The sequence below is a fragment of the Gimesia sp. genome, assembly GCF_048262075.1.
In the GTDB taxonomy this organism is placed as follows: Bacteria; Planctomycetota; Planctomycetia; order Planctomycetales; family Planctomycetaceae; genus Gimesia.
This window is the reverse complement of record NZ_JBLXFK010000006.1, coordinates 230687-288357: the sequence shown is the minus strand read 5'-3', so window position 1 is coordinate 288357 and position 57671 is coordinate 230687. Positions and strand designations below refer to the sequence as shown.

Sequence of the window (57671 nt, the reverse complement as noted above, 5' to 3'; positions counted from 1 at the left end):
CACCATGCGGTAGCCGGCTTCTTTTAACTGCTCCAGTGCCGGCCTCACATCGGGATGGGCCGGCAACGAGCGGATCGGTGCCAGCGCCTGCTTTGCCGCGTCGTCTGAAAGATCAATGTCATGATTGCGGGCCACCATCTGCAGTGTGGCAGCGCCGATCACGCCGAAATCGTCGTAATGATCGCCGACGGTTGCCACCAGCGAATGCTGCAGCATCGTCGTGAACCACAGCGGCAGCAGATCGGGACGACCTCCCAGTGCTGCCGCGACACTCTGTTTCATCGCATCCAGATCAAGCAGCGTTTCGTTGACATCAAAGAACAGGCATTTGGGGCGCGTGGAGACCGAGGGCATGGTGGGGTCCTCTGCAGATAAGGTAGCGGGCAACAGACCAGCGGCAATGCCGGCGGTAGCGGTGAGAAAATTCCGCCGACTGGATGCGGCATTGCTGGCACTGTCAGGTTCGGGAGCAGACGTCATTCTGAAATCCTTTGGAGAAATGACGAAATGGGTTCAATTGAGACAACAGCCTCAATCGTCAGCAGTCAGTATGACAGCATCCGCCGCCTGGTTCCAGAGTATTCCGCTGCTGCCACGATTCCGTTATTTTTTCTGCTGTCGTTTTTCGGGCTCTTTTGGGGGCTGCTTCAACTGTTGATCGAAGAATGCGACGATCATTTTATTGATTTTGGGGGCGTTGAATTCCGGGCCGCCGTGACCGGCGTTTTCGACGATGTGCAGTTGCGCGGGCACCTTGTTTTTCTTGAGAGCCTTTTCCAGAATGATGCTCTGATGTACGGGGACCGCGGGGTCTTTGGAGCCGTGAATGATCAGGAACGGAGGGTCCTGTTTGTCGATGTAGGTGATCGGGTTGGCCCGCGCGACGCGGTCCTTGTGTTCCAGAATCGGGCCGCCCAGCAGCAGTGATTCGGGAGAGCGGGGATCGTTGTGTTTGAGCCGCGAACCGGGTATCGCGTGCTTGTCCATCTGCAGAAAGTCGGTTGGCCCCCACATGTCACAGACCGCCTGCACGCTGCTGGACTGGTCGAGGTGTTTGCCAACATTGCCTTCCAGATCTTTGATTCCGCCGCTGGTTCCCAGTAACGCGACCAGGTGCCCGCCCGCGGAAGAGCCGCCGACGCCGATGCGGGTGGCATCGTATCCATATTTTTTCGCATGGGCACGCAACCAGCGGATGGCGGCTTTGCAGTCGTTGATCTGGGCCGGGAACTTTGCTTCGCCGCTGAGTCGATAATTGATGCTGGCACACGCGTAGCCGGCATCAGTCAGCAGCGGCACAAATTTGCCTCCCCGTCCTTTATTGCCGCCGCGCCAGCCGCCGCCATGAATCCAGACAACCAGCGGTGGATTTTTGACATTGCGCGGCATATACAAGTCGAGTAGCAGGGAGGAGCCGTCTACATTCGCGTATTCCACGTCGCGGTGTTCAACCAGGTTTCCTCTGAACCGCGGCGGGCCATTCGGACGGGACTTCTGTGCAAAGCCTGTTTCTCCCAGGCAGACTGTGAACGCCAGGCATGCGATAATGGTTCTGAATGAAAGTGGGGTCATGCGGGTCTCCTTCTGGGGCTGGCTGTGTTTATAACACGTACACGTACTATGTCGGATTGAACCCGACTCTCGATGGAAAGTATCGCGGTTTCTGCCACTTTATGTGATCGATTGCGAACGAGGTACAACTCATGATGCTATTGCAGGGCCTGGGTGATTTCTTTCAGCCCCTTCATCAGGGTCTGTTTCTTACGGGGCGTGAGAGCGGTTTCCAGGGTCTGGTGAATCTGACTGGAATGCCTGACCAGTTTCTTCTGCAACCGTTTCCCGCTGGCTGTTAAATAGACGCGTAACGCCCGCCGATCGTTTTTACTGGCTTCGCGGCGGATCACTTTTTTCTGCTCCAGCAGTCTCAGCATGGCGCCGATCGTATTGGCATCAGAAGACATGCGTTCGCTGAGTTCGGTCTGGATGATGCCTTCAGCTTCGCTCAGCACCGAGAGCAGCACGTATTGATCCACGGTCACGCCAAATTCAGCAAAGTGGGCCTGCGCCACACGATGCATCGTCAGGTAAGCCTGCCTTAATCGCATTGGAATCGTATCATCAACGGTCATCCGCACTGGTCCTTCTCTGAGGGAGCGTTCTTCATGTCAGGTAGGGAAGACTTAAGTCTGCTTCAGTTTGCAGATTCCTGTCGAAGAGTGCAACGGGAGAAGGTGACACAATTTTGCGGTGACAGAAAGAGTGGTGCTGCCAGTGTAAGGTTTCAGTTTTCGTTTGAAAGCGACGTCAGACCCATCCTGTGTGCTCATTCAGCCGCCCCGATCTGCTTCCGATTAAGATGTAAGACAAGGGTGAATAGGTAGATAGGGTTGATGTGTATTGCGGGTGTTCTGTCCGATTATGCAGGTTATGATTCAAATGCGTAATATGTCTGTAACTTCATATATATAAATGAAATGCGATATGTTTCATTGTCGTAAGTCCAGTAGACATTCTTCTTATTATGAATAAATTAATATTGTATTGTAAAAAATAGTTAATAATATATGTTCTAATAAGTTAATATATCTGTGTAAGTCGGTCTTTATTGTCGTTCTGATAGACCGGCTGTTTTCTATTTTAAGATTTTTCTGATTTCGATCTTCTTTATTTTTATTGGTTTTTACTTAGTTAAGAGAGTGACATGAACTTGAAGACACAACAGCGACGTGGATTTACACTGATCGAACTGCTGGTGGTAATCGCAATTATCGCCATTCTGATTGCCCTCCTGCTGCCCGCCGTACAGCAGGCCCGGGAAGCTGCCCGACGGTCACAGTGCCGCAACAATATGAAACAGCTGGGGCTGGCGTTCCATAACTATCATGATAACTTCCTGATGATGCCCACCGGTTACTTTCAAAAGGGGGGATATCAGACTGGCTGGGTTGCCCGGATTCTGCCTTACATTGATCAGGCTCCGCTTTATAACAGCATCTCTTCCATCACAGGCGAGATTAATGAAATCACTCCCTGGCGTTCCTCTTCGATTGGTTCGCGTCAGGAATTCACGACACCCATTCAGGTGATTCTCTGCCCTTCTTCCGAACTGGGTTCAACGGCTCCCACGCACTCCACTGTTCCCGCCCAACATGGCGGGCTGCATTATCGGGGAAATGGCGGTTCGGTAGATGTCGGGCTGCAGTCCGGTTTTTCCACGTCAACTCACAACTACACCACTTCGGGTGTGCTCTATCCCAAATCGAAAACTCGGATGCGGGATATTACCGATGGGACCTCCAATACTTTTCTGCTGGGTGAACTCTCTTCGGCTTTGAATGGCTGGGGCAGCAACACCGGCTTTGATGACATGGTGACCTGGACCTGGGCTACCTATGCATACGGCGGTAATACCGGCACAGATGGCTTCCTGATGATCGATACCAAGGCCACACAGTACCCGATTGGTTCCAGCACGCATTCCCAGTACGGCGTATCCTGGAGAAGCGCCCATGTCGGCGGCGCGCATCTGCTGTTCTGTGACGGTCGTGTGCAGTTTCTGTCTGCCAGTATGAATCTGGACACGCTCAAAGGTCTGGCTACTCGTTCGTCCGGTGAAGTCCTCGGCGAATATTAAGTCGTACTCAACTAAATTTATCGGGGGGACTGTCCGGAACAGGCAGCACCCCCGTTTTAAATTCCGTATCAACGGGAACCACTTTGCGCGATTTCACTGCGTAGAGACTGGTCTTTTCATTCACAATTTATTCACTGGTAAAGCTCCAAAATGAAGTTAAACATGTCATCCCTGTGTTCCGTTCTGCTCGTGCTGTCAATAATGACAGGCTGTGGTGAGCAGATCGAAAAGAAACCGACGGCACCCGTAAAAGGTATCGTCACCTTTGAAGGTAAGCCACTGGAGACTGGCGAAGTCGTGTTCTTTCCCGACTCGGGAGAGCAGATTGCACACGGAAAGATTCAGCCCGATGGCAGTTTTCAGTTAACCACCTACGAAGAAGGTGATGGCGCATTTCCCGGCACGCATAAAGTGACCATCATTTCCGAACGGGATATGGAAGGCGTTTCTGCCGAAGATCCGGAAGCCTCCATGGAGCCTTCATATATTCCGACGAAGTATAATATGCAGAAGACGTCCGGCCTGACCGCCGTCGTCAAAGAAGGAGATAACGAGATCAAATTTGATCTCGAATAAGCTGACAGTTCCTGAACAATGAACTGGCTTTGAGAGTGATCTCTTTCTTCGGAGGGAGATCACTTTTTTTACCCACATCAGACAGAAGTGTGAACTATTCAGAAGAGAGAGTCGATCGTGATCATCACCAGGATGATTACTCCGATCGCGAGTTTCCCCACAACACCCAGCAGGCGCCCCACAAACGCCGCGGTGCTGATGTGTATGCGGTTGACTTCATGATTCCCTTTCCAGACTTCCCCCAGGTAGGCGCCTGCGAATGCCCCCAGGGCTCCGCCGAAAATCGCGCCTAAGATGGTTCCCAAAGGAGGCAGCAATGGAGTCGCCAGAGTCGCCCCGATCACACTGGCGATGAACGTTCCCAGCAGAGCCAGAATCATGGCGCGACGGCTGGCGCCTTTTTTCGCCGCGCCGGCTGAACTGCCCAGCGCTTCCACGACTTCGCCGAGACCTGCCAGCGCGATCGCTATTACCAGTACGGTCAGCGAAATGCCATGCTCATCGCGTCCCGGCATAAACAGATAAAACAGAGCCGACAGAAAGACCATGATCCAGTTACCGGGGACCAGAAACAGAATCGAGACCCACGAAGTCAGGTTCGCCAGAAACAGCAGGAGCACCATCAGGTAATAAAACGTGAAGGGGAGCCAGTCTGTGAGCCACTCAAATGACATGAATCGGGTACCTGCAGGAAAAAACACACCAGGGGATCTGCGACGCCAGTTTATTGATTTTGCCTGGTATTGGTATTCGTTCTTCGTAAATCGTTGTGAAATATTAGAGAATGCAAAAAAATGACGAATGTTGAGCCGTGATTCGAGGTTATTTTAGTGCAGCCCCGTCCCTCTTTAATTACAAGAAAGTGTACAAAAAAATACTTCTAATGTCAGTTTGAGTGATCAATGATTGTATTTGTGTGATTTCAGAGGTAAAATCGTAGTTTTGATGAACCATTGCTGGACGACAATTCTTATAATCATCAATGTTGTCTGATGTAATGTGCAGGTTTTGATAATCTGTCGTGTTCACTACGAATTCTGTTCGCTGTTTCTTTACGAAACGGAGAGCAGGCAAAAGTTTTCGTCTCATCCTAATAAGGAGCAGGCCGTGAGTGTTGTCAATTCCACCCGCGAAGTTCAGGTCGAAGAAATTGTAGACGTTGAACCTCACAACTGGTTGAACATGAAGGAAGTTCCCGCCTGGCTGATCAGCCTGGGGGTCCACTTGCTGTTTCTGTTTATGCTGGCAAGCTTCACCCGCATCACGCTGCTCGATTCGGAAAACGCCATCATCTCTTCGATTGAAGAGATTGATGATAACGTGTTCAAGCTTGACCCCACTATTCAGGATGTCGTCGGCACAGCCGGTGATACCGCGCTGATGACGCAGTCCATGGCCGCGGCGCCACAGACTTCGGTCGAACAGCAGCAGGCAATGCAGGAACAGCTCGAAACGGAAATTGAAGCCCCCGAGCCCATCATCGACGACCTGATGACTCAACCCGCCAAAGAAGAATTGATGGCTGCTGTTGAAGTCTCTGGTGAAACCGACCGACCCGATGGCGGCGTTGCCGGTGCCATCGACCGCCTGACACTCGAAATCGCCTCCGCTGCCAAGGAAAAGAAACTGCTGGTCGTCTGGCTGTTTGATGTGTCCCCTTCCGTCAGCAAGCGACGTAACGAGATCGCCGACCGATTTGAAAATGTCTACAAGCAGTTGGGTCTGCTGGATGCAGCGGAAGATGATAGCGCACTGAGAACCGCGGTCGCCGCCTTCGGTGCGACTACACAGTTCGTCACGAAAGATCCGGTCAGCGACGTCAAAGAAGTCGTTTCCCAGATTCGTTCTATTAAAGAAGACACAACCGGTGATGAAAATGTGTTTGCAGCCGTCACGCAGGTCGCCAAACGCTATCGCTCGTATAAAAAGCAGGGCCGTCGTAACATGATGGTCATCGTGGTGACAGACGAAGCGGGCACCGATGCCAAGGCAAATCTGGAAGACGCCATCATGCTGACGAAACGTGAAGGGATTAAATGTTATGTCGTTGGTAACGCAGCCCCCTTCGGTCAGCGGGAAGTAAGAATCAATTTTGAAATCGAGCCAGGCGTATTTGTCCCGGCTGTATCTGAAACCGGACCGGAAACGGTCGCGGCAGAACGCATTAAGTTGCCTTTCTGGGGACAGAACAACTATGACATCCGCGAAATTTCTTCCGGCTACGGTCCGTATGCGTTAACACGCCTGTGTGCAGAAACCAACGGGATCTATTTCATCACTGAAGAAACCAGCGGTCCCAAGTTTGAACCAGCCGACATGCGGGCTTATCACCCCGACTATATTTCCATTCGTGATTACGAGAGTAAAATCAACAAAAATATGGCAAAGCGGGCACTGGTGATGGCGGCGACTGCCACCCGCACATCAAAACGGACACTGCCAACGCCCACGCTGCTCTTCCCGGCCAATACCGATAATGTATTACGCCAGGCCATCACCGTGGCACAAAAGCCGGTTTCCGAACTCGATTACGGGCTCAATGAACTACAGGTGATTCTGGAGCAGGGTCTGAAAGACCGCCAGAAGATCTCCGAACCCCGCTGGCGGGCCAACTACGATCTGGCCCTGGGACGCGTGCTGGCTGCTCGGGTGCGGGCCTTTGGATACAATACCATACTGGCTGACATGAAGAGCAGCCCCAAAACATTTGAGAAAAAAGAGAACAACGCCTGGCAACTGGTTCCCGCAGAAGATGTGCGTTCCAGTCCCACCGTGCGAAAACTGGGCAAACAGGCTCAGGAGCTGTTGAACGGCATTATCGACGAACATCCAGGCACTCCCTGGGCCTACCTGGCTGCCAAAGAGCTGGATAAACCGCTGGGCTGGGCATGGAAAGAAATGAAGATGAACCTGGATCCCCAGGGGAATCGTGTTCGCAAACCAAACCCACGTTTTCAGGAAGAAGAACGTAAGAGAAAAGAGGCGCTGATGAAACGTGGCATCAATGGAAACCAGCCACTCAAAATCTGACCTTGTTAAATACCAATATCTCTAATAATACAATCAACTTAGCGACTGGTCTGACTGGAAGGTTCAGCGCGGACCACAGTTTTATATTCACTTCAATTTTCTAAAACCGGATCAGCATCTTTTTCAATATTTGTTGAGACAAAACAGGCACTCGTTTTCAATAGCAGTTTGCTATAAAAATGACCGGGGGGTTATTACAGATGGCTCAGGCGCGAGATTATTCCGCTTTTTTCACCTCTTTGATTGTACACGCGGTGATTCTGCTGGCGATGGGATTTATGCACCATCAACTGACAGACAATCAGCCCGAAGTGGCTATCGAAACGATCTTTGACGATGAACGAGATCACGCTGAGTTCGAACAGGTTCTGGAAACCAATCTGGAAGTTTCCGAAAACCTGAGCGTAACGTCGGGCGGCATGGTTTCCACCAACGTCGGGGCTTCCACAGCGCCCGCGGTTTCCTCGCAGAAGATCGAGACATCTGAAAGCCTCAAAGAACCCGAAATCAAAATCAACGCCGGCGAGATCACAGCGCCCGGCGATGACATCCTCGGCCAGGACCTGGGAGTGGGTGAAGTCACAGGTGAAGTGGGTGCCGTCGTGGAAGGCTACGGGTCAGCCATGAGCCGGATTTCCAAAGAACTGATCCGCATCATGCGGGAAGAAAAAATCCTGGTCGTCTGGCTGTTCGATGAGTCGGGCAGTATGAAAGACGACCAGAAGGAAATCCGAGATAACTTCAATAAAATCTACGGCGAACTGGGAATTGCGGCCAGGCAGGAAGCAAAAACCCGTGATCGGGATCAGACACTGCTGACCTCCATTCTCAGTTATGGTGCCACAGTCCATGTTCACACGCCCAAACCCACCACCGACCTGAAAGAAGTCCAGGACGCGATTAGCAAAATTCCGACCGATGAAACCGGTTTGGAAAACATGTGTCAGACCGTCTCTGCGACCATCGATAAATACACCCTCATGGCCAGGAAAACGGATCGTCGGCTCTGTCTCGTTGTGGTCACCGATGAATCAGGCGATGACGGTGCCGCGGTGGAAGAAGTCATTACCCGTGCCAAACGCGTTAAAACGCCGATCTACATCCTCGGGCGGGAATCGGTGTTCGGTTATCCTTATGCCCGCCAGATCTGGCGCGACCCCGTGTATGACCTGCCTCACTGGATTCGGATCAATCGCGGGCCGGAAACCGCGTTTCCTGAAGCATTGCAGTACGATGGTCTCCATGGTCGCTGGGATGCGTTCTCCGCAGGCTTCGGGCCTTACGAACAGGTGCGCATCGCCCGTGAAACCGGGGGAATCTTCTTCGTCCTGCCCGGAAAAGAAGGGGAACTGGGAGGAGCCGGCAGTACCGCTGATCGACAATTCCGGTTCCAGGATATGAAAGAGTATCAACCGCTCCTGCTCTCTCGTCGTGATTACGACGCAGAACGCAGTGCCAGCAAGTTCCGTACTTCCATCTGGAAGGTGATTGTCACACTGAATCCACACCTGGATAAACAGTTAAACGTCAGAGAGCTTTATTACCCGCTCAAGCAGAAAGAATTTTTTGAAGTCGGCAGTAAAGAAGTTCCCAAGGCAATCCGCGCCATGGGGCTACTACAGGTCGCCATCGGTATCCTCGAATCGATTGAGCCCTTACGTGCGCAGGAAAAATCTTCCCGCTGGCGTGCCGCCTACGATCTGGCGCTGGCACAATGTCTGGCCTACCGCGTGCGCCTGTTCCAGTATTGTCTGGCCATGGATCAGCACGCGAAAAAAATGCCCGAACTCAAAGAGAAAAAAAGCAATGTCTGGAATGTCCGTCGTCGGAAGGAAATGTTGCCTCCCGATCCGGAGCAGGTCAAGCTGACAAAAGTCAGTCCTGAAGAACTGGATAAACAGTTGAAGAAGGCAGAAGCACAGTACAAACTTGTGATCAAAGAGCACCCGGGAACTCCCTGGGCACAACGGGCGCAGTATGAGTTAAGGCAGGGATTCGGGATGTATTTTGCTGAAGGATTTCATGATCCCCGGTACAAGAAGGTGGGTAAAGAAATCAAAATTCCCAAGCTGTAAACTGCTGCGAATTACTTAATGTCCTTAATACACGACAGGGCACTTTTCGGAAAATATCCCGGGAAGTGCCCTGTTTGCTTTCAACCGGTCCAGCCGCCGCGTAGCATATATGGTATTCCGATTTGCTGCTGCTAACTCAGTAAAACGGCACACAGTTTTAGACGACACAACAACCGTATTATTATTTCCTGATGACATCAAGGAGTTCTCTACACGATGAACCAATACCGCGCTAGCAACTGTTTTAACATCTTTACCGGCCTGATGGCGGCACTGCTCGTCTCGTCCCTGCTGGGAAACAACGATGCTTTCTCAGGCGAGAAGACCGCCGAAACCGAAGAAGGCTGGATTGAACTGTTTAACGGTAAAGATCTGACCGGCTGGACGGTCGCCGAAGGGGGGCCCTTTGAAGTGAAGGACGGCGTGATCGAAGTCACGGGGAAACGCTCGCATCTTTTCACCAACAAAGAATACAAGAACTTTGAGTTTAAAGCCGACGTGAAAACGACTCCAGGCAGCAACTCGGGGATTTTCTTCCATACCAAATTCCAGGAAGAAGGCTGGCCAACACAGGGATATGAATCTCAGGTCAACGTGAGCCATAAAGACCCTGTCAAAACCGGCAGTCTCTATAATCGGGTCAAACTGTTCAAAACGCCCGCCAAAGATAACGAGTGGTGGACCCAGCATATCATCGTCAACGGTCGCCATGTGATTGTAAAAATCAATGATCAAACAGTTATCGATTACACCGAACCGGAAGGCGCAACGGGCTCTCCTTCGCTGGGTAAAAAAGGGAGCTTCGCCCTGCAGGCACACGATCCCAAGAGTGTCGTTCATTATAAGAATATCCGCGTCAAACCCCTGGCTGACTGAGCCTGGTGATACAGACGAAACTTTGAGCCCTCATCGTGTAGATCGAGGGCTTTTTTCTTCTCTTTGATTCAGCATAAAGAAGTCGACTTGTGAAACCGGGATACAATACCAATGGCCTGGCCTTTCATCGCTGGGATGACGCGATCTCTCTGCTGGCAGAGACCGGTTACCAGTCGGTGGCGCTGACCGTCGATCATTATTGCCTGAATCCCTATGCCTCCGAATTGGATCAACGGCTGCAGGAAATGCAGTCGCTGCTGCAAAAGTATCAGCTCTCCTCGGTGATCGAAACCGGTGCCCGCTTCCTGCTGGACCCGCGAGAGAAACATGAGCCAACCTTGCTCACCGCCGATCCCAATGCCCGCGCACGACGTGTCGATTTCCTGAAACGCTGTGTTGATCTGGCTGCTTTTCTCAAATCCGATGCAGTTTCTTTCTGGGCAGGTCAGCTCAAACAGGATCTGCACCGGGAAGCCGCTTTGGAACGACTGGCAGCGGGATGCCGTGAAGTCATCACATATGCTGCTGAGAAAGAAGTCCGGCTGGCGTTTGAACCGGAACCGGGGATGCTGATTGAAACGCTGCAGGACTTCGCGGAATTGAACGAACGCGTCAGTCATCCCTGTTTTGGTCTGACCGTGGATATCGGACACCTGCAGTGTATGGGAGAGACGCCGATCAGCCAGTATCTTGCGCCCTGGAAAGATCGCATCTTTAACATCCATATTGAAGACATGGTTCAGGGAGAACACGATCATCTGAGGTTCGGCGCAGGCGACATTGATTTTCCGGATGTCATTCAGGGGCTGCGACAGATTGGCTATCCCGGAGGCCTGCACGTCGAATTGAGCCGCCACAGCCACATGGCACCACAGGTCGTCCGTGAGTCGTACGCGTTTCTGACTCACCTCATCCAGGCTGACTGAATGTCATCGCTGCCAACCGACAGTCACGGTGCCGAGAATCCTCTCACAGGATTGTAGCGATTATTTCGGATAATCGCGTTAGGGCAGGTAAACTGGAGTTCTACTGTACCCGCATACGATACTCAGATAGCGGGCAATAGCAGAGGAATCTCAGTTTTGCCGGAGAGATGATGTCACCGTCATCACCCGGAGAGTTGGATTGTCTCTGCTGTTATAGATCCAGGCACTTTTTATACGATCTCATGTCGGCATGGCTTCATCAATTTCCAAAACTTTTGACCTTCTTGCGCAGAGCCGAAATTCTCATGCTGTCAATGCATTGATTCTGGCCCTGGACGTAGAAAATCCGGAAATTCGTGAACAGGCTGTCTTCGCTTTACTGCAGCAGCAGAGTTCACGCGGACTGGTCGAAGTGATCCGCCGTTACCCCACCCATACTGCCGGTATCCGCAAACTTCTGGAGACACATTCCAATGCTCTCGATGCTGCGATTCGGCAATGCCTGCAGCACGGCAATCGAGAACTGCAGTACTGCGGCCTGGAATTTATCCGTCTCACCAGTGATTTTAAACAGATTCCTTCAATCATCGCCTTGTTTGAGAATAAGCGGCTGGTCAATCATCAGCCGGATCTGACATCACAAACACTCCGCTACCTGGTGGGAAGGCTCTACGAATATTTTCTGAATCCCTCAGTTGATTCCGTTTATTCCCGTGCGTTCCTGAAAAATGCCAAAGAGATCAGGCGTGACAATCTCAACGCACTTGTCGCAGCAACCGAACACCTGCAGGAATTTGATCGCCCCGAAGAAATCATGGAAAGTCTGCTGATTCTGGGCAACGTGGAAGATCCCGCCATCAGAAAAGTGCTCTGGAGTTCGAACGAAGACATCAGGCGTCTGGCCGAACAGGTTCTGAAACGGAGCAAACATATCGGCGTCATGCAGCTCATTTGTGACTTTACGGAAGTGAATTATCCAAATGCGAAAGCGCTGGAAGCGATCTCGACGCGCGACGACCCCGAATTCATCGCGCATCTGTTGCGTTGGTTACCCGAAAAATCAACTGAACTGCAACACACGAATTTCCGGCAAATTGACCAGGTGATCTGGCTCCGTGTGGATCGCCAGGATTTCAGCCGCATTCCCCAGGTGCTGCAGGTCGCTTTGATTCGATTGATCAGCCTGCTCAACCTCGATGTCGCCAGCAAAAAACAGGCACAAAAATGGATGCTGCAGCATGGGACGCCTGCCGCCAAAGAAATAGCCATTGATATGCTGCGGAACCTGGATACCACCGAAGTTACGGAAATGGTCCTGGAAAGTCTGGATTCGGAAGATCCGATCCAGCAGGCCTGGGCGACCTGCCAGCTCCGGGCGCAGCATGTTCCGGATGCCATGAATCTGCTGGTCAATAAAATTGACAGTCCGGTCGAGGAAGTTCGAGAAGCAGCGCGACGGGAACTGTCCAGTTTTGACGTCGAGTATGTCCTCGAACATTTTGAGGAATTCAATTCTCATGTCTGCCCATCGGTAGGCAAGCTGCTGCAGAAACTGAATCCGCGATACATCGTCGATTTGAGCCGCGCCATGTCACATCCACTGCGGAAACGGCGTATCAAAGCTGCCCGCTGTGCCTATGCTTTGAAATTACATGATCAGGTTGTCCCTGCGCTGGCTGCGCTCCTGGAAGATGCGGATGATCTCGTACGCAGAACCAGTGCGGAAATTCTGGCCACCATTTCTCATTCCGCGGCGCGACAGTCACTGGCAAAACTGGTGAATGATGATAATACGCGCATCCGCGAAATCGCAGTCAAAGCGCTGCAGAGACCGCTGCCTCTGGAACAACCCGATCTGAACCAAGTAGAAGGGACAAACGATACATGAACATCGATTTCTGGTTCCTGCTGGCAGGACATACCGATGAAGTCTCCCGTGCGTTTCGTAATCGCAGTCTGCTACAGGAAAACTGGCTGCTGATTTCGGCGTCTATCGTGATTGGCGTAGTCTGGCTCACCCTGTATCTCTGGGAAAACCTGCAACTGCAGCGCAAGGCAAATTCGGATACCCCCCAGGGACTGTTTTACGATTTGTGTAAAACGCATCGACTGAACCGTGCTGATATCAACTATCTGCTGAAAGCCTCTGATGCGCACTGTCATGAACAGCCTGCCATGATCTTCATCGATCCCGCGATCCTGCATTCCTGTTCCAGGCAGACCGATGTTGATGCCCGCTATTACGAACTGCTGGAAGAACGACTGTTTCAGAAATAAATCTGGTCGTATCAACAGGCAGACCGCACTGGTTTTCTGGCGATATAATAGTCATTGACCAGATCATGGGGCAGCGTGTGAACGTCGACCGATGTAAAACCGACCTCCTGCAAAGTCTGCAATGCCACCTCCTGACACCAGCGGGAACCTTCGGCGGGCTGGGCCTGCTCTGCGATGGCCATACTCCGCAGACACGAAAGAGAATGCAGAAAGCCAGACAGCGGATGTTGCAGGTTGATCTCTCTGCTGCGAGAACGCGAAAGGTCCTGCATCAGAAAAATCCCTGCTGGTCGCAGGGCAGTCAACACCTCATCCAGAATTCGATTTGGCTGTTCCTGGCCCTGCAGTACATCAAAGGCCGTTATCAGATCAAAGGCATCAATCGCGTGTATCTCTGACAGTTCCCGCTGGATAAAAGTCACATTCTCGATCTGTTCTTCTTCTGCAGTTCGTCTGGCTTTTTCAATCAGAAGAGAAGAACGATCATAGCCTGCAAATCGACTGGCAGGAAACGTGCGAGCCAGTTCGATCAGCGTGTGACCACACCCACAACCCAGGTCCAGTACATCAAGACCTTCACAAAGCTGCATGATCAGACTGGGCACGAGCGGCAATACCTGTTGAAACAGTCCATTCATGATGGAAACCGAATTATCTTCCACAAGCTGTGACTGCAGTTGAGTAAACAGATCGGAAGGCAGCGGACCTCCTTCACGGAAGCAGGTCACGAGCTCATCCTCCAGCTTGCCAGCCAGTGAGACCCATTGGACACTGGTTGCATAACAATGCGTTCCTCCACGTTGCAGCAACAGCGCGGCTTGCTCAGCAGGCAGACGGTAAGTCTGGAAGATCAAATCATATTCCAGAATCCCGCCCGCCGTCATCACCTCCAGCCAGTTCTTGACATACTGCGGTTTCAAACCCGCGCGCTCGGCAATTTCTTCACAGCCCGCCGCATCCAGAGTTCCCAGCACTTCAAATAAACCCGTTCGGTAACCGATTGAAAGCATCAAAGTCAGGCTTCCCCGATTAATGATCTCTTGCAGACGGCCCTCAAATTGAGCAGTCATTTCCAGGTCAACTGTGAAAGCAGTATCAGTCATCATATTGTCAGCCCCTTCTGAAAGTAAGTAATAAACCTGTGACTAAACTACCAGGCGAAGATTCCGCTGGAGTGTTACCAGTTATTTGTGATAAAATATTCGATCAGGAGGAAAATCCTTCATAAATTGAAGGGGAACTGACAATTCAATAACCTCTTGTTATCAAGTGATATATGAAGAATCAGCAGTTGAAAGTGGTTGTCAGGACCTGAAAATTGTAAATCTGAAAGCGGACAACACCTGTTTTGTTCTGTACAATAAGATAGTGGAGTATTCGGCTGAGGTGGGGGAGTGAGCACAACTCCATCGCTTGAAGCACGGCTTTAAAGGGGGCAGGCATCTATTTCAGGAACCAGATGCTTTCAGGAGGAGAATAAGGATGTTTCGGCAATTGGTGATTCCGTTCGTGGCAGTACTGATAGCGGTGGCTGGGATCGGAGGGTTTCTGATCAGTGAAGATCGAACACAGTCTGTCGTCGCCGATAAACAGTCGCTGTCTGATACCACCCCTTCCATTCAACATCATACACATACCGATCTACAAAAGACCGGTCGTCGACTGGATGAAATTAATCAGGTGATTGCCAGTCGGGTTCCTCAATTGAGTGGCCTGCGACCCGTCAATGCCAACAGCGATTTACAGGCACCCTGGCACGACCCTGCCTTAAATGATTTATTTCAGCAAATCCGCAATCAAAAGCTGACACTCTGGTTTCCCAAAAATGACGAACCATTCTCCATCTGGGTAGGAAACCCAGAGAAGATTGTAGACGGGAAAAAAGTCTATCAGCATGCGGAAGCACTTCAAAAAGCGGTCCCCCTGATCAATCAACTGCCGTTCCCTGTCCGCGTCTGGTTTTATGGCACACGCGATCGATCCAATCCCGAACTGGGAGAATGTATCGAAGCCGTTGAGGGAATTAAAAATCTGACCGGGATCAAATTTTCTTACTGTCGAATTAACGAACGTGGTTATCGGGCACTCCGTAATCTTTCCAGGCTGCAGGACCTGGAAATCCTGCATTCACATCTTGATGAAGCAGCGCTGGAACAGATTGCACAAATAGACGGCTTGCGACGACTGCATCTGCATTTCGGCAAGAAAAAAATCGATTCCCCTCTCGCCGAAAAAATCCTGGAGCTACCCCATCTGGAAGATCTGAAATTGTGTATTGCCCTGGCTCCCCAATATGTCAAACCGTTCTGGACGAAACTTTCAGGCTGTTCACAACTGGTGTCTTTAGAAGTCGACTGCGGAACAGTCAAGCAGGATGTGCTCGTCAAGTTTTTAAAGGGCGGAGATCATCAGAAGCTGAATAAGTGGGTGATCCGCAGTATGTTCCCCAAAAAGAAACTGGCAGATGCGTTCGTACTTGCTCCCCAGCTCACTTCCCTCAAGCTCACTTCAGGTTCAACAGAACAAACTGTTTATCTGCTGGAGAAGCTGGCCAGCGATCTGCCAGGAATGAAATGCCTGACATTTGGCTGGGACACGGGAACTCACCTGACCGGTGAAGAGGCCCGCAAAGCGCTGAGTCTGCTGGGCCGCTTTTCGAACCTGGAACAATGTCATATTCCGATCACATTGCCTGACGCTTATGCGCTGCAGCCTTTAACGCAGCTCAAGCAGCTCGAAAGTTTTTACTGTAAAAACCTGAATCTGAATCAGGAAACGTTATTACTGCTCGCAAAAATGCCGAAGCTCAAAAGCCTGGATGTCAATGCGTTGAACTTTGGTGACGAATCAGCTCATCTGCTCCCCTGGTTGTCTCATGTCGAGCAAATCGAAATCCGGGATCCATCCACGTTGACGGATGAACGACTGGCACTGCTCAATCAACTGCCGCAGTTGTCCCGGCTGAAATGGTGTGATATCGCGATTCAAAAACCAGTACCACTTACCTTGGAAGCACGCGAACGTTATCCCAATCTCAAGTTTGAAATCTGCGGAAAATAAACCTGGCTGATGCGAACAGATTGCTTACTCAGCAACGTGGTTGAGCAGCAGCAGATGCTTACTTGACTGAGAACTCATGCAGCGATTCAGGCCAGATCGCATGAAAGCCATCTTCAGACACAGGACGGTAGCCGGCTTTGAAACGGTCCATCAGGGGATGTTCAATCTGCGTTCTGATCTGGCTCAAAACTTTCGCCGGATCATCGACGGTCATAAACAGGTTCATTTCCGAACTGCCGAAGTCATGTCCGTCGACAATCGTCTTGCCATCCACCTGGATTTGATCGATGAGCACAGATTCCAGATCCACGAGGGAATCGTAATCAGAAATTACGGCTCCTTTAAACTGTAGTACAAGTTGAAATTTCATAGTCGTTCCCACGGTCTGATGGATAGAATGGCGAGAGAGTATCGGACCCTGTTTGCCCAGCGAAAGGGCTCAAGACTGGCTACAGTCCCATTATAACTAAGGGACTGCTGTTTTTGATACCAGGTTCATCCAAATTCGACTGATTTCAATAAACCGGAGATGCTCATTAACTTACTCAGACTTTGATCATGACGACGCAAACTCTTTTCTGCAAGCAGTTTCGGAATAAATGTTCTTATAGAACGGAGCGACTGGCATGCACCGTCGCAGTCAAAATATTCGCTTGGCTCAACTCGCCGCAGGTACACTGGTGACTCTGGCCCTGGTCAGTATTCACGCGGCATCATTCTGTGCGCGACCTGTGATATTCTATACGGATGGGATGAGCGCTCAGCAGCTTCAGTAGTTAGAAGAAATCCAGAAGCCGATTCACTCTTAAAACGGAAAACCATAACTGCTTCTGTACACCCGTTTTAAGAAATCTCCCTTCTTTCTCCAATTACCCCCATCGCTATAGACACAATCCGCCGATCCCCCTAAAATCTGCCGACTTTTTATTGACTCACAGATATAGATCGGATCGGGCTATTTAATATGAATTCACAGCAGACACTCGCGCCGCTTCCGGAAACGGACCCACTTCTTCCTGAAAACGCAACTGCTGAGACGCCCGAACCTGAGACATCCCAAAGTGATACATCACAGCCGGGTAAATATGCCACTCCCGACTGGGCGAACATCGGCTGGGTCGTCGCCATTCACCTGGGACTGCTGGCCGCTCCCTTTTATTTCACCTGGACCGGTCTGCTGACCTGCGTGTTCCTGGGCTGTCTGACCGGTTGTATCGGGATCTGCATGGGCTACCATCGCCTGCTGACACATGGCAGCTTTCAGACGTATTCCTTCATGAGCCGTGCGATCGGCCTGATTGGTTTACTGGCCGGGCAGGGACCTCCGATTCAGTGGGTCGCCAATCATCGTAAACATCATCTGCACAGCGATCAGCCCGGCGATCCCCATTCGCCCCGCGATGGTCGCTGGTGGAGCCACATTCTCTGGCTGGTTCCCTTTCACAGTGCTGAAGAAATTCAGGCCACCCATCAGCGGTTCGCCCCCGATCTGCTTAAAGACCCGTTCATGCGGTTCCTGCAGAAAACATTTCTGTTCTGGCACATCGGACTGGGCGCCATCTTATATGGCATCGGTTACTGGCTGGGCGGCAGAGAGACCGCGATCAGCATGGTCGTGTATGGCATGTTCGTGCGTCTGTTTTATGTGCTGCACGCCACCTGGTTCGTGAATTCCGCCACCCACATCTGGGGCTACCGCAATTACGAAACCACCGACGACAGCAAAAACCTGTGGTGGGTCGCTCTGATGACTTACGGCGAAGGTTGGCACAATAACCATCACAAGTACCAGCGGATGGCAAAGAACGGCCACAAATGGTGGGAACTCGACATGACCTACGGTGCGATTCTCGTCCTCGAAAAACTGGGCCTCGCCTGGAAAGTGGTCAAAACGATTCCCCCCAACGACAAAGCATCGGCAGTCAAGCCACCCAAATTCGCCCAGCAGCAGCAGGCCGTGAAGCAATAGAAAATGAGCCTGTCAGAATGCAATTCGACTACTGAGCCTTAGACTGTGTCCGGTTTTACTATAGCGTTTCCAGGGCTGTTTGGCCCGAGTAGTTAATATTGCGAGACGCGATGGTTAAATGGGATGTGCTCTTGAGACGGGTTCGTGAGTCCGCAGCCTGTCATGACAGGGTGGGGGAGTATATTTCTGGCGTTGAACCAGAGCCGTTAGGCAAGCCAACTGTGCCACACAGACGTCTGATCTGGTAGGTTACTTGCAATTACTATGGCAGTTCCCGTGTGCCACGGACCGGCTCGCCCGGCCGTGCTGAGCAGTTCCCGCTTACGAAGTCGACGAAACAACGAACGGCCTGCTAACTCTCCGTCCCCAGCTGTTCCATCGCGGCAGGCATGCGTTGAATATTACCTTCGCGGTCCACACAGGCAATGACGCTGTGGGCCACAGCCACACTCGCGCCGTCGCGAAACAGTTCATACTTGTGTTCCAGCTTGGCGCCGGTTACTTTTTCCAGCGTGGTTCGCAGCGTCAGCACATCATCGTAGCGGGCCGGCAGTCGGTATTTACATTCGATCTTCGCGACCACCAGCAGGTAACCTTTCTCTTCCATCTCGCGATAGTTGCCACCTTGAGATCGGAAGAGTTCCGTGCGACCCATTTCAAAATACGTGAAGTAATTTCCATGATGCAGAAAACCCATCGCGTCTGTTTCGTTGTAGCGGACGCGGATTTCTATCTCATGCGAGGCAGACATAGGACCGTGTATTCCTTTTTTGAATTCTGAGCAGACCGTCAGGTGCGAACCGGTGTGGGGGGAGTGATATCGTAAGTCCGTTGAGCTTCGGAATCGCTGTTCTCATTCTGGGAATTATCAACGGCGATCTGATACAGTTTGCGACCCGCGTCGGTGGGGTAGGTGGAGTCGATACAGGCCTGGCAGAGCGAGGTTCCGGGCAGACCAACAGCACGAGAGATTGACTCTTTCGGCAGATACTTCAGGCTGTCGGCGCCAATGGCAGCGGCCATTGCTTTTTCTACTTCGGGATTCATTTCGCCACCCTCCAGAAATCGGGGGGCAAACAGCTCGTTGATGGTCGACATGTCGATACCGTAAAAACAGGGCCCGATGATCGGCGGACAGGCAACACGCACGTGAATTTCTTTCGCACGTCCCCGTTCTTTCAACTGGCTGATCAACGCTTTCATCGTTGTCGATCGTACGATGGTGTCTTCCACCAGCAGGACGCGTTTGCCTTCCAGAACTTCAGGCAGTGGCGTGTATTTTGCACGGACTTTATCGCCACGATTCGCGCCTTCAATAAACGTACGACCGATGTAGCGGTTACGAATCAGGCCTTCCAGACAGGGCACGCTCAAGTGATAGGCCATACTGTCGGCGGCTGCTTTGGCCGTGTCGGGTACGGGAACCACAATCGTGTCGTCATCAATGGGTACGGTTTCCTGCTCAGCCAGCTCTTCACCCAGACGTTTACGGGTAATGTAGACGCTCTGATCATCCAGCGTACTGCAGACGTTCGCGAAGTAGATCCATTCGAAGAAACAGTGCGCTTTCTGTGTGGGCTTGGCGTATTCATGAACAGTAAGTTCTCCATCCTTGATGATCACCGCAGAGCCGGGGGCCAGACTTTCAATCTGATCCTCTTCAAATCCCATGTTGGCCAGCGCGACACTTTCCGAAGCAGCCGCAAACAGAGAACCATCAAAGGCATAACACAGCGGACGAATGCCGACCGGATCCCGCGAGACAAACATGTTGCCCAGTGCGTCCAGAAAAACAATATTATAGGCGCCATCCAGACGTTTGCTGAGCGTGCCCAGGATTTCATGCAGCTCACCCGGGTTCTCTTTGGAAAGTTCCTGCGAAAGCAGATGCATCAGGATTTCGGTATCTGTTTCCCGCGCCAGGTGAAAATCGGACTCGGTCAGCACTTCTTTACACAGATCCTGATAGTTGGCCAGCTGGCCGTTAAAGCCAAAACTGAACCATTTGGATTTCTGAATATGATGTCGCTCGAAAGGCTGTGCATAGCTGCGGTCATCTTTACCACAGGTGGCATAACGCACATGCCCGATCGCGGCGGGACCTTCATACTTCTTCATCAGCGCGTTAAACGTCTGCTGGTGATTCAGCTGGAAGACTTCGGTGACCGTGCCGACATCTTTATGTGTATCGATCAACTGGTTACGGGCCGGGTTGAACGTAGTCATTCCTGCCGCCAACTGACCGCGATTCTGAATATCCAGCAGCAGACGGGAAATGAGTTGTGAAGTTTTCTCAGGAGATCCCATGGGGGCCAGCGGACTGGTTTCCCGGTTAGGGAGATGGTAGACAGCTGCAACGCCACATTCGTGGAATAGTTCCGACATAAAATGCCTTAGTTCGTGAATAAGGGTTTCAAAATCAGTGTGAACCGGGTGAACTATGCGGTAAATTGTTTCAGGACTGTCGAGGAGAGACAAACAAAATCAGGTGTAACAACGAAAAATGAGACGATTTCAGTGAAAATCGCCCCTGTTTCCTGCCAAACTCGCGTTGTTCTGTGTCTATGCTGCAGCCACTGACTACTATATTATATAAATATTAAGAAATAGGGACCCGGTGGGGAGTGCCTCTTTGAAATTTTTTAGTGATTCCCGGAAAAAGTGCGGACTGTGAGTCGAACCAGACGTGAAGTGATCGATACAGCGGAAACGCTGGTGATTAAAATTGGAACAAACGTTCTGTCTTGCGCGGATGATACACTCAACCCCGCACGCATAGAATCACTGGCGGAACAGATTCACCGCGTCAAGCAGACCGGCCGTAAAGTAGTGGTCGTCTCCAGCGGTGCCATCGGAGCAGGCATGGGGCTTTTGGGTTTAAAAGAACGCCCCAAAGATCTCGGGCACCTGCAGGCCTCCGCCGCTGTCGGACAGGCCCATTTGATTCGCCGCTATGACCGCTGCCTGCAAAAGCACGGCTACCACGCGGCGCAACTGCTGGTGACAGCGAATGATTTTAAACATCGCACACGCTATCTCAATGTACGTAACACCATACATACGCTGTTCGAATACGGCGCGGTTCCCATTGTCAATGAAAACGACACCGTCAGTATCAAAGAGATCAAGTTCGGCGATAACGATCATCTCGCCGCCATGGTCACCAGCCTGGTCAAGAAGCCACTGCTCGTGATTCTGTCTATTGTCGATGGCTTGTATGACGGCGATCCCAAATCTCCGGACAGCGCCCGCATTTCGCAGGTCCAGGACTGGACACCTGAGTTACTGTCTCTTGCCACCGACGACAGCAGTTCACTCGGTACCGGGGGGATGAAATCCAAACTGCAGGCGGTACATTCCGCGACCGCAGTCGGAGAAAATGTCATTATCGCCAATGGCACACAGGAAGGGGTTCTGGATCAGATCCTCAACGGTGATGATGTGGGCACACTCTTTCTGGCGCAGGGCGCTTCCGTTTCTGCCTGGAAACGCTGGATTGGTTACACGATTCGCCCTAAAGGCAAGTTTCATCTGGACGAAGGAGCGACCAAAGCCATTCGCGAAGGAGGGAAGTCTCTACTGGCGATCGGCATTCGCTCGATTGATGGCACCTTTGAAAGTGGTGAAGTCGTCACCCTCGTCAGTCCTACAGGGGAAGAATTCGCCCGCGGGCTGAGTAATTACAATTCGAATGATCTGGCAAAGATCGTGATGCGACGTTCGGATCAGATTGCCACTATACTGGGAGCCGTCCCGTACTCCGAAGTAATTCATCGGGATAATCTGGCGGTTCTGGAAAACCATCCTGCGCTGTAGGAACTATAAGAGGATAGATGCATGTGGTTTACTGAAACAGCGATCCCCCCGATGGTCGTTTGCTCCGCGATTGCTGCGATCCTGTTTATACAATGGTATCAGCGGCGACTGGGGAAATTTCTGATCGGCAGCCTGATCATGGTGCTGGTGACGGTCGGTTTTTATCTGCTTGAAATAAGTATCGTGACGCCTCGCGAACGTGTGGAAGCCGACCTCTATGATTTGATCGATGCCTTCCAACACAAAGAACAGGAGAAGACGCTGGACTATATCAGCCCCCGGGCAGTGCAGTTGCAGGGCGTAGTGAAGCTGGCTATGGAACTGGTAACGCTGGACGACGATCTCAGAATTACCGATGTATCAACCGTAATGAAAGCAGAAGATTCCCTCGCCACCATCCACTTCCGCGCGAACGGGACCGCCATGTACGGTGGCGTTTCCAGCAGACAGCCCACCCGCTGGGAACTGACCTGGCAGAAAATGGGAGGCGAGTGGAAAGTCACCGAAGCCACTCGCTTGAACCCGATCACCGGAGAAACGCTGAGACCATTTTCAGTCCGCTAACTGTGTCCCGTTTGACTGTAGCGTCTACCAAAGTCAGAGACGCCATGGAAAAGCGTTATGTGCTTTAACTGGCCGCAGGATTGTTTTTGCGATAAGCCCCATTAGCCGGTTTCGTATCCGCCGGGGAATTCATCAGTACGCGATCAAAGAAGGCTTCCATCTCCGGGTAGGTTTCGCAACGATGGCTGGTGAAGACATCATGGTTCGCTTTCGGATATCGCTGGTAAGTAATATCCACAGCGCCAGCAGATTTCAACGCGGCGACAAAACTGTCTGCCTGAGATACATCCACAATCCGATCTCCCGTTCCCTGGAAAACCAGAAACGGCGGAGCCTGCTTACTCACGTGCGTGATCGGAGAAGCCAGAATTGCCAGCTCTTCCAGGCTTGTTTCCTTTGAATTGAGCAGTTGGAAGAGGGTTCGCTTATTTCTGACCCCACCAGGCCAGTTCACAAAATCGGTCGGAATTGCGGAGACACAGGCGGCATTGAGCAGGCTGGATTGTTCCTGCCACGGACCATCGCCTTCCAAAGTCTGATCCCCATTCACCAGCCCCAGCAGGCTGACGAGGTGTGCTCCCGCCGAATTTCCATACCCGCCAATACGGTTCGGATCGACGTTATATTTATCTGCATGCGCCCGCAACCAGCGTACTGCACACTTCACATCCTGCAGGCAGGCAGGAAACGGGTCTTCATCGGACAGGCGATAATTGACGCTGATGCAGACATAACCCTTGCTCGCATATTCCACAGGGCCACTCTTGAAAAATCCACGACCTTTATCACCACTCGACCAGCCACCCCCGTGCACAAAGACAATCGCCGGGCGTGGTTTTTCGCTTCGTTCACGAGGCATCACCAGATCCAGTTTCCAGGCGCGGCGGTTACCAGGTTGATACTCAATGTCTTCCATGACCTTCAGGTCTCTAGGCAGAGGCGCAATATTCGATAGGATCGGAGTCTCTTTTTTCACCTTCCGGTTTTCAGCAGAACTCTTTTGTGGGTCAGGTATGAGACACGTAACAAGTCCCAGCAGAAACAGCCCGATCAAAATACGTGATACAAAGTAACGCATCACCAACCCTCACTGGTTAAGACAACATGGAAGCACTTGTGTTGTCCAATAAACCCTGAATGAGCCGACAGGTTTCCCTGATCTTTGACATTATTTTTAAAAATCCGTGGACACTGCAGAAGCCCGCTGCTCTATTTCCAGCCAGAATCACAAACAATAACCCTCCCGGAACCCGCCTGGCAGCGTAATACAGGGAGCTGGGGAGAAGGTAACGCTTGCTTTATTGTATTGAATACGGTTAAATTATATATAATCCTGCCCGAGCCTCTATTCCCCCTGTTGATGAAAGTGTGAGCGAATAATCATGGCGACCGTTGTCACCCGACAGATTACCCACGGTTCCCGCAGACAGACGCTGGTGCAGCAGGTGCTCAGCAAGTTCTTTCAGGGGGAATACCAGCCCAACCAGCGCATGACGGTGCAGGCTCTGGCCCGGGAATGGGAGGTCAGCGCCACCCCCGTTCGTGAAGCACTGGTGGAACTCGCAGGCATCGGCATTGTGGAAATTTTTCCGAATCGCGGTGCCGTACTCCGCAATTTCGGCGTGAAGGAACTGCACGAAATCTGTCAGGTCCGGCGCATCCTGGAAAGCGAAGCCACCCGCTGTGCCTGCGGACATATTACACCGCACGAACTGGCACAGCTGGAGCAGACCTTCAGTAAGCTGGCATCGGCAAAAAGAACAGTCGAGTGGTCCGAAACAACACAACAGTGGGACGACTACCTGCACGAACTCATTTATCGAACCTGTGGCAGTGAAAGACTGGCCCTGGAAATCAACCGCTATCGTGTCCTGCATCAGACCTTAAGACAGGTCCGTCACAGCAAGCGACAGAATGTCAAAGATTTTGAGCATATGGAAGAGAACGCAGAACACTTGCGCATCGTGCAGGCTTTGATCAAGGGAAATCCCGACAAAGCCGCCAAAGCCATGCACGAGCATCTGCAGCAGACTCCCGTCTGGCTGGAACGCGATCTGTTTCAGCGCCAGGAGTCATAACCCGCAAACTATTATCATAATAATCCTCCGGTGAACGAAAACAAATTTGAAGGACTGGCTCAGTGATTCAAACTTCTCTAACCCGACTTTTTCTGATGACCCTCTTTACGGCAGGACTCAGCCTGCTGGTCACAGCTGCAGAAACAGCACCGGACTCCACGCCCCAAATCGATTTCGAAAAAGAGATCGCCCCGCTGCTCGTTGAGCACTGCATCCGCTGCCACAACCCGGGTAATGAAAAAGGGGATCTCTCCCTCGCCACGCTGCAGTCGATCAAAGACGCAGGTTACCTGACGCCAGGTAAACCTGAGGAAAGCTATCTGCTGGATGTGGTTCACACCAGTCCGGAAACGGGCAAAGCATCCATGCCCAAAGAAGGCCCGCCTCTCGCAAAAGAACAGGTCGCGTTGCTCACCCGCTGGGTCAAAACAGGCGCAGCCTGGCCTGAGGGCCTCACACTTCAGGAAAAATCCAAAGCCGATCTCAGCTGGTGGTCCCTGCAGCCCCTGGCACAAGTGGTTCCCCCCCCAGGCAATGACGCACCCGCCAACTGGCAGGCCAGTCCCATCGACCGGTTCATCTTCGCAAAACTGAAAGCGAAGAATCTCAAACCAGCACCGCGCGCCACAAAACGAGAACTGATCAGGCGGGCCACCTATAATCTGACGGGACTGCCACCCACGCCGGAAGAAGTCACTACTTTTGAAAAAGATCAATCACCGGACGCCTATGAACGGCTCATTGATCGCCTCCTCAATTCCCCCCGTTACGGCGAACACTGGGGCCGCCACTGGCTGGATGTCGTTCGTTTCGGCGAGAGTAATGGTTTCGAACGTAATGTGATTATCGACAATGCCTGGCCGTTCCGCGATTACGTCATCCGGTCATTCAATGAAGACAAACCATTCGATCAGATGGTAACCGAACATCTGGCCGGTGATGTGATTGGGAAAAATGACCCCGATGTTGTCGTCGGTAGCACATTCCTCGTCTGTGGTCCTTACGACAACGTAGGTAACCAGGATCCAGTGCAAGCCGCCCAGATTCGTGCGAATACGATTGACGATATGATCCGTACCACAGGTGAAGCGTTCCTCGGGCTGACCGTTGGTTGCAGTCGCTGTCACAATCATAAATTTGATCCGATCAAACAGCAGGATTACTATAGCCTGTACGCCACGTTCGCCGGCGTCAGGCATGGCAGCCGCGTGATTGCCGATCCGCAAGACCGGCAGACGCAAAGCCAGAAACGACAGCCACTGCAAAAAGAAAAAGCCGATCTGCTGAAACAGAAAAGCGAAATTGAAAACGCAATTCAGAAACGGGCCGAGGAGAAATCCGCCGAGTACGAAAAGGAATGGACCCGTGAACCAGTGAAACGGACTGGCATCGAAGAAGCGTTCTCGCCCGTCACGGCAAAATATGTAAAACTCACTTCGCAGGGGCTCGATACTAATCCCCGCGCCATCACCGGATTTCGCATCGATGAATTCGAAGTCTGGTCCACAGACGAAACTCCAAAAAATGTCGCGCTTGCGAAAAATGGCGGCACAGCTACCGGCGCCAACAGTCGTGTCGCCGGCGACTTTGCCGGAGCCTACGATGTCGGCTTGACCATTGACGGGAAAATCGGTGCCTGCTGGATTGCCGGCAGTCCTGATCTGACTGTCGAATTCGCTGAGCCACAGACCATCAATCGTGTGCGTTTCTCCAGCGATCGCTCCGGCGCTGCCATGAGCAACTACAAAGCAACCTTTCTGGCGGAATACAAACTCGAAGTTTCCACCGACGGTAAAACCTGGCAGGAAGTCGCTTCCTCCCATAACCGCAAACCCGTCAGTTCCTCTCACCGCCGCAAACGGTTTTACGATCTTGAAGTCACGACGGAAGAACGCAAACAGCTCAATGAATTCAATAAACAAATCAGACACGTCGACCAGCAACTGGCCGCCATTCCCGATCCCCCCTCCTGGTGGGTGGGCAATCACAGCCAGGTGAATGGCCCCTTCCACATTTTCGTCGGAGGCAATCCGCAACGCAAAGGGGACACCGTGGTCCCTGCCAGCATGACCACGCTCAATCAAGTGACCGAAGGGTACAAGCTCGATGCCAACAGCCCGCAAGGTCAGCGTCGTCTGGAACTGGCCCGCTGGATTGTTTCCAAAGACAACCCGCTCACGCCACGCGTGCTTGCCAATCGGCTCTGGTATTACCATTTTGGAACCGGCATTGTCTCTACCCCCAGCGACTTCGGCTACATGGGGACGAAACCCAGTCATCCAGAACTGCTCGACTGGCTGGCGCTTCAGGTTCAGAAGAATGGTTGGCGCCTCAAAGACATTCAGAAACAGATCATGCTCTCGGAAACTTATCAGCAGGCCAGTACGTTCCGCGAAGACGCCGCCCGTATCGACTCCGATTCCCGCCTGCTCTGGAGGTTCCCGCCCCGTCGTCTGTCGGGGGAAGAAATTCGCGACACCCTGTTATCCGTCACCGGCAAACTGAACCTCACAATGGGGGGCCGCGGTTTTCGTTTATACGAATATCTGCAGGATAACGTCGCCACCTATGTGCCGCTCGAAGAGTTCGGCCCGGAAACCTACCGCCGCGCCGTCTATCATCAGAATGCCCGCGCGGCTCGCGTCGATCTGTTAACCGATTTCGACTGCCCCGATAACGCCTTCGCCGCACCCCGACGGAATTCGACGACCACGCCTCTGCAGGCGCTGACATTAATGAACCATCAATTCACGCTCGATCTCTCCCGCTTTCTCGCCGAACGTCTCAGACAGGATGCGGGCGCAGAAAACATCGATCAGCAGATTGATCGTGCGTTCCATTTACTTTACTCCCGTGCTCCCCAAAGCGAAGAACAACAGGCCGCCCGCGCGCTTATCGCCGCCAGTGACCTGGATGCCCTGTGTCGGGCCATGATTAATTCCAACGAACTGATTTATCTCGATTGAACTGGTGAACCGCATGTTGAATCCGTTTGAACAATTCACAACCCAACGCCTGTTACAACAGGTGCATTCCCGCCGTTCGTTCTTTTCCAGCGTCTATACAGGCATGGCCGGTCTCGGACTGACGAACCTGCTGCTCAACGATCTGTCAGCCGCGAATTCCAAATCCACGAATTCAAAACACAACAAAGACTGGCAACCCGGCGTTGATGAAACCCATTTTCCACCGAAAGCCAAACGGGTCCTGCAGATCTTCTGCCCCGGCGCCGCCTCGCACATGGATTTGTGGGAACACAAACCCAGCCTGGAAAAGTATCATGGCAAACCGCTGCCCGGCGAAGAAAACTTCGTCAGCTTTCAGGGGAAAAACGGCAATCTCATGAAAAGTCCCTGGGCCTTCAAACCACAGGGAGAGACCGGCAAGATGTGTACGACCATGCTGCCTCATATGTCGCAGCACGTCGATGACATCGCCTTTATTCACTCCATGACTACCAAAACCAACACGCATGGGCCCGGCTGTGTGTTCATGAATACCGGCCACGATACCGAAGGTTATCCCAGTGCCGGTGCCTGGCTCGGCTATGCGTTGGGCAGTGAAAATGAAAACCTGCCGGCCTACATCGCCATTCCCGATATTCGCGGCGAACCCCCTAACGGCAAAGCCAACTGGAGTAACGGCTTCCTCCCCGCCCAGCATCAGGCGATTGTGATGAACGCGCAGTCTCCCATTCGTAATCTGAAAATTCCCGAGGGGATCTCTCCCAAAGAAGAGAAAGCCACACGCGAGTTCTTAAAGTTCCTCGATCAGAAACACGCCGAACAGCGCCCGGGCAACTCCGATCTGCAGGCCCGCATCGAAGCCTACGAACTCGCCGCCCGCATGCAGCTGTCGGCACCTGAAGTCTCAAACCTGGCTTCCGAACCGAAATCGATTCACGAACAGTATGGCACGGGTGACCCCAACAAACTGAAAGCAGCTTACGCGCGCAACTGTCTGCTGGCGCGGCGGTTCCTGGAGCGGGGCGTGCGCTATCTGAACCTCTACTGTTCCTCGCGGGCATCGGGCGTGGATGGCCTGTTGAACTGGGACGCCCATAAAACGCTCAAAGCCGACTACGAACGGCACTGTCCCATTTTCGATCAACCCACGGCTGCGCTGCTCACCGATTTGAAACAGCGGGGCCTGTTAGACGAGACACTCATCCTCTGGACCACCGAATTCGGTCGCATGCCCACACATCAGTCGGGCACGCTCGGCCGCGATCACAATCCGGACGGCTTCACCTGCTGGATGATGGGCGCCGGAATCAAAGGGGGCACCAGCTACGGTGCCACTGATGAATTTGGTCGCCGCGCCGAACTCAATCCGACTACCGTCTGGGACTTCTATGCGACGGCCCTGCATCTGCTCGGTTTCCAGCATGATAAGCTGACCTACTATAATAATGGTCTCGATCGTCGCCTGACCGACGTTCATGGGAATTTGATTGAAGAAATCCTCGCTTAATGCTGATGATGGTGTAAATATCTGCTTGTGTCAGTAGAGGTTACATATTTTTGGAAGAGAACACAGAGAACCATTGACGGCTTCATCGTGTCTCTCTAAACTGTGCCTCTGATTAAGTTGCGGGGCGTAGCTCAGCTTGGCTAGAGCGCTGCGTTTGGGACGCAGAGGTCGCACGTTCGAATCGTGTCGCCCCGACTTTTCTTAACCCTTAAATGGGTATAGACTTATGGCAAGAAATGGAATTTGAATTCTTCGCCATGATATCAGAAATTCAGGTCATTAAAGAATCGCGACTTGTTCGCGATTTTTTTACGTACCCGGCTTAATTCATCAAACCCCGCTGATCAAAATTCAGCCCAATCATGGTGTAGTCTAACGTCTCTGTCAGCCAGCCATGTTTTACCAAGGATGGGTTGAATGAGCCGATTGCTTGGGCGGATTATCTGCTATATGAGTTTTCCGAACAACAAAGGATGGTCGATGCACGGAGCAGAGCAAGATAATATCTTAAGAGTGTCGTAACATGTATCGGCCCTCATACAAGTTCCGAGCATGGAAGGTAAACAGTTTACTCGAGTCTTTGTCCATTTTTTACTGTAGCGGTTCCAGAGCTGATTGACCCGAGTATATTAGATTGAGAGTCGCTATTGTTAAATGTGACGCGCTCTAGTTTCCTTCATCTGGGGTCGAGTTATCGAGAGATTTCTTCGACCGCACTGTAATCCAATTAAGGTGTTCAAGAGGTATCGTAGTTCGGTAGGTCCCAGATAGATGGCGTTATTGTTCGACTGTAATGCGGATCGCGCTCGAAACGGCCGTCGTCCCATTGCTGTCTGTGACGTGGCACTGGAGACTCTTTACTCCTGCGGCTGGATAAGTCACACTGGCATTGGGGCGGGAGGAAAACTCGGTATCTAACTTACCGTCTCCCTCAAAGTCCCACGCATACAAGAGGGATGATGAGTCACCATCGGGATCTTTCGTTTTATCCGCAGATACGGATAGAGTCTCACCCACTTTGAGCTTTATCTTAGGGCATGTGACATAAGGATACGCGGCTCGTTTTGAGTCGGCAGGCACGTTGACAGTGCCAGGTAAAATCCTGACATTCCCACTGCGATCAAATGCCCGTAACTGCCATTGGTTGTCGCCAATTTCATATCTCCAGAATCCAAGATCAACTTGCGCGTATTTTCCGGAAATTTCCTGGGAGGCGACAACGCACCCATTATTCATCAGCATTATATAAGCAAGCTCGTCATCATCGCGAACCGATACGGAACACACCAGCAGACCTTCGACCGGTTCAGTTGAAACGTTCACCTGCTCAATCGAGGGTGATTTTGTCTCTTTGAATTCTTCCCCAGAGCGGAAGAAACGATTGAGTCGTAATAAGTTGGAGGCATTTGCGCTAAGATGTGTATACTCCTCCGAAAATTTATCGGGATAGACCCAGGCTCGAAAACCACGAAGCCCGTTCCCCATCAAATTCCCCGCAGCATTGTCATCGTTTCTGAAGTCGTGACTTAGCAGGAAACAGTGGCCTAGTTCATGTAGCCAACTCCCCAGGTTAGAGGAGACAACGGTTCCGACGGTGGTTCCACGACTTGGCGGAAAGCTGACTCCTCGCTTCAGGGGATAACGACCGAGACTTGGTACAACCATCCCGTGGTAAGGTTTTTCGTTCGTTAAGGCTGTTAGGGATAACTCTCCCAATGTGCCCGTATCGCAAACCATCGCACCTGTATGAAAAGTCTTCCCGCCTCCCTGACGATGGACGCCAACAACTTTTCCGCTTGGTAGAATTTCCTGCATATCGATAAACAAGAGCCAAATCTGGCCACTTTCCTCTACAGGAATCCCGACGTCTTTAGCATCGGTAACAACCCGGTTATAAACTTTGTCTCCCTGACCTGGCTCATTCGTCCGGTAATAGACACTGGGACGTGGCAGACGGATGTTGTGCACCCGAGGCCAGGAAGAATCGGTTTCTGACTCGTAGGTAAACGTCATCTTGCCATGCCCATTTTGGGCCATCTGGTCTGCAAACCAGCGTTGATACCAAAGTAAGAGTTCCGCAGCGCGATGCGCTGTCGCTGCATTCGGACTTCGGTCGGCTGGTGTTAAATAGGCAATACGAACACGATAAGAATCAGAATTTTTCCCAATCTCTGTTAGTTTCTCGAATCGGGTGGTGACGGGAAGGTCGAGTCCCGCACATAGCATGGCCAGACTGTCCGAGGCGTTGGTATAGAGACGATTCAGCGGGGTTCCTGAAAGGTTAGCTAATGCGAGGGCATTTTTGAGCGGGGCAATCCTGGCCAGAGCCTCTGCTGGGGGAAGGCGTTTTACCCTACGTTTTAATAGAGTCGCCTGCTTCTGAATGTCGCGAAGAGATATCGTTTTGGGTTGCGACTCATCCGCAAGCGTGTGCTGTGCTGACAGGATCACGACCAACAATAATACCCAGAAAGAAAATTTTGGAGCCATAGATCACACCATGCACCTTCTCAATCGCACCCCGAGTAAGTTGTTCAATCCATGGGGGAAGTTACAGAACAAATTATTGATTTTAGTTGTTGTCGATCCGCAACATAGAAGATGTCGCTGGTAAATGAACGGTACAAATGATACCTGCTCCACCAGTGCCGAGCAATGTCATTGATTTAATTATTTGATATTGGGGCATATCAATCGCACTCGTATGCGAGATACCAGGAACCGTTTTGTTAGTTCTCGGGGCTTGCCTCTTGGTTTGACGGTTTGTGTGCTCCACCCAGCGTCGCCAAATGGAGTACCGTTCTGGATCAAGTATGCTTAAGCCTGCTGTTGGCCGTCGGCCAGGCATGTTTGTCCCAGTCCGGCTTTCGCCTGAGTGACCAGGGAGACGATTGGGGCTGTGGTTCGGTCGATCCCTGTTTCCCATGCTAGAGACGGTCCTATTTCCAGTCATTGGCCTGATAGGCAAGCTTCACTGTTATCGTATTTCGATCAACAGAACGACAGACCGTATAAAAGTGCTCGTGATCCTGAACAGGAAATGACTTGAAATGCACCTGATAATCTTGTCCGGAGACGACACAGTCCCTATGGACGTGCCAGTGCTGGGTGTGAGTTAGTCTGTGAAGCGGGAGAGCTGACCGTCTTCACTCGGATGCACAACCAAATGTCAATGGCTGGGAATCACACAATAGCTGAGCAGACACATCTCAAATCGATCAACGGTCTCTAATAAAACTCAACACTGTCGCTGAAACCTATTACCTGATTTACGACTGAACTGGGGCCGTTCACGCGCGATAAGAAAAACTTCATGAGTACCAGGCATCAAGGAAATGTTTGATACTGAATCCTATAGAAACGATGCCAAGAAATTGAAATAATTTCTTGGTGGCCGCTTCTCCACAATGTCTGGCCACACGGTCTGCATGCATCCGGTACAGTAAAAATAGCGGGTACCAGGTCGCGCAGATGATCAGCGCTAAGCCCAGACACAAACAGGTGATACCAGCCATTTCCGGTGCAACAGGTTCATTCATTGAATCAAATCTCTCGAAATCCTGACACGAACTTTAAACTGCTTCATTCTATCCAGAAATGCCTGGTTCCAATGATCAAAGGATTAAATTTGTAAGAAGTCCGGGGACGTACCAGTTTTCATCTGAGGGAGACTCGATCCGGATGCATGCCAGACAGCGCCTGATGCAGGCTTGAGAGAGAGGAATATTCTGATCGTTCATTTTTTTTGTGATGGATCGAACTGTTGTTTTTTCTGCGATGGGTCTTCCTGCAGGTTCTCTGTCCCCAACTGATAAATCACAAAATTTCCGCCGACGTAGAGTTGATTGAGAAACACCTCAGAGCCGTAGTATTCTTTGAGATAATCTTTAAGTACGGTCTCCATTTTCGGATGAGAGATAAAAAAGAGCCGCCTGGATCCAATCAGCTCGTTCAACGGTAATTCAATCTCGTATGCTTTCATTTTTTTCTGAAACAATGGAGAACGCTGGAGGCCATTGAGAAACAGATAGTTGAAGTCCTTGAACTCCGATTGGTTATCCAGGGGAAGAAATCGATCGATCGGAAACGTCCAGAGCGCTACAAACACTTTGTCCGGCAACTTTTCCTTCAAAAAATGCACTTCCTGTTTAAACTGGGCATTCAGTTTTACAATCCGGTTTGACCAGAAAACGTATCCTAGAAACATGATGGAGCTGAGTAGCAATAGCAGCACCATACTTGCTTTGAGCAGGATGGGCCCGCGAAAAATACGACCGGCTGCCGCCAGTCCTTCTTTACCAGTGACATTCAACAACAGCGTGAAATAGAAGGGGAGGGCCATAAGACAGGAAAAGACCCGATCAGGCAATTTCTTATAGATAATCAGGTAAGCCATAATCAGGACGCACCAGAGGACAGACCATTTTATACTCTTTCTCTGCCAGCTCGCTTTCTGGCCCATGCATGTAAAGATCAGTGTGGCGAAGAGACTTAAATAAGTGACAGGACGAGTGATCGTGTGCCTGGTTGCCTCTTTCCGTGCGTCGACCACTTCAGGCATCTGACTCAGAGACAAGGTATCGGTTTGCTGTTGAAATCGTTTCAATCGCTCAAGGCTGAATGTATTCTGATCCAGGTAGATCCATTCGCGTAACGCTCTGTAATCGGGCCTGCTCCAGCCTACCTCCGTAAATATCTGCTGTGTCTGCTCATTTAAGGGGATTTCTGCATAATTAATCAGGGATGCCGTTGTTGCGTGATAAGGGAGGAACTCTCTCCATTCTTCATCCTGCTGATAGTATTGACCGTCAAAGTAATGGCACCCCAGTATGCCGATGACAGCCAGGGCAGCCGGCAGGAGATAGATTTTGATCTTCAAACTGCCGAACCAATGATAAAACAATATGAGAAGCATTGGCAGAGAAGCCAGGACCAGCATCTGCAGTGACTGAAAACGAATCAGACTGGCGAAGATCAGGCAGCAGGCTCCCTCCCATTTAAGCCAGGGCCGATGCCTTTCCCTGTTATCCAGAATCAGGCTCACCAGGATCAGCGACAGACCGGCCAGGCCGATCAAAAATGCGGTCGAAGTAAACTGAACGTGTACCAGAAAGTAGCCTCCGACCACCACATAGAACATCAGGTAGCCAAACAGAACCAGGCGGTTTCGCTTTAACAGAAGAATGGAATATAACAGAAGCCAGTGAGCCAGGAACTGGGTCAGTAGCAGGTAGCCGCCATACCAGGGAATGAGTGGAGCCACGGTGTAGAGTTTCTTCAGTGCGAATCCGATCAGCACGTTTGTGTAAAACAGGTGCTCATCAGGGCCGACGACTGTTCCATATCCGGAGGCAACCAGCCCCATGACTGGATCATCATTCGTATCGTAAACGGGCGTCAGTATCAGGAACGTCAATCCAAACAGGCCGATCACAATTCCCGCTGCCCAGAGTGCTGGCGAACTGCAGAGTCGATTGATGAGCCCCGCCGACTCGGATTGATATTGTGCTTCCGACATGATATTCCTGAATGCTCTCCGAATTGATTTCCCCGGGGACTGTAAAGAATCGGGAACACGTGTAACCGCAAAAAATATACCAGATTTCGCAGAGTACGGATGATTCCGAATATGCAGATTATTCGAGTCTTAATTTCACGAAAATGAGAACGGCATTGTCTTTTTGCTCCGTCTGATCGTGGTGCAGAAGCGTTGTACGGTTCCGCTGTTTTTTGCCGTGAATTCACCCACGATCCCCCCTTGCACGACAATTTTGTCTGGATATTTCGGAACTCGTTCTCCCCAGGTACCGACATTGGCTCCCTGGTTGCAATCTGAAACGCATCATATTTTAGCATAGCGTTTTTCCTGCGATGATACTCGGTCCCCCTGCTCCTGGAGCCACTCCAGTAAAACGGGACACTGTCTAATGTGATCGAATCTCAGTATTTCTCAAACCACAAACCTGACAGGAGAACGGTCACCTGCCCGGCGGATGTACATAATCGGATACATTTTGTATGTAGACGTCAATCCCGTTCAACAAGCCTGATTCAGTGAGTAGTGGACTGCGTTACACTATTAAGAAGATCATACTCAGCAAAATTACTGCCAGTAGAGAATTGGCCAGCGGAGAACTGGCGCGGGGTATCGAAGATGTATCAATCGAATCAACTTCCCTGCTTGATCGCATCACAATTAAATATAGCGTCTCACAATTTAATATCCTCGGGTCAACCAGCCTTGGAGGCGCTAAAGTAAAATGGGACACAGTCTGGCAGCGCTACCTGAGCTGCGATTATTTTCATGAGATGAAAAACTTCATCTGAGGTGCTCTTCGAACTGGTAACGCACTTACTGAGCAGGATTATGAGATCATAAACAACCACTATAACTGGTATTCTCCTACTCTCTGCCAGTCAAATGTCTCGCAGTGTGGAGAAAAGGGAATGCTTTGTGTACAGGTCATGGTCATAATAGTTTTGAAATTCTCTGAAGCGGTTCACCGATCTGATGTGCTTCGCTAAATCGCCTTCCCAATAGACCATTTTCCTATGATGAAGTCCAATTATCGACCTGAAATTGACGGGCTGAGAGCCCTGGCTGTGATCGCCGTTCTCCTGTTCCACCTTGGCCTGGGATTTCCTGGTGGGTTCATTGGCGTTGATGTTTTCTTTGTGATCTCGGGTTTTCTCATCACAGGAATCATTCGCAGAGGTCTGCAGGATGGGACATTCTCTCTCATGAACTTCTGGGAACGCAGAATCCGCCGCATCTTCCCTGCCATGTTTGTTGTGCTGACCTCTACTCTTACTGTGGGCTACTGGCTCTTATTACCCGATGAATTGAAAGACCTCGGCAAGTCAGCCATCGCTCAGTGTCTGCTTTTAGCGAACGTATATTTTTGGCAAGACACCGGATATTTTGCCGGTCCAGCGGAACTGAAGCCGCTCCTTCACACGTGGTCACTCGCTGTAGAAGAACAGTTCTATCTGCTTTTCCCCTTCTTACTGGTTCTCACCAAAAGACTTAGTAACAAAAGACTGTTCTGGTTGCTGGCCTTATTCTCATTCATCTCACTCATTTATAGCATTTACGGGACTCTTTACGAACCTGATGCGGCATTCTACTTGTTACCAATGCGCGCCTGGGAATTGCTTGTGGGTTGCATGTTGGCTGTTTTACCATTGCAGTGTGAGGCTGCTCCCCGCCGCGATAATATGATTGCTGCTACAGGGTTTCTGGCAATTCTGTTACCCATCTTCTTCTATAGCTCTGAAACTTTGTTTCCGGGGCTTGCGGCGATCCTCCCTGTCCTGGGTACGGCAGCCTTTATTTTTGCAACAGACAAGTCCCCCGCCACCTTTAGCGGGAAAATGTTATCTCAGCGGGCAGTCGTATTCGTGGGATTAATCTCATATTCCCTTTACCTGTGGCATTGGCCCGTGATTGTTTATGTGCGCACATATTGGGGATATTTGGGCTGGAGTCAAATCGTAATTGCTTTAGTTTGTTCGTTCTCGCTTTCTGTCTTGACGTGGAAGATGGTAGAAACGCCATTTCGACGAAAATCCTCCCCAAAACGACAGAGCCGTGTTTTTTCTACCGTAACCGTGTTATTTACTCTGTTTGTAGTAATTGCAACCGCGGTCACTATCAATATTTCACTTGTTAAAACGAACGGAATGAGCAGTCGGTTAACTGAGAACACGAGAGTCTTTTATGAGGACATGACATGGGAAGGACTCGAATTCGTGTTACCAGCCTCACCTGAAAAGCCGATTCAGATTACGGATCTCCCGTCTCTTGGCAGTAAGTCAGACAAAACCAGGCTAGAAACTGATTTTGTTGTCTGGGGCGACAGTCACGGAATGTTTCTAAGCCGTTGTATTGATAGCATCGCGAATCAATTCGGACTGTCTGGAAAAGCAGTCTTTTGTCCGGGTTGTCCGCCTCTGCCAAACATCTATCGCACAGACATATTTTCTGTAAAAGGTCAACTTTTGATTAATCAAGAGATCGTGAAACTGTTGGACCAAATTCGCCCTCGTAACTTGATTCTGATAGCAAGATGGAGCCAATATACCAATGGTCCGACGGAAAAAGGAGGTACAGCACAGGAAGTGGTCAAGATCATCTCTGACGATGAATCTCAACTTCATGAGAGCGAGCTTCCGGCCGATGTTATTGAACGCAATTTGAGACAATTAATTGACTTCTGCCAGGCAAGAAACATCACCCTGTGGATTGTCAAACAGGTACCCGAAACAGGCGAGTCCATGCCAGCTAGAGAATGGCTACTGTTTAAGTCGGGAAAAAGAAACACGGTCAATAATCGTCATCGAACTCTGACCGACCATCAAGAGCAACAGGCGAAAATTGAAAAAGTCTTTCAGTCAGTTCAAAGTGACTCTCTTCGCTTCGTTGATCCTGCCCCATTCCTGTTCGACGATGATCAAAACACGATCAACTATCAAAATGGACGCGCGCTTTATCGGGATAACGATCACCTTACGAGTAGGGGGGCAGAGGCAATCAGCCCCTTATTCAAAGAGATGTTTCGAAAGATCGCTTTTCCCTCTTCAGAGTTACCACGTTCTGCAGAGAAGCCATAAGAACGAAGTTGTGCAGCATCGACCGAGGTAATCTACAGTTTTGAAGTATCTCCGGTTTCGGCTCCATGCTTCGCTGCCTGGCTGGGGCGTTTTTTACCAGTTCCAACAGATAGTGGGGCTATCCGTCGGGATCTCATACCCCGAACACGTTTCCAAACGGGACTTCTCTCAGAGGCAGACAGCTTTCTTTTTTTTGAGAGAGGATTTAAAAACTCTCATTCCCGTTCTCTACGAGCAAGAAAACTTCCAAATTGGTTTTGCCCCTCATCGGTTCGTCAGCCGCGATGGCTAAGGTTTTAAATTGGACATACGTGGGATGTTCTCGTTCTATTTTCAGTTCGCGTACATCGACATAAAACAATCTCTCTGCCTCGATCTCTTTTACATTCTCAACCACAAATCCAAACTGGGCACACTCATCGTTCTATTCCTTACATTGTAAGTGTAACTGGGGCAATACTTGAAATTCTCGATTTCAACTCATTTTAAACTTGGAGCCATTTGTCGAATCATAAAAGAAAGGGGTAGTTCGTCCAATGAGCTGAAAGCAGAGTGAAGTGATGGCGGTAGACGTTGTGGGGGATCAAGTGAACTATCTTGCTGCTGCCACAAATATTTTTGAATCTGAAACATTTTCTTGACAGTTCGACAAATGTAGTGTAAGGTCGGCACATGTCGAAGATGAGGAGACCCTGATGGGCAAAAAAGCGAAATCGAAAGAACCGTCCACAACAATGACCGATGTTGAATGGGTCATCATGAATGTGATCTGGGAGCACGAACCCTGTGCTGCCGGGACGGTCCAGGAAGCGTTGGCAGAATCCTATGCCTGGGCTTACAGCACGGTAAAGACCACGATGGATCGGATGGTGACCAAGGGGCTGTTGACCCGAAAATCAATCCGTAACCTGAATTTATTCAGCGCGGCCATCAGTCCCGACAATGCGAAACGGGGTGAGTTGAAGCGTTTGCTCAAACGTGCCTTTGATGGTGCTTTGACTCCCATGCTGCAATTCATCGTCGATGAAGAAGAACTCTCTGACGAAGAGATTCAACAACTTCGTAAGCTGATCAATCAAGCCGATCGGAAGTCTGATTAAGCAATACATTTTCACTTTGGGAGTCAGAGACATGGCTGAACCATGGAATGAGATCATCACACTGCTCAATCAATACGGCCAGAGTTTCTGGAGCTTCAGCAGCGCGATGTTTACGCAGGTCTGTATCCTGGTGATCGTTCTCATGCTGGTCGATTTGTGCCTTCGCCACAAAGTGCACGCCGTCACCCGGTACTGGCTCTGGACTCTGGTGCTGCTCAAGCTCGTTCTGCCGGTCACACTTTACTCACCCGCCAGCGCCGCGTACTGGTTAACAGACTATCTGCCTGCAAATTCGCCAGTGGCATCAGCTCCCACTGTGGTGAAGGTCGAGTCGACTGATTCTTTAATCCCGCAGGCCACACAATCAAATCCCATTGCTCTAGACTTCCCCCCCGTTCCGGTCGCGGTTCCTGATTTGACTCCAGACTCCACTGAAATACCCTCGACTGCTTCCAGCGTCATGCCAGTTACACCTCTTCCTGTCGCAGAAACCCGCGAAGCAACGTCCGTTTCGTATCACCGGCTCAATCCCACGGCGATACTGTTGTTAGCCTGGTTATCGGTCGTGGCAGTCTTGTGTGCTTTCGTCGTCCGTCGCACGCGCCAGGTTCGGTATCTTGTCAAACGAGCAGAACAGGCACCGCCTGAACTGATCAATCTGCTGAATGATTGCTGTCGTCTCTCTGATCTCAAACAACATGTTGTACAACTGAAAGTCTCTGATCAGGTCGGCAGTCCGGCAATTTGTGGACTCTGGAAACCGACGATCATCCTGCCTCGTCACCTGCTGGATCAACTTAGCCATGATCAGTTTCGGCAGGTCTTCGTTCACGAACTCGCCCACTGGAAACGCTACGATTTGCAGTTGAACTGTTTGCAGACCCTCCTGCTGATACTCTATTTTTACAATCCACTGGTGTGGTTGGCGCATAGCATGCTGAGACGCTTACGCGAACAGGCCGTTGATGAAGCCGTTCTGGTAACACTCAAAGTGCAGTCACATCAGTATTCGTCGACGTTACTGGACATCGCGGCCCTGACCTCGTTTCCGGACAAACTCAGCTTACAGTTAATTGGAATTCTTGAGCCGCGCAAACCCCTGGCACAGCGTGTGCGGCGGATTATTTCGCGGCCTGTACCCCGGTCTGCCAAGCTGGGACTTGCCGGCTTCACCACTATCCTGCTTGCCGGTATCCTGCTGCTGCCAATGTCCCGAATGGATCGTTCTCAAGCGGCAGTCGAGCCGGAAGTGAAACAGGATAAAACAACGCCGACGAAGACGGAGCAGGCACCGAAACTGAATCAGACTGCGGCAACAACGACAAATCAGGAACCGACTCAGAAATCAGAATCCTCAGCGCAACCGAAAAGTGCCGAAAAAGAAACGCCTGCTCCACAAGGCATTCTCAGTGGACGCATTGTTGATCAAACCGGCTCACCTGTCACTGATGCTGAGGTCACGCTCCTCCACCAGAATGGCGGACGCCTGGTTCACGCAACAACAGATCAGGAAGGACGCTATCTGTTTTCGAAGATCCATAAGCCGGGAGAACATCGGATCATGATCAAATCCCAACGTTGGGTAGGGATTGAACGAAGTTCAGACTGCCCGCGCGTCATTCTCTCATCCAATTCACATACGGTAGAGAATATTACACTCGAACGTGCCTGCCAGTTGCGTATCGAAACCGTGGATGAGCAGGGTAAACCTGTGCCCAATGTAACCGTGTATGCCAAATCGTTGACAGACACAAGTGGTTTCAGTCCGGAAACCGTCTCCACCGATCGCACAGGCCAGGTGACACTCGGCTTGAAACCGTCTGAGTTCGAATACCAGATTGCGACCTCCTCGTCGAAGTATGGCTTTGCGAAACTGGTGATCAAAATGGACGATCCTGAAAAAATCGTCAAACGGAAACTGGTACAGCGAAAGGGAATCGAAGTAAAAGGTAAAGTCCTCTGCTCGGACGGCAAACCTCCGGCCGGGTGGAAGATCATTGCGCTGCCCGACTGGTGGACCTTCGGCAGATCTCCCTCTGGTTATGAGATCAGCAAGGATGGTACCTTTACTCTGCCTCACATCGTGGGTGATGTCTACAACGTCACGGTGTCTGTACCTGCGGGGGGGAGCACATTTACGAGAAAGCCGGTGCTCAACTCAACCACTCTGTTGAAGCAGGAGCAGCCTCTCTCCTTAAAGCTCCATTATCCTTCACCCGCCTCGCTGGTCTCAATTTCCGGCAAGATCAACTTTACTGGCGACCCTCAGCAATATCGTGGTTTCTGGATCTTCGCAAATTCAGATGATCCGCAGCGGAGTGGCAGCGTCTATATCAGGCCAGGGAAGACAGAATTTCGGATCGATCCCATTCAGCGTGGTAAATATAAACTCGATATCCAGTCCCCCAATTTCGAGTTGCAAGGGGCGCACGATGTCTCCGCTCCGTCTGAAAATATCACTCTCAATGTGGTGGTGAAAGGAAAACCAAAACTGCAAGGCACGGTCGTCCGCGGCGATAGCTCTCTGCCAGTCAAAAAATACCAGGTTCGTGCGATCAAGATCAGGACATTACGTGGTCCTAATTTTGTACAGAGCTCCCGCTGGGAGGACGTCAATAATTTAAACGGGAAATTCGCAGTGGAAGTGAATGGACCTGGAATTTACAGGATTGAAGTCGCTGCGAACGGTTTTGCACAAACCCTGAGCGAACCGATCAATACCGATGAAAACCAGGGGAAACCGATCCAGGTCAAACTGACAGCGGGGGTTTCTCTTTCTGGAACTGTTGTGAATGCACAAGGTCAGCCGATCAACGGAGCCACCGTGATTCCCCTCTCCAAATCCAGAGGCGTCATGCCACCGGCATTAGGGGCATTTACAACAGAGGAAGGATCTGCAAAAACCGTTGCTGGAAAATTCACCCTGACACACCTTGACGCCGGTATGGAATCCCTGAAAGTCACTCATCCTGATTATGTTTTTACAATTGTTAAAGAGATTGACCTCACAGCCACTCCGGCGCTTGATATTAAGGTGATACTCAAACGGGGTGGTACAGTGCAGGGCACGGTTACTGATGCTGCAGGCCAGCCGGAACCGAACGTAACCTTATTCTTTCAAGACAGTTTTGGCTACAGCGGCAGTGCCACCAGTGATGCGGGACGTTTAGCCACCGTGATCACCGATGAAAAAGGTCAGTACTCAGTCGCGCATCTGCCCGAACAACTCTGTTACGTGCTACGAGCCGACGAAGGGAATTCGAATGGCGTCGTGCGTCAGGCCATTCTGCCTGAAAATGGTAAGACCAGCATACTCAATCTAGGTGGTCGTCCCGAATTGACAGGACGGTTGAAAGTCAACGGCGTCCCCTTCTCGAACACACGTCTGCTGCTGGCCGGCGAGAACCCGAATTTTGGCATCTTTCGTGCGTTTACCATCACCGGCGGCGATGGAGCATTTCAATTCTATGGAGCAGGTCCCGCCGAACGAACTCTGTATTACGCGGTCCCGGGAATGCATGATAAATGGGTTCGCGTCGACTCATTCCAGTTGCTTGCAAAAGATCAGGATCTCGGCACCATCGAACAGAAAATCGGCACGCTCACGGTGAAATGTACGCCAGAGGCGAACGAAAACCTGCGCCTGACGCTTCAGACCTATAATCCCGTCTGGACATTCGGCCTGGATACGGGCATCCTCGCGCCTCGCCAGAATAATAATGATCCCTATGTCTTTAATCTGGTCCCGCCGGGCGAATACGAATTAGTCGCCCAACGTCCCGGTTATCCTGCGGTGCGAAAAAAAATCAGCATCACGCCCGAAGCATTGAACACCACTGTCACTCTGCCATTACCAGTCGGGTTATCAACGTTGCAGGGTAAGCTGGACGAATCGCTCTGTGGTCCGGGGGGCTGTACTTCGCTCAAATTATGGAGTGAGGACAAACAGCTGCTGACACACATCTACCCTGATCAAAAGGGGAACTTTACAGCTGCCAATATTCCTGCAGGCAACTATTTTTTAACCAGACAGGATATTAGAAATCCCACCGAGTCGTTTCCGGTCTCTCTCACAGCGCAGGAAACGAAATCCTTGAACCTGACTCCCAACGACATCAAAAATCCGTCCAGGAATATGGGATTACGATTGATCAACGTCTTCACCCAGAATGGAGTCCCGCTGCCAGGCTGTGATCTTCAACTGCAAAACGGCGCGGGAACTCTCTCGCTGCACAGTCAACAGAATGAAAGGTATTCGTTCGCAGGAACTCCGGGGATGTATGAACTCACCGCATCGTATCCGGGATTTCAAACGCAGCGTCAGAAGGTCGAATTGCTTAGCTCCGGACCGGACGGACGCTATCCCGATGAGGTAACCCTCACGCTGCGTCTCAAACCGGTTGACGAATGAAACAGTAGCACTCCAGCCGACTTCAACCGAAAGTCGATCCGGTAAAGTCACCTGTCGACCCTCTGCAAAGAGCCATCAGATATTTCATCTCACTGGAGCACCAGCGCACAGACTGCTTCTGTATCGATCGATACTGGCGAATTTCAGACGTTTCCCTTGCGTCGCGTGCTAAACTTGGTGATCATTTTAATAGAGAGCGAGATTCATTCCGCTTTCATTTCTCTTGCAAACAACTCCAGAATGACTCCAGACGAATTGAAACCATGATGAAATCCAGACGTGTCTCACTGCTCGCTGTGACCTGCTTTGTTCTGTTTTCTCTTACCGCGCAGATTCAGGCGGAAGTAAGACTGCCTCACATTTTCGGCGATCACATGGTTCTGCAGCGCGGGGTGCCCATTCCCGTCTGGGGCTGGGCCGATCCGGGCAATGAAGTTTCCATCAAACTGGGCACTTCCATTACATCCACAGTCGCCAACAACAAAGGCGAGTGGATGGTGAAAATGCCGCCTCAGCAGATCGGCGATCCCGTGACGCTCATGGTTAGAGAAAAAAACACGGTCACGTTTTCCGATGTGTTGATCGGCGAAGTCTGGCTCTGCTCGGGTCAGTCGAACATGGAATGGCCGGTTTCCCGCAGTAATAATTTCGAAGAAGAGAAAGCCGCTGCCAACTACCCCAATATCCGTCACATCAAAATTCCCCGGATTCCCAAAGGTTTTCCTCAGAATGATGTCGATGCTACCTGGACCGTCTGTTCGCCTGAAACGGTCGGCGGCTATACCGCAGCCGGATACTTCTTCGGTCGCAAATTACATAAAGAACTCAATGTTCCGATCGGGCTGATCAATTCTTCCTGGGGAGGCACTCGCATTGAACCCTGGACACCCCCCGTTGGATTTGCGCAGGTTCCTGCGCTAGCCGACATCGATAAACAGGTGCAGCTCACCAATCCCGCAACCGCCGCCTATCAGGCCACTCTGGGCACTTATCTGAAAGGCCTGGAAACCTGGACGACGGAAGCAAAAACCGCATTAAAAGCAGAAACTCCGCTCGCGCCGCCTCCTGCGTATCCTGCCGCCATTCAGCCACTTACCAGTCACACTTCGCCCACCACACTTTATAACGGCATGATTCATCCTCTCGTTCCCTTCGCCATTCGAGGTGCCATCTGGTATCAGGGCGAATCCAATCACGGCGAAGGCATGCTGTACTATGAAAAGATGAAAGCCCTCATCGGCGGCTGGCGCGAAGTCTGGAACCAGGGAGAATTTCCTTTCCTTTACGTTCAGATCGCTCCCTTTCAGTACGGCAGTGAATCTCCCAGTATTCTGCCGGTCTTCTGGGAAGCGCAGAACAAGGCGCTGGAGATTCCCCATACCGGGCAGGTGGTCATTCACGATATCGGCGATTTAAAAGATATCCATCCTACTAACAAGCAGGACGTCGGCGCTCGTCTGGCACTGATCGCGCTGGCAAACACGTACGGACAGAAAGGCCTCGTGCATTCCGGCCCGGTCTTCAAATCACTCAAGAAAGAAGGCGCCAAGCTGCGTGTCACCTTCGATCACGTCGGCAGCGGACTGGTATCGCGCGACGGCAAACCGCTCAACTGGTTTGAAATCATCGGCGAAGAAACCGACTTCGTACCCGCAGAGGCTGTCATTGAAGGGGACTCGGTGATTCTCTCTTCCCCCAAAGTCAAGCAGGCCGCCGCCATGCGGTTCGGCTGGAATAAACTGGCAGAACCCAACCTGTCCAACAAAGAAGGTCTGCCGGCGACTCCCTTCCGGGCAGGCGAAGTGCCCCAGCGCGACTGGTTGTCGCTCAAAGTCGAAGAATCCAAAGAGTACACGCTGGTCTACGATCTTGATTTGAAAAACCTGGGCAGAAAAATCAATTACACTTTCAATTCGAGTCGGGATTTTACCACGCCCTATGGCCGCATCGCCTACTTCCTGGAGCTGCAGAAGATCGGTGAAGAAACGCAATACGTGTATGTCTCCATGGACGCCTTCACCACTGATATCACTAAAATCGCTGTGCCCACGTTTGAGAGCAAAGCCAGCTTTCAAACCAAAGTGAATAATCTCAATGTGGTTTCCAATGTGCCCGGTATCGTGACGGGTAAAGGTCTGCCCGGCGGCAACATTGAATTCTGGCCGAGCAACTATGGCCCATTGAATGCAAAGAACATCCCCAACGCCAGTGCCACCCTCTGGGATTTCGGCGATGAACCATCCGAGCCTTCAGACGGTTACGGCTGCATGCAGATCCACAACTATGAGGCAAAGCAGACGATCTTCGCGATCAACCAGTGGAAAGGCGGCCCTTCTGCAGACATCGGCATCGGCAACAGCACCGGCCGCACCCGCGACTGGACCTTCATGTCCAACGCCTCACAATACGAAGTCAAACGGTTACGTGTGCTGGTGCAGACTCAGTAGAGAGGCTGCCTCTGCATTGTTATGGAATAAAGTTCTGATCCCGCTCGGCGTACTCAGTGGGGGAGATGACTGATCAATGCGATACCTCTTGATATTCTCCGGTCTGTTAGCTGTTGTACCCTTCGTGATCGGATTCGTGGTCTCACTTTTTATTCCAGACGTGACCTGGATCGAACGGCTGGGGATGGCTGCGTTACCTGCCGGCTGCACATTTTTTGCTGCGATTCTGCTCTTCAGCCGGGATTCCGCCAGGAACTCTGCCACGATGCGTGACGTGCGTGACGACTTACTTGACTGTCCGGACACAACAGACGAGCAGTTTCTGTCAGCCAGACCATGCGAAGATACCTCGCTATTACTCGAGCTAAGAGAAGCGATCGCAAAATTCTTTGATGTCCCAGTCTGTAAGGTGGCACGGGACGTAGATTTGATCAGTGATCTGTGCGTCGATCAGTTAGAGCCGACTTTCCAGTTCGCTGTTGTCAGACCGTCAATAACTTCCCGGCAGAAGGAACCGCAATCCTTCGGGTTTTCGACGACGAATCTTCATTCCATTGATGAACTGGTACAAGCCATTCACGAAGTACTTGATCGCGGTGATGAGATGATTCAGTCCTAGTAATTGCTTCTCAATTCGAATGAGACTTTGTAAAAGGCAATCAAGTTATGCAGGCCAAATGAAGTGGACAGGAACCGCGGCTAACGCCGTGCGGCTGATCTTGTTGATTCACAAATCGGCGTTCAATCTTCTGTCACACAGTCGACTGCAAGGAGTTCACCATTAGCCGAAGGGCGTTAGCCCCGGTTTTTGCAAATCTCTATAAAGCTTGTGAAGATGCTCTTCCTTCCAATGACACATTTCCATGATTGCCAGGGAATCGCGCAGAAAAGCAGGTCTGTAGAATCGTCATAAGAACTGCTAAGAAAATTTTACCCGTGTATCACTCTCCGATGTCTTCATTCCACATCTTGGGGTTGGCGGCGATGAATTCTTCCATCAGTTGAATGCACCGCGGGTCCTGCAGGACTTCGATTTCGATGCCGCTCGATTTCAGCAGGCGTTCGTCACCCAGGAAGGTCTGGTTCTCGCCGATGACGACGCGGGGGATCTGGTACAGGCGAATCGCACCGCTGCACATCGGGCAGGGGGAGAGCGTCGTGTAAATCACACTGTTGCGATACACGCGGGCCGGTTGCCGGCCTGCATCTTCCAATGCCGACATCTCGCCGTGCAGAATCGCACTCCCTTTCTGCTGTCGCTGATTGTGTCCGCGGCCGATGATCGTGCCTTCGTAAACCAGTACCGAGCCAATCGGCACGCCCCCTTCATCGCGTCCTTTCTCGGCTTCTTCAATCGCTGCCTGCATGAATTCATCCATCGTGTGCGCTCCTTTTGACTAAGCCAGCAAGCCTGTTGTCACTGTTCCCTATTGAGTATTGTCTGCAGATACGCCGGGTAATTCGCTTTCTCTGAACCTTTCGTCAGGCTGTCTCCAAAACAGACGACCGTCGTCATATCAAATTCACCCGCCTGCAGCTTCTTGGCGACCAGCTTGGCCAGCAGTTCGTATCCCGCGGGAATCAGATGCACGCCATCCTTCACGCCACTGTTTGCCGGGTTGCGGAGCATGCTCGTTTTCTGATCGTCGGCAATCTTGTGTTGGATCAGATATTCGTGGAAATCGAGCAGATTCACGTTCTTCTGTTGAGCCACCTCCAGAAGTACGCTTCGTACTTCCCGCATCCGCTCAATCGGTGGTTGATCGTCATACTTCTTACGGTCATGTCGATTGAACAGCAATTCGGGAACGCACGTGGGAGGTGTCACCAGCAGCACTTTCGCGCCGGCTGCTTCGATCTGGTCGATCAGCGATTCCACATTCTTCCGGTAGCTTTTAATGTCGATGAACCCGCCCAAGTTGAGCCGATCATTTGTGCCCACCATCAGCACCACTGTCGTCGGCTTCCTCGCCAGCACATCACGGTCCAGCCGCTTCAGGAGTTGAGAACTCCGGTTCCCACCCACGCCCGCATTAATCACAGTCGCGGCAGTCGCTTCCATTGGAACCAGACAGAGACAGGAAAACAGAAAACAGTACTGGAGCATGGTTGCTTTCAGGTTATGAAAATGGCAGATGTTCATTGAGTTTACTTTCTTAATCCGCTGTATCCTTGTTTCAGAACTGTTATGATAGATCAGTTCCGTTTGTGTTCAAGTCTGATCTCTGAGTTCCAGTCAGGAGTGAGAAAAGAACTGATGATGTTCCGCATACCATCGCTGTTTTCACAGGCTGTGATCCTGCTGTGCTTCCTGTCTTCCATCACACAACCCACACATGCTGCAGACGAAAAACCCTGGAATGTGGTCTTCTTCCTCGTTGATGATCTGGGCTGGACCGATCTGGGCTGCTATGGCAGTGACTTCTACCAGAGTCCAAACATCGATCAGCTTGCTACTGAAGGCATGATGTTCACGCAGAATTATTCCGCCTGCAATGCCTGTTCGCCAACCCGCGGTGCACTCCTGACCGGCATGTATCCCGCACGCACACATCTGACCGACTGGATTCCCGGCTGGGCCAAATCCTACACCGATTTTCCTTTGAAGCCGCCCCAATGGAAACAGCATCTGGATCAGAAATACACGACGCTGCCTGAAGCCCTGCGCACAGCCGGCTATCAAACGTTTCATGTCGGCAAATGGCATCTGGGCGGGTCGAGCAATCTTCCACAGGATCACGGTTTCGATGTCAACATCAGTGGAACCAATCGTGGGCTGCCCCGCAGCTATCACTTCCCCTATGGCGGTGATGCGATGAAATGGGACAGCAGTCTGACGGAAGCACGGCGGCAGGATCGCTATCTCACTGATCGCATGGCCGACGAAGCGGTCGCACTCATCCGTCAACAGCAGGACAAACCCTTCTTTCTGTATTGCTCTTTCTATTCCGTGCACTCCCCCATTCAGGGCCGCCCCGATCTGGTCAAAAAGTTTAAAGGGGTGCCCGCCGGCAAACGGCACAAAAATCCCGAGTACGCGGCCATGATTCAAAGCGTCGATGAAGCCGTCGGCCGCGTGCGGGCCCAACTGAAAGAGAGTGGCATCGCCGACCGCACGCTGATTGTTTTCACTTCCGACAATGGCGGAGTCCGTCGCAAGACCAGTAATAACGATCCCCTCCGGGGCGAGAAGGGGCAGCATTGGGAAGGGGGGACCCGCGTGCCTGCCATCGTACTCTGGCCTGGCGTCACTCCCGCAGGATCTGTCTGCGCGGAGCCGATCATCACGATGGACTTTTATCCGACGATTTTGAACATCACCGGCGTTGCCGGCAACGCGGATCACAATCAGAGCGTCGATGGTCTCGACCTGGTCCCTCTGCTGAGAGATCCCGATGCTTCACTCAACCGCGAAGCCCTTTACTGGCATTACCCGCATTACAACGTGTTCATCGGCGTGCCTTACTCCGCTATTCGCGTCGGCGAGTATAAGCTGATCCATTATTATGAAGATGGCCACTATGAACTCTACAACCTGGCTGACGACCTGAGTGAGACCAGCGATGTTTCAAAGACGTACCCGGAACTCACCGCCCGACTTGAACGGCGGCTGCAGGAGCATCTCAAACAGGTCGGTGCGCAAATGCCGGTCCCTAATCCTCAGAAATAAACTGGTATTAATTCCTCTCAACCGGCGTTGCGTCGATCCAGGTGTTTTTTCAACAGTTTGGAGTTGCGGCGGTTCGACTTGAAGAACGCGTCAAACACATCTCCCACGATGGGGACCGCGCCGATCAAAAAGTCCAGCCCCACATTACCCGCCATCCGGGTCAACACCCATCTGGAGGCGCCCAGCTGTTTTGCCTGATAGATCAGGTAGCCCGATAACGCGGTTGAAATCACATCTCCCAGACCGGGCACGATACCAATCAAGGTGTCCCAGCCAATCCGCATATTGGTGCCCGGTACTTTCAGGGCATCATCCAGAAAATGCGTCAGGCGTTCAAAACGGGCAAAGCGATCAGCACGCTCGGCGCGATAGACGCTATCACTGGTTGGCAGGATAACTGGTTTTACAGGACTTTTTACAGCGGACGAATGGCTGCGCTTTATATACTGAATCATGATACATGCCTTTCATTACAGGTTATCATCGAGGGGATACGGTTCGCTGAATTCAACTCTTGTGAAGCAGCACTTCACTTTCTGTACGGTGGTAGTTTTTTTCTTCGGTGACCAGAATGGCACCCGGAGCCGGTTTGAGACCGCTGCCGAATTCGATGGCCCAGTTTTGCGTGAATTCTGCTCCCAGTAAGATGATCAGGGACGAGTAATAAACCCAGATCAGAATACCAATCATGGATGTCGCGGCACTTCCCCAACTGGACCCTGCTTCTGAAAACTGCAGATACCAGCCGATACCGGTTTTTCCAATCACAAACAGAAACGCTGTCACGCCTGCTCCGATGAAGACATCGTTCCAATTAATTTGTGCATCAGGCAGGACTTTAAACGTGGCGGCAAATAATATGGTCGCCAGTCCTAAAGTCAAGATGCTGTTAATAACCATCATGCCTGCCAGCATGCCACCGGTGAGCGCGCCGTCCTGAGTCCAGCGGGTAAACTCATCCATAAAGGTTGTCAGTACCAGGGAAACCAGAAGCAGCAGTCCGATAACGACCAGCATCCCCAGAGAGATCAATCTTTTTTTGATAAAGGACCTCAGTCCGCTCTGGCTGGGATCTGGTTCGACATTCCAGGCCTTGTTTAAAGCACCCTGCAACTGGGCCAGGACACCGCTGGCAGAAAACACGAGAATCCCTATCCCCAGAATACGCGACCACCAGGGGTGCTCCGGTTTAGGGCCAGGTTGCGCTCTTTCGGCGACACTCGTCAAATTAAACGTGGATGACGACGAACTGCTGTCCGACTGAGAAACAGTTTGTTCGATGGGTAAACCCAACTGGGAATTAATGACCGTCGTCACTCTCTCGGCTGACCAGAACTGGGTCGCCACCGCGAAGACAATTGCCAGTAAGGGGGGCAATGAAAAGATCATGTAATACGCAATTGCTGCGCCGCTGCCCATGCATTCGTCAGACATGAATTCGGAGCCGGTCTGTTTCAACACATTTCGCAGGCGACTGATTTTCATGGTGCTTCGATCCTCAAAATACGATGCAACGGGTACGGTCTGTTTAAAAGCAATTCACATGCCAGTGATCTTTTCAAGGCGATTGGAAGTGGAAATAGACCTGAACACCGACGTCTCAGCCCGCGAACTGGTCTCTAAACTGCCAGTTGAGTAAATCTCCCCGAATCTCCCCGAATCTGCCCGTACCACTGCGAACCGACGCATCTCTGAACAAACCGGATGCCGTAACCTTTTATTCCATTAGTATGGTGAACTACACTGACCAGCCGGACTTAAGCATTGTATGAGCGCTCATTCTGAACCGACTTCATCCAGGGAATCTGTTATGACCACGACTTCACCCCAGTTGTTTACACCTGTCACAATTGGTGATTTCACACTGCCCAACCGGATCGCCATGGCTCCCTTGACGCGGTCTCGCGCTGGAACAGAGCGAGTTCCCAATGCTTTGATGGCAGAATACTATCAACAGCGCTCCGCTGCCGGCCTGATTATTACGGAAGCAACCACGATCTCCCCGCAGGCGAATGGCTGGAATGAAAGCCCCGGCATCTACACGGACGAAATGGAAGCTGCCTGGAAACAGATTCCCGCTGCCGTCCATGAGCAGGGGGGAAAAATCTTTCTGCAGCTCTGGCACTGTGGTCGGGCCTCGCATCCCAGTTTTCATAACGGGGAAAAGCACGTTGCGCCCTCAGCCATTGCCATCGACGCGGAATATATTCATACGCCTAAAGGGAAAGAACCGCACGAAGTGCCCCGCGCACTGGAAACCAATGAGCTGCCGGCTGTTGTCGCCGACTACAAACAGGCGGCCGAACGTGCAAAACGGGCCGGCTTTGATGGCATCGAAGTCCACTCAGCGAACGGCTATCTGCTGGACACGTTTCTGCAGTCAAAAACCAATCATCGCGATGATGCATATGGTGGCAGCGTGGAGAACCGGTATCGTCTGCTGGGCGAAGTGGTCTCTGCGGTGACCGAGGTCTGGCCAGCCAATCGTGTCGGCGTGCGGCTTTCCCCCAATGGAAATTTCAACGACATGGGCTCCCCCGACTATCGCGAGCAGTTTACGTATGTTGCCTCTCAACTGGATCAGTTCGGCCTGGCTTATCTGCACGTTATGGATGGCCTGGGTTTTGGTTTTCACGAACTGGGTGAGCCGATGACGCTTGCCGAGTTTCGTAAGGTCTTTCACCACCCTTTGATCGGCAACTGTGGTTACACACAGGAATCCGCCGAAGCAGCTATCGGCGCTGGTGATGCCGACATGATCGCCTTCGGCCGTCCCTTTATCAGCAACCCGGATCTGGTCCACCGTTTCGCGGAAGGCCTGGAACTCGCGCCTGAAGCCGAAATGCAGGACTGGTACAGCCCCAACGGTGCCAAAGGTTATACCGATTTCCCCGTCGCAGAAGAGGCATGAAGGGCTTCACGCTTCAATATTATTGAACCGCTCAATCTGCCACGATGTCATAGATTGAGCAGGGGGGCATGATATTGGATTCGCAGTCCTCTAAAATTGTCTTACGCAGATCGGTTTGCCTGGTTTTGATGACCGCTTCAATCTGACCCATATCACTAAAGGCAATACAGAGCCGGGAAACGTCGTAGTTCTCGAACAGCGACTCGATGAGCAACAGGATCAGCTCAAGACGTTCCCGGCTGCGAAGTGGCAAGTCAATGTCTGCTTCCGGCGCAAAGTCCAGACCGTCAATCAGGTAAGTCGCGTTTTTGCTGCGGGGATAGTCTGAAATCAGAAATACCAGGGCAGACTCACTTGGCAGATGGCTGTCAGGAAAATTATATAGTTCGCTCGGATCCATTAGAGAGACACCCAGCCCGGAACTGTTTTCCAGCCGGGACACCAGTTCCTGTTGGGATATATCAGGCTGCTGTGCGAATTCAGCAAATCCAGGAATCGTATTGGACATCGCGAAACGCCTTAGTGAGGGTGAGTTTAATGAACGAAACTTCTATGGATCAACTTTATGAATTATACCTGGATACCGCAGCGAAATGTAACTCACAGATTACTTCGTTGGGTAATGGTGAGCTGGAATATAATCTCTTCGAAGAGTTTGACATCGGAGTGTCATCGTACTTTCATGAAGACAGTTTGCAAAAATTATTATCTGCTGGAAAGATCAACCGTGAGGCAGTTTGCCTGAGTGAAGAGATTCGCAAAACATGGTTTGAATTGAACTCTGAGACATGGACGACAGACCAGATCAGAACCGTTCAAGACTGGAAACTATTCTTTGCTGCAGGTGATGAATTAAATTCACTGCTGCAGACATAGAACTGAGTTGTTTATCAACAAACTGAAAACTCACTCACGCCATAATTTCCGGCACGAGTCGGGCTTCGGGCACAACCGTGTGCGGGCGGTTGAGTGTGTCGTAGATCAGATGCTGGTGGTCGATGCCCAGCAGGCGATACATGGTGGCGACGATGTCGCCGGGGGAGACGGGGCTGTGCGTGGGAACCGCGCCCGAGCGGTCGCTGGCACCCAGGACGAAGCCAGGCTTGATCCCGCCGCCGGCCAGCATGATCGAATAACACGAATTCCAGTGGTCGCGACCGGCGTTGTTGTTGATCTTGGGGGTGCGACCGAAATCGCCCAGTACGGCGACCAGCGTGCGTTCCAGCCTGCCACTTTCAGCGAGGTCGGCGATCAGACTGCTGCAGGCGGCGTCGAATTGCGGCAGCAGTGTGGTTTTCAGTTTGTTGAAGTTCTGGCCGTGTGTGTCCCAGGTGGCGTTTGCATCCGGTGCCCAGGACATGGTGACAACGCGCGTGTTGGCTTCAATCAGCCGCCGCGCTAAAAGCACGCTCTGTCCGTAGATGTTGCGACCGTAGCGGTCGCGGACACTGTCGGGTTCTTCGCTTAACTTAAATGCCTGCTGGGCATTGTTGGACGTCAACAGGTCAAACGCCTGTCTCTGAAAATCATTCATCGAGGCCAGTATCTGATTGGAGTCGAGGTTCAGCCCCTGGTCGAGGGAAGAGAGCAGGCTACGTCGGTTGTTCATACGATCCATGGCTAAACCAGCCGGTAGCGCCAGATTGCGCACATTAAAATTCGGTTGATTCGGATCGTCGAGTACCCAGAACGGATCGTAAGTCGCCCCCATGAAGCCGGCTAGAAAACCAGGCTGCAGTGGGCCGGCGGCACCTTCCTTGGTTTTGTAGGGAAGGGAAATATAAGGCAGCGAACCGTTGGGCGTGGGTCGCAGTTTGGCGAGCACGGCTCCCGGGCAGGGATGATCATCGGGTTTCGCGCCACCCCCCTGTTCGCCGCGATCGTGACCGGTGAGCGCCGCATAGACGGCAGCCGCATGGGAATTATTGACGCTGTGATTCATCGAACGAATCAAAGTCGTGTGATGCATCTGCTGAGCGAGCAGAGGCAGATGCTCGCTGACCTGAACCCCTTCCAGCGAACTGGCGATGGGGTTGAACTCGCCGCGAATTTCTATCGGCCCGGAGGGTTTCATGTCCCACATATCGAGATGACTGGGGCCGCCGTTCAGAAACAGGATGATGCAGGCATCTGCTTTCGCCGTGGGGCCAGTCACCGGGCCTGCGGCGCGCGCCGCTTGTGATGCCAACAGCTGAGGCAGCGTGAGACCGGCGGTACCCAGTGCGCCCACGCGAAGCAATTCACGACGTGATAGACGACGTTCTGGCAATCTGCCTGGCATTGGCGTTCTCCGGTTCTTTAGAGAGTTAACTGGTCGATCACTCTGTTCTTATGAGACGCGGGCAATTGATACTTAGACAGTACATCATTTTAACAGCGCACACGACATTTCGTCCATTGATATATATAAATTCATTGATTTATCTGGTTTCAAGCCAGCAGATTTCACTGGCAATTCTACCACTATTAAATTTGAGCAGGTAGTAAGATAAGACGAGAGTGTTTGACTTGAGAAAACCAGTGTATGTGTGCATTTTTACCGTGTGTTCTGGTTATAAGGTTTAACATCAGGCGATGAACCTTCACAGGCTGGAAATATCACTGATGTGTTCAATTTTCTCACAAGCGTCTTCCCCAAACAGAGCCTATGTTTGAAATAGACTGATGCGCTGGTGACAGCAAGGTCACACAATCTATCAGGGGAGAACGTTTCTGTGATCGGAGCCGAGGCTGATCCCACTGCTTAAGAGGTGAGGAAGATGAATATTGACAGTTTTCCGGAATTAAATGACTATGTCGGCATACAGGTTTGTCGCGGTGCACATTTAGTGAACAATCTTCTGCTATCAGTGTAACCCGTATTTGTTTAAGGGCGACTCGCAGATGTCTACCATACGGGACCTTGATCTGACGGGGCTGAAAGGCTCGCTGGACATCGAACAGCGCGCAACACGCCTTAAACAATGTTGTTCTGGTCATGAGTTGACTGTGATCGCCGATGATCCTGTCTTTCACCCGGATGTCAAAACATGTTGCATGAAGACCGGCTTTGAATTACTACGTCTGGATTATTCCAGTGAGAAATCAGGAGCTGTGATCCTGGAGTCGAATATCGCAAGGGGGGAAACAAATTCAAACGCCATCTGATCCAATTGAATTTATGCGACAATGTATTGGTAAGCTCGACGCTTCGGTTGCTTCTGAGTTGAATACGGCATTCGATGCAGTGTGTGACAGTATTTCTCTTCAGCAACCGGAATTAAGTCAGCGTGCGCAGCCCCATTTGAATGCGTTTGGTGAAATTCTGGATCGCTCTCTGAACGAAATCTATGTTGTTGATGTAGAGTCCTTCCGCTTCGTGCATGTGAATCATGGAGCACTGGAAAATATCGGCTATACATTGGAAGAGCTCAAGGAGATGAGCCCGCTTGAAATTAAACCAGAACATACACTTGCCTCCATTGAAATCCTGCTGGCGCCGCTGTTGAATGGTGACATCGATCATATCGAGTTTGAAACTGTTCATCGCCGCAAAGACGGCTCCTTATATCCGGTTGAATTACATCTTCAACTTTCACAGCTCGATGAGCGTTCCGTATTTGTCGCCATTGTTCTTGACATCTCAGAACGTAAACGAGAAGCAACTCTGACACTCAGTCGAAACCAGGTTTACAAGCAGTTGGCCTCATCCGTTCCTCTGGAGAAAGTGCTGGAAACGATCGTACTTGGCGTAGAGTCATACAGTCCTGAAATGATCTGTTCTATTCTTCTACTCGATGAGTCAGGTCAGTATCTGCAGCCCGGGGTTGCCCCCAGTCTTCCGAAATATTACACCGAGGCCACAAGTCCATTCAAAATAGGTCCTGCAAAGGGTTCCTGTGGAGCAGCTGCATTTCATAATCGTCCCGTGTTTATCGAGAATGTGCTGGAACATCGAAATTGGGAGCCGATAAGAGAGTTGGTAAAACGCACGGGATTGAAAGCTTGCTGGTCAGTTCCGATTCGTTCTCGCAGAGGGAAGGTGCTCGGGACACTTGCCATGTATTACCAGACTCACAAATTACCAGAAAAGGATGAGCGTGAGCTGATTGAGACCACAGCTTATCTTGCAGGAATTGTCATCGAACGGTTTCAGGCAATCTCGCAGTTACAACACGCGAAAGATGCAGCCGAAGCGGCCAATCGTTCCAAGTCTGAGTTTCTTGCCAACATGAGCCATGAAATTCGCACACCAATGACGGCCATACTGGGGTTTACAGACATCCTGATCAATGACCTGAACCAGACTGAGGAGATCGAAGTCGTACAGACCATCCATCAGAATGGGGAATTTCTACTGGAACTCATCAACGATATTTTAGATTTATCGAAGATTGAAGTCGGTAAATTAGACGTGGAATGGCTCGACTGTTCTCCTCATGAAATTGTGAACGATGTGACTTCCCTGCTGCACGTGCGAGCTCTGGCAAAGAGCATTCCGCTGGAAATCAAATTTGAAGGAGCGATTCCTGAATTGATTCACTCCGACCCGGCGCGGCTGCGCCAGATCCTGATCAATCTGATCGGAAATGCAATCAAATTTACGGAGCAGGGATCAGTTCAACTGGTGATTCAACTGTTAAACGCTGAGCAAAGTGATCAGCAAAAACTTCGCTTCGATGTAATCGACACAGGCATTGGCATCGCGGCAGAGCACATCGAGCGTCTCTTTTTACCGTTCACACAGGCTGATAGCTCAACGACGCGACAGTATGGGGGAACCGGTCTGGGCCTTGCTATCTGCAAACGCCTGGTGGAACTGCTCGGCGGTACAATCCAGGTCTCCAGTACACTGGGAAAGGGGAGTACTTTTTCTATCGTTATTCCGGTGGGGGAAGTAGATCATTCACGACTGATTGAAGGCGATGGCAATCTGATCTCTAACAAGCTGGATGACTCCCAGGGTGATGTTCAGGGAACCTCACTCGAAAACTGTCGCCTGCTGCTTGTCGAAGATGGACCAGATAACCAGCGTCTGATCAGCTTTATGTTGAAGGGCGCCGGAGCGGAAATTACACTGGCCGAAAATGGACAAGTCGCGATAGACCTGGTGGCGAAAGCAGAGAGGGAGCAGGCTCCCTTTGATGTGATTTTGATGGACATGCAAATGCCGGTACTGGACGGGT

At 51.3% G+C, this 57671-nt stretch carries 45 protein-coding genes and 1 tRNA gene (2 of these 46 running past the window's edge); 28 read left to right on the top strand and 18 right to left on the bottom strand.

Going from position 1 to position 57671, the window contains the following annotated elements; genetic code table 11:
* The 3 genes from ACN0YH_RS14475 to ACN0YH_RS14465 all read right to left on the bottom strand — a co-directional run.
* Positions 1-480, bottom strand: the 5' portion of a protein-coding gene (locus ACN0YH_RS14475; protein WP_417380282.1) for a haloacid dehalogenase type II. Its footprint begins 351 nt before the window's first position; the window shows 480 of its 831 coding nt (coding positions 1-480); it begins with the start codon at positions 478-480; its stop codon lies beyond the left edge, outside the window.
* 123 nt (positions 481-603) lie between these two features.
* Positions 604-1572: an alpha/beta hydrolase fold domain-containing protein gene (locus ACN0YH_RS14470; RefSeq protein WP_417380281.1), complete on the bottom strand. Its 969-nt coding sequence runs from the start codon at positions 1570-1572 to the stop codon at positions 604-606.
* 137 nt (positions 1573-1709) lie between these two features.
* A complete protein-coding gene (locus ACN0YH_RS14465; protein ID WP_417380280.1) occupies positions 1710-2129 on the bottom strand; it encodes a MarR family winged helix-turn-helix transcriptional regulator in 420 nt (139 codons plus the stop codon).
* A 572-nt stretch (positions 2130-2701) separates the two neighbouring features.
* Here ACN0YH_RS14465 and ACN0YH_RS14460 point away from each other — a divergent pair.
* The gene (locus ACN0YH_RS14460; protein WP_417380279.1) at positions 2702-3634 is read left to right on the top strand and encodes a DUF1559 domain-containing protein; all 933 of its coding nucleotides are present in this window, start codon (positions 2702-2704) and stop codon (positions 3632-3634) included.
* Positions 3635-3796: 162 nt separating this feature from the next.
* Positions 3797-4210 carry a hypothetical protein gene (locus ACN0YH_RS14455; RefSeq protein WP_417380278.1) on the top strand — a complete coding sequence of 138 codons (414 nt, stop codon included), beginning with the start codon at positions 3797-3799 and terminating at the stop codon, positions 4208-4210.
* 98 nt (positions 4211-4308) lie between these two features.
* Here ACN0YH_RS14455 and ACN0YH_RS14450 read toward each other — a convergent pair whose 3' ends face one another.
* On the bottom strand, positions 4309-4884 hold the full coding sequence (locus ACN0YH_RS14450) for a DUF456 domain-containing protein (RefSeq protein ID WP_417380277.1): 576 nt from the start codon (positions 4882-4884) through the stop codon (positions 4309-4311).
* 433 nt (positions 4885-5317) lie between these two features.
* On the opposite strand from ACN0YH_RS14450, the gene ACN0YH_RS14445 reads away from it, so the two are divergent.
* The 6 genes from ACN0YH_RS14445 (at position 5318) to ACN0YH_RS14420 (ending at position 13394) form a co-directional block, all read left to right on the top strand.
* Complete coding sequence (locus ACN0YH_RS14445; protein WP_417380276.1) at positions 5318-7240, top strand: vWA domain-containing protein; 1923 nt, start codon at positions 5318-5320, stop codon at positions 7238-7240.
* Positions 7241-7440: 200 nt separating this feature from the next.
* Complete coding sequence (locus ACN0YH_RS14440) at positions 7441-9315, top strand: vWA domain-containing protein (RefSeq protein ID WP_417380275.1); 1875 nt, start codon at positions 7441-7443, stop codon at positions 9313-9315.
* A gap of 216 nt (positions 9316-9531) precedes the next feature.
* Complete coding sequence (locus tag ACN0YH_RS14435) at positions 9532-10191, top strand: 3-keto-disaccharide hydrolase (protein WP_417380274.1); 660 nt, start codon at positions 9532-9534, stop codon at positions 10189-10191.
* Positions 10192-10280: 89 nt separating this feature from the next.
* Complete coding sequence (locus ACN0YH_RS14430) at positions 10281-11117, top strand: sugar phosphate isomerase/epimerase family protein (protein ID WP_417380273.1); 837 nt, start codon at positions 10281-10283, stop codon at positions 11115-11117.
* 250 nt (positions 11118-11367) lie between these two features.
* Positions 11368-13005: a HEAT repeat domain-containing protein gene (locus ACN0YH_RS14425; protein ID WP_417380272.1), complete on the top strand. Its 1638-nt coding sequence runs from the start codon at positions 11368-11370 to the stop codon at positions 13003-13005.
* Positions 13002-13394, top strand: coding sequence for a hypothetical protein (locus tag ACN0YH_RS14420; protein WP_417380271.1), 393 nt, complete (start codon positions 13002-13004; stop codon positions 13392-13394). Before ACN0YH_RS14425 ends, ACN0YH_RS14420 begins: the two co-directional genes overlap by 4 nt.
* Positions 13395-13405: 11 nt before the next feature.
* Here the strand turns inward: ACN0YH_RS14420 and ACN0YH_RS14415 are convergent, their stop codons facing one another.
* Positions 13406-14500 carry a class I SAM-dependent methyltransferase gene (locus tag ACN0YH_RS14415; RefSeq protein ID WP_417380270.1) on the bottom strand — a complete coding sequence of 365 codons (1095 nt, stop codon included), beginning with the start codon at positions 14498-14500 and terminating at the stop codon, positions 13406-13408.
* A 376-nt stretch (positions 14501-14876) separates the two neighbouring features.
* On the opposite strand from ACN0YH_RS14415, the gene ACN0YH_RS14410 reads away from it, so the two are divergent.
* Positions 14877-16454: a hypothetical protein gene (locus ACN0YH_RS14410; protein ID WP_417380269.1), complete on the top strand. Its 1578-nt coding sequence runs from the start codon at positions 14877-14879 to the stop codon at positions 16452-16454.
* A 58-nt stretch (positions 16455-16512) separates the two neighbouring features.
* On the opposite strand, the gene ACN0YH_RS14405 is transcribed toward ACN0YH_RS14410, so the two are convergent.
* Complete coding sequence (locus ACN0YH_RS14405) at positions 16513-16824, bottom strand: ABC transporter (protein ID WP_417380268.1); 312 nt, start codon at positions 16822-16824, stop codon at positions 16513-16515.
* A gap of 256 nt (positions 16825-17080) precedes the next feature.
* On the opposite strand from ACN0YH_RS14405, the gene ACN0YH_RS14400 reads away from it, so the two are divergent.
* Entirely contained in the window at positions 17081-17230 is a 150-nt protein-coding gene (locus ACN0YH_RS14400) for a hypothetical protein (RefSeq protein WP_417380267.1), read from the top strand.
* A gap of 188 nt (positions 17231-17418) precedes the next feature.
* Positions 17419-18423, top strand: coding sequence for an acyl-CoA desaturase (locus tag ACN0YH_RS14395; RefSeq protein ID WP_417380266.1), 1005 nt, complete (start codon positions 17419-17421; stop codon positions 18421-18423).
* Between the two features lie 352 nt (positions 18424-18775).
* On the opposite strand, the gene ACN0YH_RS14390 is transcribed toward ACN0YH_RS14395, so the two are convergent.
* Complete coding sequence (locus ACN0YH_RS14390; protein WP_339684881.1) at positions 18776-19174, bottom strand: thioesterase family protein; 399 nt, start codon at positions 19172-19174, stop codon at positions 18776-18778.
* Positions 19175-19212: 38 nt separating this feature from the next.
* Complete coding sequence (locus ACN0YH_RS14385; RefSeq protein ID WP_417380265.1) at positions 19213-20808, bottom strand: amidophosphoribosyltransferase; 1596 nt, start codon at positions 20806-20808, stop codon at positions 19213-19215.
* 285 nt (positions 20809-21093) lie between these two features.
* Between ACN0YH_RS14385 and proB the strand changes: the two genes are divergently transcribed.
* Positions 21094-22239, top strand: a complete 1146-nt coding sequence (gene proB / locus ACN0YH_RS14380) for a glutamate 5-kinase (RefSeq protein ID WP_417380264.1) — start codon at positions 21094-21096, stop codon at positions 22237-22239.
* Between the two features lie 21 nt (positions 22240-22260).
* Positions 22261-22803: a hypothetical protein gene (locus ACN0YH_RS14375; protein ID WP_417380263.1), complete on the top strand. Its 543-nt coding sequence runs from the start codon at positions 22261-22263 to the stop codon at positions 22801-22803.
* 64 nt (positions 22804-22867) lie between these two features.
* On the opposite strand, the gene ACN0YH_RS14370 is transcribed toward ACN0YH_RS14375, so the two are convergent.
* A complete protein-coding gene (locus ACN0YH_RS14370; RefSeq protein WP_417380262.1) occupies positions 22868-23881 on the bottom strand; it encodes an alpha/beta hydrolase fold domain-containing protein in 1014 nt (337 codons plus the stop codon).
* A gap of 304 nt (positions 23882-24185) precedes the next feature.
* Here ACN0YH_RS14370 and ACN0YH_RS14365 point away from each other — a divergent pair, with 304 nt between their 5' ends.
* The 4 genes from ACN0YH_RS14365 to ACN0YH_RS14350 all read left to right on the top strand — a co-directional run bounded on the left by ACN0YH_RS14365 (position 24186) and on the right by ACN0YH_RS14350 (position 29549).
* Positions 24186-24881, top strand: coding sequence for a GntR family transcriptional regulator (locus ACN0YH_RS14365; RefSeq protein WP_417380261.1), 696 nt, complete (start codon positions 24186-24188; stop codon positions 24879-24881).
* Between the two features lie 62 nt (positions 24882-24943).
* Positions 24944-27847 (top strand): DUF1553 domain-containing protein, encoded by a 2904-nt coding sequence (locus tag ACN0YH_RS14360; protein ID WP_417380260.1) that lies wholly within the window; start codon positions 24944-24946, stop codon positions 27845-27847.
* A 13-nt stretch (positions 27848-27860) separates the two neighbouring features.
* Complete coding sequence (locus ACN0YH_RS14355; protein WP_417380259.1) at positions 27861-29354, top strand: DUF1501 domain-containing protein; 1494 nt, start codon at positions 27861-27863, stop codon at positions 29352-29354.
* 120 nt (positions 29355-29474) lie between these two features.
* Positions 29475-29549: transfer RNA gene (locus tag ACN0YH_RS14350), tRNA-Pro, on the top strand.
* A gap of 582 nt (positions 29550-30131) precedes the next feature.
* Here ACN0YH_RS14350 and ACN0YH_RS14345 read toward each other — a convergent pair.
* The 3 genes from ACN0YH_RS14345 to ACN0YH_RS14335 all read right to left on the bottom strand — a co-directional run bounded on the left by ACN0YH_RS14345 (position 30132) and on the right by ACN0YH_RS14335 (position 34872).
* Positions 30132-31844, bottom strand: a complete 1713-nt coding sequence (locus tag ACN0YH_RS14345) for a PKD domain-containing protein (protein ID WP_417380258.1) — start codon at positions 31842-31844, stop codon at positions 30132-30134.
* A gap of 821 nt (positions 31845-32665) precedes the next feature.
* Positions 32666-32893 (bottom strand): hypothetical protein, encoded by a 228-nt coding sequence (locus tag ACN0YH_RS14340; RefSeq protein WP_417380257.1) that lies wholly within the window; start codon positions 32891-32893, stop codon positions 32666-32668.
* Positions 32894-33090: 197 nt separating this feature from the next.
* Positions 33091-34872, bottom strand: a complete 1782-nt coding sequence (locus ACN0YH_RS14335) for a hypothetical protein (protein WP_417380256.1) — start codon at positions 34870-34872, stop codon at positions 33091-33093.
* A 536-nt stretch (positions 34873-35408) separates the two neighbouring features.
* Here ACN0YH_RS14335 and ACN0YH_RS14330 point away from each other — a divergent pair.
* From ACN0YH_RS14330 to ACN0YH_RS14305, 6 genes are all read left to right on the top strand, one after another.
* A complete protein-coding gene (locus ACN0YH_RS14330) occupies positions 35409-35681 on the top strand; it encodes a hypothetical protein (RefSeq protein WP_417380255.1) in 273 nt (90 codons plus the stop codon).
* A gap of 225 nt (positions 35682-35906) precedes the next feature.
* Positions 35907-37967, top strand: a complete 2061-nt coding sequence (locus ACN0YH_RS14325; protein WP_417380254.1) for an acyltransferase family protein — start codon at positions 35907-35909, stop codon at positions 37965-37967.
* A gap of 695 nt (positions 37968-38662) precedes the next feature.
* Positions 38663-39067, top strand: a complete 405-nt coding sequence (locus ACN0YH_RS14320) for a BlaI/MecI/CopY family transcriptional regulator (RefSeq protein ID WP_417380253.1) — start codon at positions 38663-38665, stop codon at positions 39065-39067.
* Positions 39068-39098: 31 nt separating this feature from the next.
* A complete protein-coding gene (locus ACN0YH_RS14315; protein ID WP_417380252.1) occupies positions 39099-43478 on the top strand; it encodes a carboxypeptidase regulatory-like domain-containing protein in 4380 nt (1459 codons plus the stop codon).
* 263 nt (positions 43479-43741) lie between these two features.
* Positions 43742-45925: a sialate O-acetylesterase gene (locus ACN0YH_RS14310; protein ID WP_417380251.1), complete on the top strand. Its 2184-nt coding sequence runs from the start codon at positions 43742-43744 to the stop codon at positions 45923-45925.
* A gap of 76 nt (positions 45926-46001) precedes the next feature.
* On the top strand, positions 46002-46544 hold the full coding sequence (locus ACN0YH_RS14305; protein WP_417380250.1) for a hypothetical protein: 543 nt from the start codon (positions 46002-46004) through the stop codon (positions 46542-46544).
* Between the two features lie 322 nt (positions 46545-46866).
* Here ACN0YH_RS14305 and ACN0YH_RS14300 read toward each other — a convergent pair whose 3' ends face one another.
* Positions 46867-47304 carry a nucleoside deaminase gene (locus ACN0YH_RS14300; RefSeq protein WP_417380249.1) on the bottom strand — a complete coding sequence of 146 codons (438 nt, stop codon included), beginning with the start codon at positions 47302-47304 and terminating at the stop codon, positions 46867-46869.
* A gap of 38 nt (positions 47305-47342) precedes the next feature.
* Complete coding sequence (locus ACN0YH_RS14295; RefSeq protein WP_417380248.1) at positions 47343-48068, bottom strand: SGNH/GDSL hydrolase family protein; 726 nt, start codon at positions 48066-48068, stop codon at positions 47343-47345.
* Positions 48069-48182: 114 nt separating this feature from the next.
* Here ACN0YH_RS14295 and ACN0YH_RS14290 point away from each other — a divergent pair, with 114 nt between their 5' ends.
* The gene (locus tag ACN0YH_RS14290; protein WP_417380247.1) at positions 48183-49595 is read left to right on the top strand and encodes a sulfatase; all 1413 of its coding nucleotides are present in this window, start codon (positions 48183-48185) and stop codon (positions 49593-49595) included.
* Positions 49596-49612: 17 nt separating this feature from the next.
* Here the strand turns inward: ACN0YH_RS14290 and ACN0YH_RS14285 are convergent, their stop codons facing one another.
* Entirely contained in the window at positions 49613-50050 is a 438-nt protein-coding gene (locus tag ACN0YH_RS14285) for a DUF4112 domain-containing protein (protein WP_417380246.1), read from the bottom strand.
* A 52-nt stretch (positions 50051-50102) separates the two neighbouring features.
* A complete protein-coding gene (locus tag ACN0YH_RS14280; protein WP_417380245.1) occupies positions 50103-51080 on the bottom strand; it encodes a YihY/virulence factor BrkB family protein in 978 nt (325 codons plus the stop codon).
* Between the two features lie 325 nt (positions 51081-51405).
* On the opposite strand from ACN0YH_RS14280, the gene ACN0YH_RS14275 reads away from it, so the two are divergent.
* Entirely contained in the window at positions 51406-52506 is a 1101-nt protein-coding gene (locus tag ACN0YH_RS14275; RefSeq protein WP_417380244.1) for an alkene reductase, read from the top strand.
* A 31-nt stretch (positions 52507-52537) separates the two neighbouring features.
* Here the strand turns inward: ACN0YH_RS14275 and ACN0YH_RS14270 are convergent, their stop codons facing one another.
* A complete protein-coding gene (locus ACN0YH_RS14270; RefSeq protein WP_417380243.1) occupies positions 52538-53014 on the bottom strand; it encodes a hypothetical protein in 477 nt (158 codons plus the stop codon).
* Between the two features lie 29 nt (positions 53015-53043).
* Between ACN0YH_RS14270 and ACN0YH_RS14265 the strand changes: the two genes are divergently transcribed.
* Positions 53044-53382 carry a hypothetical protein gene (locus ACN0YH_RS14265; protein ID WP_417380242.1) on the top strand — a complete coding sequence of 113 codons (339 nt, stop codon included), beginning with the start codon at positions 53044-53046 and terminating at the stop codon, positions 53380-53382.
* Positions 53383-53416: 34 nt separating this feature from the next.
* On the opposite strand, the gene ACN0YH_RS14260 is transcribed toward ACN0YH_RS14265, so the two are convergent.
* A complete protein-coding gene (locus ACN0YH_RS14260; RefSeq protein ID WP_417380241.1) occupies positions 53417-54787 on the bottom strand; it encodes a DUF1501 domain-containing protein in 1371 nt (456 codons plus the stop codon).
* Positions 54788-55389: 602 nt separating this feature from the next.
* Here ACN0YH_RS14260 and ACN0YH_RS14255 point away from each other — a divergent pair.
* Together ACN0YH_RS14255 and ACN0YH_RS14250 are read left to right on the top strand one after the other, a co-directional pair.
* Complete coding sequence (locus ACN0YH_RS14255; protein WP_417380240.1) at positions 55390-55653, top strand: hypothetical protein; 264 nt, start codon at positions 55390-55392, stop codon at positions 55651-55653.
* Between the two features lie 13 nt (positions 55654-55666).
* Positions 55667-57671: the 5' portion of an ATP-binding protein gene (locus ACN0YH_RS14250; protein ID WP_417380239.1), read on the top strand. 215 nt of this gene lie beyond the right edge of the window; only the first 2005 of its 2220 coding nucleotides appear in the window; it begins with the start codon at positions 55667-55669; the stop codon falls past the right edge of the window.

Coding starts and splice junctions, on each gene's coding strand:
- ACN0YH_RS14470 (WP_417380281.1), bottom strand. CDS start 1,572: ATGACCCCACTTTCATTCAGAACCATTATCGCATGCCTGGCGTTCACA.
- ACN0YH_RS14465 (WP_417380280.1), bottom strand. CDS start 2,129: ATGACCGTTGATGATACGATTCCAATGCGATTAAGGCAGGCTTACCTG.
- ACN0YH_RS14460 (WP_417380279.1), top strand. CDS start 2,702: ATGAACTTGAAGACACAACAGCGACGTGGATTTACACTGATCGAACTG.
- ACN0YH_RS14455 (WP_417380278.1), top strand. CDS start 3,797: ATGTCATCCCTGTGTTCCGTTCTGCTCGTGCTGTCAATAATGACAGGC.
- ACN0YH_RS14450 (WP_417380277.1), bottom strand. CDS start 4,884: ATGTCATTTGAGTGGCTCACAGACTGGCTCCCCTTCACGTTTTATTAC.
- ACN0YH_RS14440 (WP_417380275.1), top strand. CDS start 7,441: ATGGCTCAGGCGCGAGATTATTCCGCTTTTTTCACCTCTTTGATTGTA.
- ACN0YH_RS14435 (WP_417380274.1), top strand. CDS start 9,532: ATGAACCAATACCGCGCTAGCAACTGTTTTAACATCTTTACCGGCCTG.
- ACN0YH_RS14425 (WP_417380272.1), top strand. CDS start 11,368: ATGGCTTCATCAATTTCCAAAACTTTTGACCTTCTTGCGCAGAGCCGA.
- ACN0YH_RS14420 (WP_417380271.1), top strand. CDS start 13,002: ATGAACATCGATTTCTGGTTCCTGCTGGCAGGACATACCGATGAAGTC.
- ACN0YH_RS14415 (WP_417380270.1), bottom strand. CDS start 14,500: ATGATGACTGATACTGCTTTCACAGTTGACCTGGAAATGACTGCTCAA.
- ACN0YH_RS14410 (WP_417380269.1), top strand. CDS start 14,877: ATGTTTCGGCAATTGGTGATTCCGTTCGTGGCAGTACTGATAGCGGTG.
- ACN0YH_RS14405 (WP_417380268.1), bottom strand. CDS start 16,824: ATGAAATTTCAACTTGTACTACAGTTTAAAGGAGCCGTAATTTCTGAT.
- ACN0YH_RS14400 (WP_417380267.1), top strand. CDS start 17,081: ATGCACCGTCGCAGTCAAAATATTCGCTTGGCTCAACTCGCCGCAGGT.
- ACN0YH_RS14395 (WP_417380266.1), top strand. CDS start 17,419: ATGAATTCACAGCAGACACTCGCGCCGCTTCCGGAAACGGACCCACTT.
- ACN0YH_RS14390 (WP_339684881.1), bottom strand. CDS start 19,174: ATGTCTGCCTCGCATGAGATAGAAATCCGCGTCCGCTACAACGAAACA.
- ACN0YH_RS14385 (WP_417380265.1), bottom strand. CDS start 20,808: ATGTCGGAACTATTCCACGAATGTGGCGTTGCAGCTGTCTACCATCTC.
- ACN0YH_RS14375 (WP_417380263.1), top strand. CDS start 22,261: ATGTGGTTTACTGAAACAGCGATCCCCCCGATGGTCGTTTGCTCCGCG.
- ACN0YH_RS14370 (WP_417380262.1), bottom strand. CDS start 23,881: ATGCGTTACTTTGTATCACGTATTTTGATCGGGCTGTTTCTGCTGGGA.
- ACN0YH_RS14365 (WP_417380261.1), top strand. CDS start 24,186: ATGGCGACCGTTGTCACCCGACAGATTACCCACGGTTCCCGCAGACAG.
- ACN0YH_RS14355 (WP_417380259.1), top strand. CDS start 27,861: ATGTTGAATCCGTTTGAACAATTCACAACCCAACGCCTGTTACAACAG.
- ACN0YH_RS14345 (WP_417380258.1), bottom strand. CDS start 31,844: ATGGCTCCAAAATTTTCTTTCTGGGTATTATTGTTGGTCGTGATCCTG.
- ACN0YH_RS14340 (WP_417380257.1), bottom strand. CDS start 32,893: ATGAATGAACCTGTTGCACCGGAAATGGCTGGTATCACCTGTTTGTGT.
- ACN0YH_RS14335 (WP_417380256.1), bottom strand. CDS start 34,872: ATGTCGGAAGCACAATATCAATCCGAGTCGGCGGGGCTCATCAATCGA.
- ACN0YH_RS14325 (WP_417380254.1), top strand. CDS start 35,907: ATGATGAAGTCCAATTATCGACCTGAAATTGACGGGCTGAGAGCCCTG.
- ACN0YH_RS14320 (WP_417380253.1), top strand. CDS start 38,663: ATGGGCAAAAAAGCGAAATCGAAAGAACCGTCCACAACAATGACCGAT.
- ACN0YH_RS14315 (WP_417380252.1), top strand. CDS start 39,099: ATGGCTGAACCATGGAATGAGATCATCACACTGCTCAATCAATACGGC.
- ACN0YH_RS14310 (WP_417380251.1), top strand. CDS start 43,742: ATGATGAAATCCAGACGTGTCTCACTGCTCGCTGTGACCTGCTTTGTT.
- ACN0YH_RS14305 (WP_417380250.1), top strand. CDS start 46,002: ATGCGATACCTCTTGATATTCTCCGGTCTGTTAGCTGTTGTACCCTTC.
- ACN0YH_RS14300 (WP_417380249.1), bottom strand. CDS start 47,304: ATGGATGAATTCATGCAGGCAGCGATTGAAGAAGCCGAGAAAGGACGC.
- ACN0YH_RS14295 (WP_417380248.1), bottom strand. CDS start 48,068: ATGAACATCTGCCATTTTCATAACCTGAAAGCAACCATGCTCCAGTAC.
- ACN0YH_RS14290 (WP_417380247.1), top strand. CDS start 48,183: ATGATGTTCCGCATACCATCGCTGTTTTCACAGGCTGTGATCCTGCTG.
- ACN0YH_RS14285 (WP_417380246.1), bottom strand. CDS start 50,050: ATGATTCAGTATATAAAGCGCAGCCATTCGTCCGCTGTAAAAAGTCCT.
- ACN0YH_RS14280 (WP_417380245.1), bottom strand. CDS start 51,080: ATGAAAATCAGTCGCCTGCGAAATGTGTTGAAACAGACCGGCTCCGAA.
- ACN0YH_RS14275 (WP_417380244.1), top strand. CDS start 51,406: ATGACCACGACTTCACCCCAGTTGTTTACACCTGTCACAATTGGTGAT.
- ACN0YH_RS14270 (WP_417380243.1), bottom strand. CDS start 53,014: ATGTCCAATACGATTCCTGGATTTGCTGAATTCGCACAGCAGCCTGAT.
- ACN0YH_RS14265 (WP_417380242.1), top strand. CDS start 53,044: ATGAACGAAACTTCTATGGATCAACTTTATGAATTATACCTGGATACC.
- ACN0YH_RS14260 (WP_417380241.1), bottom strand. CDS start 54,787: ATGCCAGGCAGATTGCCAGAACGTCGTCTATCACGTCGTGAATTGCTT.
- ACN0YH_RS14255 (WP_417380240.1), top strand. CDS start 55,390: ATGTCTACCATACGGGACCTTGATCTGACGGGGCTGAAAGGCTCGCTG.